The sequence below is a fragment of the Clostridioides sp. GD02367 genome (assembly GCF_045900275.1).
Classification (GTDB): Bacteria; Bacillota; Clostridia; order Peptostreptococcales; family Peptostreptococcaceae; genus Clostridioides; species Clostridioides difficile_A.
Genome location: NZ_JBJODK010000004.1, coordinates 1 through 57,671, shown reverse-complemented (window position 1 = coordinate 57,671; position 57,671 = coordinate 1). Strand labels below are relative to the sequence as shown.

Genomic DNA, 57,671 nt, shown 5'->3' with positions numbered 1-57,671 from the left:
ACTGTAAGTGCACATATACAAAATTTAGAGAGAGAGTTAGAAACTGTACTTATAAATAGAAGTAACAAAGTGATTACACTCACAAAATCTGGTGAAATTCTTTATGAACATGCTATATATATATTAAACAACTGTAAACGTGCAATTTATGATATAAAAGAATATTCAGGAAAAATAGAAGGTATTATAGATATTGCATGTAGTTCTATACCTGAAACCTATATTTTACCTGATTTTATGAAGAGTTTTTCCATGAGTTACCCAGACGTAAAATTTTCCATAAGCCATTATGATTCTCAATATGCTATATCAGAAATTTTAAATGAAAGAATAAGCTTTGGATTGGTTGGTTCTAAAGTTAACAATCCTCAAATAGAATACCTAGACTTATTAGATGATGAGCTTGTTCTTATCACTCCTTCAGATTTTAAAATTGATAATAAAGATAATAAAATTGATATAGAAGAATTGGCTTACTTAAATTTTATTATGAGAAAGGAAGGCTCTGGTACTAGAAATTTAATACTAAACACACTTAGCAAAAATAACTTTCCTGTAAATAAATTAAATATAATAGCACATGTGGAATCAAATGAAGCTATTAAAGAAATGGTTAGACTGGGTCTTGGTGTCTCTTTTATATCTTATATATCAGCTATTGATTATCTAAATGCAGGTAAAATTAAATGTTATAAAATAAAAAATGTTGATTTTACTAGAAAATTTTTCTTTATTTATTCTAAAAAGAAAACTTTTTCTCCATTGGAAGATAAATTCTTAAACAGATTATGTGAGTACTTTGAAATCATAATATAATAATTATAATATAAGATACTTAATTCTATACTATATAACTAATGAATAAAATAACCGTAATTGTCACATGAATAGTCATAAATTACTATATAAAAATTTTCTTTCTAGTTAATTTAGTAAAAAAAAGCCCTCGTTCAAATGAACTTGGGATTTTTTTAATACTTTAGAAATCATATCCTTAATTCTGCTTATACTATTCCAATAGCAGCTAGCACTATACAAATAATTATAACAGAAATTAATATTGTAGTTGTCTTGACTTTTTTTCCTAATAACCAATACATAATACCAAATATCATAGCTGGAAGCATACATGGCATTATTTGGTCTAAATAAGTTTGAATGGGCTCTGCCCACTCTCCACTACCTACATTAACACTGAGCTTTAACATTACATTAGAGGCAGTCATTCCTCCAATTACCATAAGCCCTAACATTGAAGCTGCTTCCATAACTTTTGAAACTATATTTGAACCACTTACATCTTTAAAAAATTGAGTTCCATACTTAAATCCTTTATCTAAACATATATAACGAATGATAAAATGAGGAATGTTTATTATTAAAAGAAATAGAATTGGTCCCATTATATTTCCCTGTGAAGCTAAAGCTATACCAACTCCAGCTGCTATAAGCTTCAATGTCCCCCAGAAAAATGAATCTCCTATTCCAGAAATTGGTCCCATTAAACTTGACTTAACAGCATTTATACTATTTGCATCAAACTCTTCATTTTTTGCATTTTCTTCTTCCATAGCTCCAGATATACCTACCAAAAGAGTACTTATATGAGGAGTAACTGACATGAATTCAAGGTGTCTTTTTAAAGCCTTCGATTTTTTTTCTTTATCATCTTTATATACTCTACGAATTATTGGTGCCATCATATATGCATATGCTATATTTTGCATACGTTCATAGTTCCAAGATGAATCTAATGTTAAAGACCTTCTAAAACATTTCCAAAAGTCTTTCTTCGTTATTTTACTGTCTGGTGAAATTGTCTCCAATTTCTTAGAATTCGTTGTCATCTACTACTACCTCCTTCTCTCCTACAAAGTTAACATATATTAAAGCTATTGCTAATCCAAATAATGCAACTCCTGTTACTGTTATATTTAGATAAGCAACCAATATAAATCCTAATAATAAAAATGCTACTGTTTTCTTATTAAGCATCATTCTAGCTAACATAGCAAAACCTATTGCTGGTATAACACCTGCTGCAACATCCATTCCATGAGTTACATATGATGGTATAAATGAAAGTATTTTTTCTATTACTGGAACACCTAATGAGAATCCTATACCTACTATTATTGCTAATATTAATTTATTTCCTATACCAAATAATAATTGCACACGCTCTACACCTTCAATATTACCCTCTTCTGCATAACGGTCAGCAATATGAGCTCCCCATGTAAGTACTACTGTCATTAAGAAGTTGTCTATAAGCAATACTAAAGTCGCTATAGGAACTGCAAGTACAACTGCTGCTGACACATCCTGACCAGTTAATATTACAAATGCTGTGGCAATAATAGAACCAGATACAAAGTCAGGAGGGTTACTTGCTCCAACTGGAAATGCACCCATAAATACTAGCTCTAATGTTGAACCTATTACTATACCTGTATGTAGATTACCTAGTGCTAAACCAACAAGTGGCGCAACAACTATCGGTCTATTATGCATTGTAGAACCTACAAAACAATGCATATATGCAAAGAATGCAATTAGAGTTATCAGAATAACTTGTGTAAATTCCATTTTCATCCCCCTAAAATTATATTAATTTCATTACATTTGTAGCATCATCATCAGGAACCAATTGTACAAATACATTTACGCCTTCTGAATCTAATTCTTTAATCATATTTATATCCTCTTTTGACACATGCACTGCTTTAGATATATTTTCACGATTATCATCTGATTTTGTTCCACCAAGGTTTATAGATTTAATGGCTTTTACTTCTTTGGCTAGCTTATAAACATCTTCTACAGATTCACAAAGTATCAATAAATTGTATTTATCAGTAACTCCTGAATTGAGTGCTTTTATAGAATCTTCTATATTCTTCATTACAAGTTTAACATTAGATGGTTTTGCCATTCTAAGTCCTGCCATTCTTAATTCATCCTTTAATAGCTCATCACTTGCTATCAATATGCAATCTGTACTTAAAAATTTTGTCCATGTAAATGCTACTTGCCCATGTATAAGTCTGTGGTCTACTCTTACTAATTTAATCATTATATTTCCTCCCTAATTTTTTTTATTTCATCCATGAATGTTTTCACGTGTTCTACACTAACATCTCCAAAATCCTTGTAATTATCTTTAAAGTAACTTCCTATTATTGCCATATCTCCTAATTCAAGTTGTTTTTTTGCATTTTCTAAAGTAACTCCAGCAGCTATAACTAATGGGAAATCCCCTAAGTTTTTACGGAATAACTCTATCTTTTCCATTGATGTTTCTTGTCCTGTAGCATTCTCTGTAACTGCTATGGCATCACATCTTGTCATACCTATTTTTAAATCTTCTTCAACTGTTTTTTCCGATAATACTGGTTGATATTTAAATCGAACTCCCCCAATTAAATAAGCTGGACACTTTGAACGTTGTAATTTAAAAAATTCTTCTAATGTTGCCTCGTCTCTAGGTTTAACATGGCCTACTACAGAATCAACTTGTATATAATTTGCATTGTATTTTGTTGCCAGTTCAAATCCCATAGTATCAACATTTAAACAGTTTACTCCATATGGGATTGACAAATCAGCGTTTGATACATACTCAAGTATTCTTTCTAAATCATAGTAATTGCCATAGTAGTTTTCTAACATTATTCCATCTACACCATTTTCCTCTAAGATTGTGATTTCTTTTTTAGCTCTTTCAAAGATATCTTCTGGAGTATCTCCTTTTAAATGTATCATTGCTATAATCGGCTTCTTATTTTTAAATACTGATAATATTCCTTTTTTTTCCATAAATTAAAATACCTCTTCTTCTTCTTTAATTTGTAATGTCACACTTTGTATTCCCATTCTAGATTCTTTCACTAATTCTTCTACATCTTTAGTTGTCAATTTATCAGAAAATCTTGTAAGAAGTTCTAATACCATATTCAAGTTCATTCCAGAGAATAAATTAACATTATGTAAGTTAGTTAATCTCAACATTGCAGTGCATACACTCGCACCATATAAATCAGATAAAATTATGTATTCACATTCTTTATCTTCTAATATTATTTTTTCTAATTCTAAGGCAAAATCTGAAGCACTTTGCCCAGGATACAAACTATATGAACTAACACAATTTGCTAAATCTCCTACTATCATTTTTACTGAATCTAAAAGACCCTTTGAAAATTCTCCATGAGATGCTAATATTATTTTTCTCATATCTGTCCTCCTACTAAATATAGACTATATTTCTGCTGATACTGCATATTTATACTTGTCACTTCTTATAAATTGTTCATTATAATATAAAACATCATTATTCTCTGTATACACTGATTGTCTTACTTTCAATAATGGCATATTACTTGCACACTTAAGATGGTTGGAATATTCTTTGTTTGAATGTTTTACTTCAAATATATTTTCCACACGCTTAGGTAATGTACTTATATTATTAGATATAACTTCCATTAAAGATTTATCTTCTAATTCTTCTTTTAATAAAAACATATAATCTATCCTAAAATAATCAACTTCAAAGATAACAGGTACTTCATCTATTAATCGAAGTCTTTTAATACATATTACCTTCTCTTCTAACTCAATACTTAAAGCCTCAGCAACTTGTTTATCAGCTTTTTTTATTAAAACAGATATTATTTGTGTACTTGGTTTTGCATTAATACGATGACAAGAATTAGTAAAACTATTTCCTGCACATGTAGCTTCTATTCTCTCTGGTATCGTTACATACGTTCCTTTACCACGTTTTTTACACAGTATATCTTCTTTCACAAGTTCATTCAGTGCATTTCTCACAGTTATACGACTTATATTAAATTCTTTGCATAAGTCTCCTTCAGATGGAAGTTTATCTCCTGGCTTATATATACCAGATGCTATTTGTTTTTTTATGTTGTCATACAGCTGTTGATATAAAGGAACAAATGAATTTACTTCTAAATCCATCTCTTTTCTTTGTTTCTTTTCATCCATTTTGTTCACCTCCCTATGTAACATTTTTATAACATTATATAACAAGTTCTTTATTACATATTATAACAAGATGAAATCGTTGTCAATTTATTTTATTATTTTACAAAAAAATAAGACCATTGTATAACAATTTAAAATTGTTTATACAACAGCCTTTATTCACTTATTATTCTTATATTTATTTACAAATTGATATTAAAAAATGCTTTATATCCCTTGTACATCTCATATATATCTACCTTAGAAACAATCTCATATGGTGCATGCATATTTAGAACTCCAACACCACAATCTATAACCTCTGCACCTTGATTTGCCAATATATAGGCTATAGTTCCACCGCCTCCCTGGTCAACTTTTCCAAGTTCAGCAGTTTGCCATACTACATTTCCTTCATTAAAAATTCTTCTTACTTCTGACATAAATTCTGCATTTGCATCATTGCATCCGCCTTTACCTCTTGAACCAGTATACTTATTTAAAACTATCCCATTTCCCATATATGCGGAATTTCTCTTTTCATATGCATCTCTAAAATTTGGATCATATCCAGCAGAGACATCAGCTGATAAAACCTTACTGTTTGCTAGAGCTCTTCTTACTTTAATATCACAGTAATCACCTTCCAAAGAAATTAATTCAGCCACAGTATTTTCAAAAAACTTTGAGTGCATACCTGTATTTCCTTGAGAACCAACTTCTTCTTTATCCACACATAATGTAACTGATGTAAATTCTGGTTGTTCAGTTTCTAATATGGCCTTCACAGCAGCATATGAACATACCCTATCATCATGACCATACCCTAATACCATTGACCTATCAAAACCTAAATCTCTAGCTTTCCCAGCTGGAACTACTTCAATTTCAGCACTTAATAAGTCTTCTTCAACTATACTATACTTCTCATTTAAAAGCTTTAGTATATTTGCTGTTATAGGCTCTTTTTCTTCATCATTTAAAGGCATATTACCAATTAATATATTTAAAGCTTCACCACTAATTCCTTCTGATAGTTTCTTTTGCATTTGGTCTCCAGCTAAATGAACTAATAAATCAGTTACACAAAATACTGGGTCACTTTCTTCTTCTCCAACAGATATGTCAACTTTCGTTCCATCATTTAATATAACTATACCATGTAAAGCAAGAGGAATAGCTGTCCATTGATATTTTTTTATTCCTCCATAATAATGAGTTTTAAAAAAACCTAGATTTCCTTCTTGATATAGTGGATTTGGTTTTAAATCCAATCTTGGAGCATCTATATGACTTCCTATAATTTTCATACCTTTTTCTATATAATTTTTGCCTATTACAAAAAGTGCTACTGCCTTGTCTTTATTTATAACATAAATTTTGTCACCACTACCTATACTTCCTTTTTCCATAGCTTCATCTATTGAAATGTAATTATTTTCTTTAGCTAATTTTATAATTTCTTTTACTGAAATTCTTTCAGTTTTTGATTTACTTAAAAAATCCATATAATTGCGAGAATATTGCATAACTTGTTCAATAGCATTTTCTTTTCTTTCAACATCCCATGCATTCTTAAATTCATGCTTTAAGTTCATGTTTTCCTCCTATTAAGTTTTAATTTTTATTATTTTTCATATATTGTTCATATTCCTCTGGTGAAACCACCTTGACACTGTCAAGTCTTGATTTAAAGTGTGCCCTAAAATTTTCTAAGTATTCCTTTCTTAAAAGTTCTCTTTCTTTGATTTCATCATCTGAAAGAACTCCCTCTTTATTTTTTTTTGCTAATTCATTAATCCTATCTAATTTCTTTTTGTCAAACATGTTTTCCTCCTAAAGACTTCTATTTATTTAATAAAATAATTTATTGCTTTTTATCTCTAACTTGTTTTTATATTCACAAAAAAATTCATCTATATTATCACTGATTATGGTTATTCCTTTTTCTAACTCTTCCATGCTTGGACGAGCTATGTTTATCCTAAAAAATCTATCATCTACTAAATTGTCAAAAAAATAAGTTCCTGGAAGCATAGACACTCCCTTATTCAACATAAAGCTTGTAAATGCTTGGGATGTATATCCTCTTGGTAATTCTAAAAAAAAGTTTATTCCTCCACAAGATTTTCTAACTTTTAATTTACCACTCAATTTATTATTAATCAAGCTTTTTGCCAATTTGTACTTATCAGTATATATCTTCTCTATATGGCTTAAATAAATTTTCCAATCAAAATTCTCCATATAGTAATACATTGATTTTTGAATAAGACCTGGTGTTGATATATCTGAAGAGTATTTAGCCCATAAAACTTTTTTTAGCAGTTCATTTGGCATTTCTACAATTCCTATCCTAAGACCTGGCATAAGTATTTTTGAAAAACTCTTTATATACACCACTCTATTTTTATCATCATAACTTCTAACTGTCCTATTGTCTTTTGATTCAAATGTAAAATCACTTATAAAATCATCTTCAATTATATAAAAATCATGTTCTTCTGCCAGTTCTATTAACTTCTTTTTTTTATATGTTGAATAAGATATTCCTGTTGGATTTTGGAAATTAGGCATAATATATATAAGTCTTGGTTTTATTTTTTCCAATTTTAATTTTAAAATACCTATATCAATTCCATCATCTAACATAGGTATAGATATTATTTTTGCACCTCTACTTTTGAACACTTCAATCGCTCCATTATAAGAAGGTTCTTCCATAAAGACAACATCTGAATAACTTATAAGCCCTTTACAAACTATGTCTATACCCTGTTGAGCACCTGATATTATTTGAATATTTTCTTTAGTCGTTTTTATACTTCCATCACTTAGATACTCTACCATCTTTTCTCTTAATTCTTCAGAGCCAAGACCTTCATCATAATCAAATATCGAACTGCCATCTTTAGATAATGCCATATTTATAGCATTTTTAAATGAATCAATAGGAAACATATCATTAGATGGATTTCCATTGTCAAAATGAATTAAATCCTCTCTTTGTACAATATTTTTATTTTTTCTGTTGTCTACACCACTTTTATAAGAATTTGAACTTGACACGAATGTTCCACTACCTACAATTTTATATACATACCCTTCATTCTCTAAAAGCTCATATACTTTAACTATAGTAGTATTATTTACTTGTAGAAATTCTGATAGTTTTCTTATTGGAGGCAATTTTTCATGTTCAACTAGCTCTTTATCTATTATCAATTCTTTTATATGATTAAATATCTGTATATATTTAGTTAACTTCTTTTCACTTAAATCTATTCTGTATTTTTCCACATTTATCACCGCTCATTGTATTTATATTTTATTGATGCTTTCCCATATATTTGATATTATTTAGTATGTATATATAATACCAAAATTTTTATAAAAAGGGGAAATATTTATGTTTTACGACTATCACATGCACTCAAGTTTCTCTACTGATGGAAAATCTACAATGGAAGAAATGATAAAAAAATCTATTGAACTTGGTTTAAATGAAATTTGTTTCACAGACCATGTTGATTATGATGTTTATGCTGATGATTCTTTCTCAATTGTCTATGAAGATTATTTTAAAAGTCTAGAAACTCTTCAAAATAAATATAAGGATAAAATATCAATAAAAAAGGGAATTGAGTTTGGAGTTCAGACTCAATTAATAGATACCTATAGAAAAGAAGCTAATCAATATCCATTAGACTTTATAATATGTTCTATCCATGCTATAGATACAATGGACTTATATCTTGGTAACTATTTTAAAGATAAAACTCAGCATGAAGTTTATGAAAATTACTACCTTTACTTATATAATATTGTTAAAAATTACAAGGATTACTCTATTTTAGGTCACTTAGATTTAATTAAAAGATATGCTCCTTATGATACTATTTTAGATGATAGATTGTTTTCTGATATAATTGAGGAAATTCTTAAACAAGCTATTTATGATGGTAAAGGTATTGAGATAAATACATCTTGCTACAGATATAACCTTCCAGATTTGACTCCATCTAGATATATCCTTCAAATGTATAAAGACTTAGGAGGAGAAATCATAACTACAGGTTCAGATTCACATCATGTAAGTCAAATTGCCTATGAATTCGATTACATATATACACTGCTAAAAAACATGGGCTTTAAATATGTATCTAAATTTAATAAATTGAAACCAGAATTTATAAAATTATAAATTTTTACGCCTCCTTGTGAATATATTTAAAAGATAAGGAGGTGATTTTTTTGAAAGTACCTTATTTAGTACTATCAACAGTTATTCTATTTATATCTAATTTTATTGTAAGGATATTTGGCTTTTTATATAAAATATTCTTATCAAGGGCTTTAGGCGAAACAGGTCTAGGTATTTACCATATGATTTTTAACTTTTTAATGATTTGCTTAGCTGTTACAACAACAGGCATACCTACTGCACTTAGTTGTTTAGTCGCAAAGAGAAAAGCTTTAAACGATAGACACAACACTAATGCTTTATTTATATCAACTTTATATATATCATTTTTCGTAGCGCTAGTTATATCTATAGTTGCATCCTTTAATAGTTCTTTTTTATCACTTAAGTTTTTAAAAGATGCCAAATTAAATCTATTTATACTAGCAGTTTGTCCTGCGATAGTTATAATAACTCTTTCAAATGTACTAAGAGGATATTATTATGGTATAAAGAATGTAAAAATCCCTGCTATTGGACAAATTATTGAACAAATTGGTAAAATTCTATTCGTTTTTTTACTGGTTATGTACATAAATAATAAATCTATGAATTGTTATATTGCCCTATTAGGTATATCGATTGGTGAATTGAGTAATATTATATTCATGCTTATTTGCTTATGGAGAGATTCATCATTTGACAATAGGTATATTATAAGTATTAAAGATTTTTATAATTCTTCAATGGAAACATTAAAAATGTCCATTCCCATAACTTGCAATAGAATGTCAAACATACTTTTACAGTCTATCAGCTCTATGATGATACCATCAAGATTAGCATTATCAGGAATGACTTATCAGCAGTCATTAAGTATGTATGGTGTTGTCAGTGGAATGGTAATGCCTTTTATATTTTTGCCTTTTACTGTTGGTTCAGCACTTATTGTAAACTTGATACCTACTATATCTCAAGAAATGGCTTTAAGAAAACGTAAGAGTGTATTGAAAAAAATCAAATACTCTGTACTTCTAACTTTGTTTGTAGGTATACTATCATCAATATTTTTTTATTTCTTTGGAAAAGATTTGTGTGTACTAGTATTTAAAAATAAACTTGCTGGAGAATATTTAAAAGCTATGTTTTTAGTTCCACTATTTATGTCATTAAACCAAACTCTGTCTGGCATTTTACATTCAATAAGAAAAGAGTTGGCTTCAAGTATAAATACTATAACTGGTATGTTAATTCAACTTGTGGCTCTATACGTATTTCTTCCTATACCTGGACTTAATATCTATGCATACATATACACAATGACAATAGTATCAATATTCACTTGTCTATTACATACTATAGTACTTTTTAAATCACTAAAATCTATACACTAGTTATAAAAACGTGAAGGCTACCAAAGTAAATAATTTACATTGGTAGCCTTCCTTAAGATGATTTTTATTTATAATTTAAACTGTCTATATATCTACCTATCTATCTGTGGCAACTAGGCTTTCCACTTCCATGATGAGGTCCACATTGCGAAAAATCACATACTTTAGAGAAAGTATCAACAAGTCTTGGTTGGATTGGATTTGGTGATGCTAAAACTACTATTTGTTCACTTATTAATGTGCTAACTGTTTCTTGTAAGCAAAGTACTAAATCTATATCATTTGGTATTATTAATTCATAGAAAGGTTCACAACATTCGTTACATTCTAATTTTAATATAGATTTTCCTATACAATCTACAGTTAAGTTAGTTTGATATTCTTGTCTTAGAGTAACAGCTCTTCCGTCAGCTGGTAAGCATATTGGTGCTGAAAGTGTGTTAAAAGTAAATTCTACATAATCAACTCTTCTCTTACATCCACCTCCTGCTCTGACTGCTGGGAAAGCTAATGCAACGAATTCTGTACATCCACATCTACCTCTTAGCTCTAATACTAAATTACGAACTGCTACAGTTAATCCTCTTTGTTTATAAGCTACTGATTTGCCTTTTCCTTGTCTACAACATTCAGCGTTTCTTTCACCACATACTGCAAATTCAAAAGTTGTTTCACAATTTCTTCCTACTATATCTCCTAATGGGTCTAAATCGAAATCTTCTAAAGTTGTCATTCCTGTGTCTATAACTATTCCATCATTACTTAAGCATATTTTTTCTATAGTTACACTTGCTTGACCTGCACTTGGAACTGAACCAAATACTTCTACTACTTCTGTTTCAAAAGTTAATGGCTCTCCATTTGGTCCAGTTGCATCTGTAAATGTTTGGAATTGCATAGTATCAAATATTCTACTAGCCTCTATTGCAAATGGCACTGCATTTGATACAGAGAAGTTTTTTGGTGATATAGGATTACAGCAATCTGGTCCACATTTGTTTTCAAAACATTCATCAGAATCCATTTGGCATGGTTCACAATCACATTTACAATGGTCATGGCATTCACAATGGTCATCACATGGATTAGGTTTGCATGGATTGCATGGGTTAGGTTTGCATGGATTGCATGGATTAGGTTTGCAATCATCATGACATTCACACTTATTATCATTATTACATCCATTATTGTGATGATGAGATTTTTTAAATCCTCTCATATCTTCTGAACTCATTTCCTCTGTATACACTTCTTCCTCACTAATTGTAGGCATTGGCTGATTTATCATTCTTCTTTTATTTTTTTTATAATCTTGCATTTTTCATTGCCCTCCCTGTAAGCTATTGTAATTAAGTCTTCGGCTTTTTGAAGCCTAATTAATACTATGCTCTTATAAACTTAATTGTTACTTTGCTTTTTAAATTTATCAATAATTAGATATATTTAGTAGAAAAATGCATTTTAATAAAAAAAGTACTACTATTTGAAATAGTAGCACTTTTTTTGTCCCGAAACACCGGTGGCTAAGTAAATTCACACCCTAGGCACTCCCAGGTGGGTGACTTGCCAGTAACTTTTAACGTCCAAACTAAACAGGCATGTTATAATTTACTAGACACGGTCTCCCGTATTTCATTTGTAGGTTGAATTTAAAAAAGCCTTATCGTATGTTTCAGGATTTCATACTATTATTATATAATAAATTTCGAATTTTTTAAAGTGGTTTTATATAGTAATTAAGATAAACTTATTCTAGTCTTACTTTTTCTTCCTTTTCTCTTTATGTAGTTAGTTAAATTATCTCTTTCTCTTAGTTCTATTCTTAGTATTTTTTTCATTATAATTACGCTCAGATTTTTGCTCATTTACATTATATAATTCTTCATCATGCACTATATCTTCATCATTTTCGACACCTTCAGAGTATGTTTCCTCACCTTCAATTAATTCTTCATCATATATTTCATTTTCGTCTATTAGCTCTTCATCATAGTTTGATTCATCGTCCTCACAATCTTCTTCATCTTCATAATCTGATTCCTCATCCTCATAATCTAATTCTTCATTGTTATCTTCATCTTCATTATTATCATCACCTCTTAAAAGGCTACCAAGCAATTTAAGATTACTCATGCTTCCTAGATTATTTATATTTGCCAAAGAACTTAGACTGAATCCACCTTCTCCAAAGTCATCTGGCAAAAATAATTCTGCAAATAAGTCTATTTTCTTTTTCATTCCTATAGCTTTTTCAACTGAATTTTTTCTCTTTTCTGGGAATACATCTATAATTTCTTTTATCATCATATTCTTTTTATCATCACTATCCATTTTTCTGAAAAAATCTGTCTCATCTTCTGTATCTACTAAATCTATATTATTTAATTTTTTTATGCCTCTAACTAAGTCTAAAACACTTTCTATTTTTATTAGTATTTTTCTTTCATCTCTTGACATGTATTTTTTAGTTCTAGTTATTATTTCCATTCCCATTTCTAAATCTTCTTCACTCAAATCCATAAGCCTTAAACCTCTTTTTATATCATTTGCATCAAACCTTAAATTTCCATGTGTAGATTGTGATAGTTTATCATTTGCATTTTTTTTGTTTTTTCTAACTCTATTATTTCCTTTTGATTTATTTTTATCATCAAATATAGAGATATTACCATTACTCAATGCAATCACTCCAATCAAAAATAGTAAATTATTCAAGACAATTCCCCCTTATATTATATAATTGCCCTATATTAAAGTATGTTTTTCATATTTTAATGTTCCATTTTTAAAGCTCAGTGCATATATATTATCTATAAGAATTTTTATTTATATTATATATCACTCACAATTCACCACTTCAATATTATTTCTATATATAAATAGTATGAATATAATTCAATATATATTTATAGAAAGGGGTTTTTTTATGAAAAAATTAGATACAGAGTCATTAGAAAAAATGGCTAAGCAAAAAAATATTGACAAGGATAAGATAGAAAAGATTGCTGATAATTACAAAGGAAAGTCAGAAAACGAACTTATGGAGGAACTTATAAAGATAGGTAAAAACTTGGATGGAAGAGATGAAGTAGTATCAAAATTCAAAGCATTTTTAGATGAAAATCAACGTAAAAAATTAGACAATATAATGGAAAAAATCTCAGATGCAGAAACTCAAAGAGATACTAAGGCAACTAAGACTAAGAAAACTAAACCTACTAAAGGTAAACCAAGTTCACCTGCACCAAAAAATACACCAAATGGTCAACAAAAAAAATCTAAAGGTTTATTTAAGAAAACTAAGAAATCCAATCCTCATGAATAAATAAAAAGTAAACCATTTAGATATTAAAACAATTATTTTTTTAAACTATTCTTAAATTTAATATTATTGACATAAAAAATCAGGTAGTGCTTTAAGCGCTACCTGATTTACTTTAATAGTTTTATTTTTTTCTTTCTATAACACTTTCTCTATCAACAATTCTATAAGGTAATTCTATTTTTTTATTTTCAATTATTTCTTTATTTATTAATTTTATAACCATTCTTATTGCTACTGCTCCCATATCATATAAAGGTTGATATACTGTAGTAAGTTTAGGTCTATACATTTTAGCTATCTTAACATCATTAAATCCTGCAACTGATATATCTTCTGGAACTTTATATCCAGCATCACAGATAGCATTTATAGCACCTATAGCGGCCTCATCACCTGTTACAAAAGCTGCGTGAGGTATTATTCCATCATCTAATAATTCTTTCATACTGTTGTATCCACTTTCATAATCAGTTCCACCATATTTAATTAAACTCTGGTCTAATTCTATGTTGTTATTTGAAAGTGCTTTCTCATAACCTGAGAGTCTCTCCATCTCTAAAACAGTATCATCTTTACTTGTCATTATAAAAGCTATCTTTTCATGACCTTTCTTTATAAGATGTTCTGTCATATCAAAAGTAGCCTCTTTATTACTAGTACTTACTGTATATATATCATAATCTCTAGCAGTTTTACTTATATATGTTGCTGGTATACCACAATTTTGTATATAGTTGATGTGTTCTTGTTCAACCACCCATGAAATCATAACTATACCTTCCACTTGTTTTGCTCTCAATAGATTTATACTCTTAAGTTCTTGTTCTTTATCAGAGTATGTATTAGCTAAAAGGATGTCATAATCATACATTTTAGCAACTTCCTCTATCCCATTTAATACCTCATTAACAAAAGAATCTGAAACTTCTGGAACTATTACCCCTATTAATTGACTCTTCTTAGTTACTAAACTTCTCGCAAGCGGATTTGGTATATATCCAGTTTCTTTTATAACCTCTAAAACTTTTTGTTTGACTTCATCAGTCACAGGTTTTGAATCATTTATAACTCTAGATACTGTAGATATTGACACGCCTGCTTGTTTAGCAACATCTTTTATCGTTATATTGCCTTTCATCTTCATCCTCCTTATTTTACTAAATTTATCTAAAACTGAACCAAATTTATGAAGGTTCCTATTTTAACTATATTTATATAAGTTTTTATTTTACCATAAAAGCAAGTACATTTAAATACATTATATTTTATATTATACCCTATATTCAACAAATTTAATAATATTCATTATTAATTTAAATCATATTAAAAAACAAAATAAAAAAATGCTGGTATTTTATACCAGCATTTTTCCACTTTAATGATATTAGTATTAGCAACCGCAGCCACAGCCTCCATCACCATCAAAGAATCCACCACATGAACAAGTTATTAATAATAGTATTAAGAAAGGTATCCATGACATTATGTCAATATCTCTCCAGCAATCTTCAAAAGCTAAGAATAGGAAGAATAGTACTATTATCCACCATCCTCCTCCACCAAAGCATCCTTCTTCTCCAAAAAATCTATCTAACATAACAAAGCCCTCCTTTTTTTAGTAACTACTATCTTTACTCTAAGCATCCACCACAGCAGCAAAGTATTAATAAAACTATTAGGAATGGTATCCATGCCATTATGTCAAATTCTGCCCAGCTTTCTCCAAAAGCTAAGAATAGGAAGAATAGTACTATTATCCACCATCCTCCTCCACCAAAACATCCTTCTTCTCCAAAGAATCTATCTAACATTCCACGTTACCTCCTGTTGATATTTTGTTGAGCTTTTCGCTCCTAACATATACTATGCATTTGGTTTCCATTTTGCTAATGTATTTTCATTATTTTTTTAATTTTTTCTCATCCTAAAAAAGTAAGGTTTGTACATTCATCTTATAATCTAAACTAAAAAAGGCAAAACCACAACTTGTATAAGTTACTGGCTTTGCCTATTTAATAATCAATATTTTTTAGCAACAACAACCATCATCGAAGTTAAATAACAACAATACTATTAGTATAACCCATATCCATATATTGTCATCGCATAATAAGTCTTCTAAAATGTCTGTACATAATAATAAGAATACTACAACTATTATTATCAACATTTTATTACTAAAAAAACCTTCGCATCCTCCAAAGAAACGTTCCATATTGTCTTCTAATTTTGTCATAACTAATCCTCCTTGAATCATTAAGAGACTAAGTTCTGTCTCTTTAATTAAATATATGTAGTAATAGACAGATAAGTTACTTCTAAAAAGTTTTTATTGATTAGTTTATTTATTTCTTTTTCGCCCAGTTTATTGTATCTATCAACTTCATCTAGATAGTCTTTTTTTTCTTCTGATATAGTATAAATTAAACTTTCTATTGATTTTACTTTGTACTCTTTATATCTTTCTATCAAGAAGGATGTTTTTGAACTTTCTATCCCTTTCTTCACATGCATTAATCTTGATATGTAATCTTCTTTTTCATTAGATACATAGCTTTCTTTTTCAGCTACATCTTCAAGGATTAAATTGGTTTCCATTACATAATCCTCTATACGTTGCATATCTAAAGTTATTGAATTATAATAAAAATTTACTGCTATAAGTAAAAACATTCCTACTGATGCTAGTAATAGTCCTACATATTTCATAGCATTTCCTCCTAAGTTATATTTGTTATCAATAAAGTTTATTCATCAAATAATACTTTATTACTACCTTTATAAAATTTTATTATTTTTTATGGATTCCATATTGAAAAATTCTCGATATTATATTAAACTAACATTAAAATTAATTAAAACTGCTTTAGGAGGCTTAAAATGTTTGAAAAAATAAAAGAAATAATAGCAGAACAATTAGGGGTAGACAATTTAGATGAGATAACTATGGAAGCGTCTTTAATGGATGACTTAGAAGCTGATTCACTAGATGCTGTTGAAATTATAATGGCCCTTGAAGACGAATTTGGAATAGAAATACCAGACGAAGAAGCTGAGAATTTTAAATGTATCGGTGATATATGTAAATATATCGAAGAAAACAAATAATATTGTTTTGTCTACAAATATAAATAGTCTGTGTAAACTTCTATATAATAATTTATATCGAAGTTTACACAGACTATATTACGTTTATTTACAATTATAGAAAATATTCAATTTTCATATATAAATTACTCAAATTAAAGTTACTTTTCTTCATAAAATGTTACATTCTTTATTACTATATCTATGGTTCCATCTTGATTTTGTTTTACAGTATATTTCATTGGGTCTTCAAAATCAGTTAAATTTCCTTTTATATCAAACCCATTATCTGTTTTTATACTTCTTTTTTTAAGCTTTTTCTCAACCCATTTCTTATCTATACTAAAACCTTCATCAAGACCTTTTTCCTCCATATGTTCTTTGAAGCTATCCTTTAGCTCCTCATCTTTAATTGAATTATCAACAAAGTCATTTATATCAACCTCATGTTTTTCCTTTAATGTATAGTTTAATATACTTCTTACATCCTCTGCTTGTTTTATATCATTACTAAGGGCATTCGTTATCCAATTTTCAGCTGTGTTTTTAAACACTTTTGTCTTATACTTATCGTCATCAATTTTTTTAGCATTTAAAAATTCTGTAACAAACTTTGATTCTGACCCTTCTTTTTCTGCATCTTTATCTAAAAGTCTTAGGTGAAACTCATCATTCATTCCACTTAAACTAATTAAAGCTCCTTGTTTTTGTCTTAGAGTCTCTGGAATACCAATTTCATTTGAAACCATTTGAATATTGAATTTATCATCTACAAATTCAATTGAATGAGTATACAATTTTTTATAATCCAACTTTAATATAGCTACACTCTTTTCATCTTTAATAGTATATAAACAAATTGCCAAATCACAAGATTCTAATGCAGCATTGATTTTCATAACATCAAACAAGTAAGATGCAATTTCTTTAGAGTTTTTTAAAAAAGAACTTTCATCATATATTATTTGCTCACAACAATTCTTAATTAAATTATCATTATAATCTTTAAAAATACCTTTTCTTAAATCCTCATCTTTCGCAATTCTCTTTATAGCTTTTTGAAAAAATCCATCCACTTCTTGATTAACCTTGCCTTCAAAATCATTTAATATTGGAACATCACTATTTTTATCCAAAACATGTATTATAAATTTATGTATTATCATATATATCACCCCATTATCTTAATTTCGATATTAACTCTTTCATATCCTTTGGTATATCTGCTTTAAATTTCAATTTTTCTTTTGTTCTTGGTTGCTCAAACTCCAACTCATAAGCATGAAGTGCTTGCCTATCTATAAGATTTTCATCTACACAACCATATAACTCATCACCTATTATTCCATGCCCTATATGAGCCATATGAACCCTTATTTGATGTGTTCTACCAGTTTCTAAACTTACTTCTAGTACAGTTGCATTTTTTAATCTCTCTATCACCTTATAATGAGTAATAGATACCTGTCCTCTTTCATCTATTATTCTCTTTATGGAGTCCTCTGTTTGTCTATAAATCGGTTCATTTATAGTTCCTTCATCTTCTTCTATAATTCCATCAACTACTGTTATATAAGTTTTTTTAACCTTATTTTCACTCATTGCTATAGACAAAGTGTGATGTGCATAAGCATTTTTAGCTACTATGACAAGTCCTGATGTATTCATATCTAACCTATTTACAAATCGTATTTTTACATTTTCCTTTTGATTATCTATATAGTAACTGACACCATTTGCTATTGTTTTATCATAGTGGCTTTTGGTTGGATGAACTACCATAAATGGAGGTTTATTTACCATGATTATATCAAAGTCATCATATATTATTTGCAAATTTAAATCTTGAGGTTCAAATTTTGCTTTTTCTTCTTCTATTTTTACCTCTATCAAATCACCACAATATACTTTTATGCTTGGTTTTTTATATACTCCATTTACTAGAACACTCTTTTCTCTCTTCATTTTTGATAATGACCTAACTGAGAAATTCAGTTTGTCCAATAAAACTTCTTTTAAAGTCATTTCTTCTTCATTTGTATATGATATTATATTATATCTTTGATTTTCTTTTTTAAACAATCCTTTACCTACTTTCTTTTATATCTTCAAAATCATGATATTATATATTTTACACTATTTTTGTTTAATAGATAATAATTATTTTTAACTATAAAAACCTGTAAGAATAACGAATAGTTACTCTTACAGGTTACATTCATGTTTAAATATTTAATTTTAAAAGATTATAATTTAGAACTATCTTTTAACTATTAGTGTAGTTCCCATTCCACCACCTATACAAAGTGTAGCTAAACCAGTTTTAGCATCTCTTCTCTTCATTTCATATAGAAGTGTAGTAAGTATTCTTGCTCCTGAACAACCTATTGGATGCCCTATAGCTATTGCTCCACCATTAACATTAACTTTAGCCATGTCTATATTCAAGTCTTTTACTACAGCTATAGATTGAGCAGCAAATGCTTCATTAGCTTCAACTAAATCTATATCTTCTATAGTCATATTAGCAGCTTCTAAAGCTTTTTTAGTTGCTGGAACTGGTCCATATCCCATTATCTTAGGGTCAACACCAGCTGTTCCATAAGAAACTATAGTAGCAAGAGGCTCTATTCCTAATTCTTCAGCTTTTTCCTTAGCCATTACTACTAACATAGCAGCACCATCATTGATTCCTGATGCGTTACCAGCAGTAACTGTTCCATCTTTCTTAAATGCTGGTCTTAATTTAGCAAGTTTCTCCATTGTAGTACCAGCTTTTATATATTCATCTTTATCTACTATAGTGTCGCCTTTTCTACCTTTTATAACAACTGGAACTATTTCTTCGTCAAATTTTCCTTCAGCTTGAGCTTTTTCAGCTTTGTTTTGGCTTGCAAGAGCTAGCTCATCTTGTTCTTCTCTAGTTATATTCCATTGTTCTGCTATATTTTCAGCAGTAATACCCATGTGGTAGTTATTGAATATGTCTGATAATCCATCTTTTATCATTGAATCAACAAAAGCAGCATCACCCATTCTTGCACCGTATCTAGCACTTGGTACTAAATAAGGAGACATACTCATGTTTTCAGCTCCACCAACTAGCATTATATCAGCATCACCTAATGCTATAAGTTGAGATGCCATTGAAACAGATCTTAATCCAGAACCACAAACTATATTTATAGTCATAGCTGGTTTTTCTACTGGTATTCCTGCACCTAATGCTATTTGTCTTGCTACATTTTGTCCAAGACCAGCTGTAAGTACTCCTCCTAAAAGTGATTCATCTATCATATCTGGAGTTATATTCGCTCTTTTTATAGCTTCTTTAGCAGCTGTTATTCCTAAGTCTACTGCTGAAACTGATTTAAATGCTCCTCCAAAACTTCCTACTGCTGTTCTAGCTGCACTGGCAATTACTACTTCTCTCATATTCATTACCCCCATTAAATTAGATTTTTATCAGATTTCCGAAATTATTTCTTAAACAATACTATTTAAATTTCTAAACTCTTATTTATTGTAATCATAGAATCCTATCTTAGTTTTTCTTCCTAACTGATTAGCTCTAACCATTTTAGCTAAAAGTGGATGTGGTCTATACTTAGTATCTCCAAATTCAGTATATAGAACGTTCATTATAGCTAAAACAACGTCTAATCCTATTAAGTCACCTAATGCTAGTGGTCCCATTGGATGGTTTGCTCCTAATTTCATAGCTTCATCTATTTCTTCTTTACTTGCAACGCCATCTGCATATATACCAACAGCTTCATTTATCATAGGTATAAGTATTCTGTTTACTACAAATCCAGGAGATTCAGATACATCTACTGGCACTTTATTGATACTCTTAGATAGTTCAAATACTGTATCAAAAGTAACTTTTGATGTTAACTGACCGCTTATAACCTCAACTAATTTCATCATAGGAACTGGATTGAAGAAATGCATTCCTATAACTTTATCTGGTCTAGTAGTAGAAGAAGCTATTTCTGTTATAGATAAAGATGAAGTATTTGTTGCTAAAATAGTATCTTCTTTGCATAACTCATCTAATAATTTGAAAACATCTTTCTTTATGTTCATATCTTCCACAGATGCTTCTATTATTAAATCCATATCTTTTAAGTCTTCATAGTTAGTAGTTGAACTAACATGACTTAATATTTCTGCTTTTGTAGCTTCATCCATTTTTCCTTTAGTAACTAACTTAGTTAAATTTTTATCTAATAAGCCTAAACATTTATCTATAGCACCTTGAGTTCTACTCTTTAAACATACATCATGACCACAACTTGCAAAAGTTTGTACAATACCACTTCCCATAGTTCCACTACCTATTACAGCTAATTTCATAGTTATAACCTCCTGTTATTTTAGTATTTATATTCTGCTAACTAGATTAAAATATTTATTTAATCTAGTTAACAGCAAATATATTTTTAATTAGATTTTTTACCCTTTTATAAAGTTCGCTTCTCTTTTTTCAATAAAAGCTGACATTCCTTCTTTTTGGTCCTTAGTTGAGAAACAAAGACCAAATAAATTAGATTCTATATCTATTCCAGTATTTATATCAGTTTGAGCACCAAGTTGTATTGCTTCTTTAGAGTATCTAACTGCAAGTTGAGCATTTTTAGCTATTACCTTAGCTAATTTTTCAACTTCTTCCATTAAAACTTCTGGCTCAACTACTCTATTTACTAGCCCTATTTTTTCAGCTTCATCAGCTTTTATAACTTGACCTGTAAAGATTAGTTCCTTTGCTTTTGCCATCCCAACCAATCTTGTAAGTCTTTGAGTTCCTCCATATCCTGGAGTTATTCCAAGAGTTACTTCTGGTTGACCAAATTTAGCTTTAGCAGATGCAATTCTTATATCACATGCCATTGCAAGTTCGCATCCTCCACCTAAAGCAAATCCATTTACAGCAGCTATTACTACTTTTTTGCTATTTTCTATTTCTCCACAAGCTTTTGCTCCTAGGCCACTAAAATCTTTAGCAGCTACAGCATCTAAATCTTTCATATATGCAATATCTGCTCCAGCTACAAATGCTTTTCCTTCCCCTGTCAATATTACAACATCAATAGTTTCATCATTATTAATATCTACAAATATTTCATAAAGTTCTTCTAAAGTTTTAGAATTTATTGCATTAAGGGCTTTAGGTCTATTCATTTTCACTGTGCATATATTTCCATTTACTTCAACAGCTACATTCTCATAAACTTTAACATCACTTGTACTCATAATATCCTCCCCAAGAAATTAGTTAGCTAAAACTTCACCTTTTTCTTTTGCAACACTTAATTGACTGATAAGTTCTGGAAGTACTTTATGAACATCTCCAACTATACCAACATCAGCATATTTAAATATTGGAGCTTCTGGATTTTTGTTTATAGCAACTATAAACTCAGCATCTTCCATACCAGCTATATGCTGTATTGCTCCAGATATACCACATGCTATATAAAGGTCTGGTCTTACAGTTTTACCAGTTTGACCAACTTGTCTTGCTTTGTCTAACCATCCTGCATCTATAGTGGCACGAGAACCAGAAACTTCTCCACCTATGATTTCAGCTAATTCATAAAGTACGTCTAAGTTTTCTTTTCCACCCATTCCACGTCCTGCAGAAACTAGTATCTTAGCATCTTCTATCTTAACTTGTTTTTTAGCTTCTTTTATTACTTCTACAACTTGAACTAATTTGTCAGCTTCAGTAAATTCTACTTTAAAACGATTGATTACAGCTTCTTTAGTTTCATCGATTTCATTTTTCTTCATAACTCCTGGTCTAACTGTAGACATTTGAGGTCTGAAATCTTTACAAACTATTGTTGCCATTATATTTCCACCAAAAGCAGGTCTTGTCATTAATAATAATTTTGTATCCTCAGCTACTGCAAGACCTGTACAGTCAGCAGTAAGTCCTGTATGTATTCTAGCAGATACTCTAGGAGCTAAATCTCTACCTATTGAAGTTGCTCCAAATAGTACAACGATTGGGTCAGCTGCTTTTATTGCTTCATAAGCTGCTTTTGTATATGGTTCAGTTGTATACACTGCTAAAGCTTCATCATCAACTACAATTACTTCATCTGCTCCATAGTGTGCTAATGTATCTATTAAACCTTCTACTTTACTTCCTAAAAGTAATGCAGAAACTTTTGTATCATAATCTTTTGCTATTTCTGTAGCCTTTCCTAGCAATTCTAAAGAAACGGTTTGAATTACATTTTCTCTTTGTTCTATTACTACTAAAACGTTACCCATTCTTTATCCCCCCTTAAATTATATGATAAACTTCTCTTTTAATTTATCTATTACAATTCCAGCTGATGTTTTTGCATCTTCATTGTATATTGTGCCAGCTGGTTTAACTGATTTTGTAAATGATTTAAATACACTAGTTGGAGAACCTTTAAGACCTAAATTAGTAGGGTCAACTTCTATATCTTTTACAGTCCAAGTTTCTACTACATCATTTTCAAATGCATCGTATATTCTTCCAACCTTCATGTATCTTGGTGTGTTCATATCTTTAAGAGTTGTTATAAGGCATGGCATTTTAACTTTTAAGTCATGACAACAATCTTCAAATTGTCTTTTTACTAATACATATTCACCTTCAGTTTTTATTTCTTCAGCATATGTTATTGATGGAAGTTTTAAATGTTCAGCTATTTGAGGACCAACTTGTGCAGTATCTCCATCTATAGCCTGTCTTCCAGCTATTATAATATCAAAGTCTATATTTTTTAATGCTCCTGCTAATGCTGATGAAGTCGCCCAAGTATCAGCACCTGCAAATGCTCTATCTGTTAATAATATTCCTCTATCTGCACCCATTGCTAAAGCTTCTTTTAAAGCCATATCTGCTTGAGGAGGTCCCATTGTTATAACAGTTACATGAGCACCCATTTCTTCTTTTAATCTTATAGCTTCCTCTAGACCTGCTTTATCATCAGGGTTTATTATACTTGGTACTCCATCTCTAATTAAAGTACCTGTATTAGGATCTAGTTTAACTTCTGTTGTATCTGGAACTTGTTTTATACAAACGACTATATTCATAAATCCTTCCTCCATATCTATTTTAATATCGACCTATTGTGTATATTGTATTTATCTATTTTAATAATTTTCCTGAAATAACCATTCTTTGAACTTCACTAGTTCCTTCATATATTTCAGTTATCTTAGCATCTCTCATCATTCTTTCTACTGGATAGTCACGAGTGTATCCATATCCACCATGAAGTTGTACAGCCTTTGTAGTAACTTCCATAGCTGTTTCAGCTGCAAATAGTTTTGCCATCGCTGCTTCTACTCCATAAGGTTTTCCTTCATCTTTGTTTATAGCTGCTTGATATACAAGATGTCTAGCCGCTTGTATTTTAACTTCCATATCAGCTAATTGGAATTGTGTATTTTGGAATTTTGATAGTGGTCTACCAAATTGTACTCTTTCTTTTACATATTTAACTGTTTCATCAAGAGCTCCTTGTGCTAAACCTAAAGCTTGTGCTGCTATACCAATTCTACCACCATCAAGAGTAGACATTGCTATCTTAAATCCTTGTCCTTCTTTTCCAAGTAAATTTTCTTTAGGTATTCTACAATCTTCAAATATTAATTCGCTAGTAGCAGAACCTCTTATACCCATTTTCTTTTCTTTAACCCCAAAGCTAAATCCAGGAGTTCCTTTTTCAACTATAAATGCTGATATTCCTCTGTTCCCTTTAGACTTATCAGTCATTGCCATCACTACATATATATCACCAGCTATTGCATTTGTTATAAATATTTTTGAGCCATTAAGTATGTATTCATCTCCATCTAAAACAGCAGTTGTTTGTTGTCCAGACGCATCTGTTCCAGCATTAGGTTCAGTAAGACCAAATGCTCCTAATTTTTCCCCACTTGCTAATGGCTTTAAGAATTTTTGTTTTTGTTCTTCGTTACCATATTGATATATAGGCCAAGAACCAAGAGATGTATGAGCTGATAAGATAACTCCTGTAGTACCACAAACTCTAGACAATTCCTCAACTGCCATTATGTATCCTACAGTATCTCCACCTTCTCCACCATACTCTTTTGGATATGGTATACCCATCATTCCTGCTTTTGCCATTTTTTCCACTGTTTCGTATGGAAATCTTTCTTCTTCATCAAGTTCTGTTGCTAAAGGTTTAACTTCATTTTCAGCGAAGCTTGCATATAACTCTTTAAGCATCTGATATTTTTTAGAATTTAAATCCATAATAGCCTCCTCAGTATTTTATAAATATTTTATTTTCATTTATTAATTAAAATCTCGGCAGCATCTATAATAAAGTATTTGAACATACGTCGAGAAATTTATAACCTTAATTAAAGTCAGCTCTATATTTATATGCAATTATACTAACCAATTATGACATTAATTTAATTATAAATTGTTAATTTAAAATCAACTATACTTAAAAAAAATCTCGCTTTTTGGAATTTTGTGAAATTTCAAGCTAAAATAAAACTTCTCTCACAATGGTCATAGATAAAATAATTTGTTTATGATATTTACTTTTAGGGTATTTCAATAGTAAAGAGTATATAAATTGCTACTTTCACTACTATTTTTAACCCATATAAAATCTTTTTATCATATCAAAATTATTTTAATAGAGCTAAATAATCTTGTTTTTCTATGATTATTTTGTTTTTTAAATATCTTACATTTATAATAGTATCACTCAAAGGATAATTTTTCAATAATTTCTAATTATTTTTTTAACAATATTTACTACATTTTTTCCATTTTTTTGTCATTTTTTTTTAATTTAGAAGAAAAATCAGAATTTTTTAACTATATTTTGGATTATTAGTTTAAATTAGATTTTCCCATTAGATTTATAAATATTTCATCAAAAAAACTATCCCTGTATACGATTTATACAGGGATAGTTTTTTACAAACTTCTACTATAATTTACTATATTTTTTACCAATTCTTACAAACATCCACCCATTTTTCACAATTAGAGAACTTCTCCATTTCATCACAAGTAAGTTCTATTGCAGAATTACTACTTCCACATGCAGGAAACACTGTATCAAATCTTTTCATTGAGTCATCTAAATAAACTTTTAAAGGATTCTTTAAACCAAATGGGCAAACACCTCCAATAGCATGTCCAGTAAACTCTAACACTTCTTCTGGTGTCAACATCTTTGCTTTACAACTAAATTCAGCCTTATATTTCTTATTATCAATCTTAGCATCTCCAGCTGTTACAACTAATATTGCATCATCACCTATCTTAAATGAAAGTGTCTTAGCTATCCTTGCTGGAATAACACCTGCTGCTTCAGCTGCAAGCTCTACAGTAGCACTAGATTGTTCAAACTCCAATATACTTTCTTCTCTTCCAAATCCTTTAAAATACTCTCTTACATTACTTATTGACATCAAATACCCCTCCTAATCTGAATGTTTATAAACCTCATATTATTCTTAATTATATATATGATTGGTTGATTTTTCAATTTTTAAAAATTATTCCATAATAGTAGAGTTCCATATATCATTATTTTTGCCAACTACTAAATATAAACCTTCTGCCATTGGAATATCGACAATGTATTCTCCCTTATATTCGACACTCATGCTAGACTGATTAAAGTATCTATAATCAAAACTTAACCCTTTTGGAATTATAAAGTCAACATAACCTTGATTATTTGGCTTTATTCCATATTTTAGAGTTTTTTCAGTTACAGAATTTTTTTCATTAGATAAATCTATATTTACATATGAAGAACATTTATTTATTCCTTTTTTATTTTCTACACAGTTTTCAAACTTCATTTTAGCACTTCTTAGCCTATAACTATATCTACTATTATTACTTATTTTAAATCTTACAATAGTACCAACATCTCTACTTCTCCTGCTATCAAAATCAAAACCAATTTCCTCTAAATGATTTATTTCATAATCTTTGACACTTACCATATCTCTATATACTAATTTATTTATAGCTATGAATATTGTAAAAATCCCAAAAATAAAAAATGAAACCTTTATAAACTTATTCATTTCTAGTCTCCTTATATTTTGTGCTATTGTGCTATAATATTAATTTAAATTTTAATAATTAAACTTATTCTTTTTTGAAATCTTAATAGAAAAATACATCGATATTATAAAAATTATTATTGTTAAAAACGTAATGCTATACAGGTTTATGTATTTAGTATTAACCATATCAGTTACATAATTTGAAAGATATACTCCTCCAATTTTACTATAATTAAAATGCTTTACTTGATATACAACCATGCTAATCGTCTTTAAAAGACCCCCATATGCAAAGTAGATTAAAATACTTATTATTAGACTACAAACTTTCATTTTGCCATATCCAAATTTAAAAATTAAAGGAAGTAAAATCGCTAAAATTGCTAAGAATATATTTATAGAGAAAAATACATCATTTAAAACCATATTTCTGAAAAATACTAGTGATGTCAATTTGCTTATTAAAGACACAACTATTGTTACAGAAATTATTAAACCCACACCTAATAAATATTTTGAGTATACTATATCTTCTATACTAACTGGCATACTTCTTATAAAAATCCTTGAATCATTTTCATAATCACACTCAAATGTATTTATAAACATTAGATAACTCACAACAATACTTACTGTATAATATGAAATTGAATTAAGGAAAAAATAAAAAACAAAAAATAATACTATGTACTTTAAATTCCGTATACCATCTGAACTAATTCCTATTATTAAATCTTTCCTTATTAAATTAAACATTATTTCACCTCATTTACATAATAATACATTAGTTCTTCTATAGTAGGATTTTTGACCTTATGCTTATCAATTTCTACCAACAAACTTTTTATTTTCAAACTGTCTCCAACTTTAACAAGTGCCTCATTATAATATTTATACTCTTTTACCCCAACTATATTTTCTTTAATTTCTTCTAATTCTGCTTTATTTGCTCTAATTATTTTATATTCCTGTTCTATTAAATCTTTCTTAACTGTAAAAATCTGATTTCCTTTGTTTATGAAAACGAGATAATCAGCAACTTTAATTAAATTATCAGTGTTATGAGTAGAAATTATTACACTGCTGTTTCCATTTTTTACGAAATCTTTTAAGTACTGCATTATTTCAGACCTTACAATTGGGTCTATTCCGGCAGTTGGCTCATCCAAAATCAATAATTTAGCATTATGACTAAGTGCATTTGACAACATAAGTTTCTCAGATTGACCTTTAGATAAATTCTTAATATGCATATTTTCTTCTATGTCAAATTTTTTAAGATATTCATCAAATCTTTCTCTATCAAAATCACTATAAAACAATGATACTATTCTTCTAAATTCTTTAACCTTTAAGTGTGGATAAAATTGTAAAGAATCATATACAAAACCAATATTGTTTTTAAAACTTATTGGAGAATCGTCAATAGTCTCATCACAAAGTTTAATTTCTCCTTCATCTGCATCAATAATTCCCATTATAATTTTTATTAAAGTCGTCTTCCCTGAGCCATTTGGACCTATAATGCCGACAATATCCCCTTCATTTAGCTTCAAGTTTATATCATTCAACTTGAATTTGCCTAATTTTTTTGTGATATTCTTTACTTCAAACACATCTTCACCTCTTATGTATGTTTTTATACCCGCCTATACATATTTTAACACATTCACAACAAGCTAGGTCATTTATAAATTTATAAATTAAGAATTATAAAACTATGTTATAATACAAAGTATGAAGAGGTGAATATATGAAAAGAATTATAACTATAAATACAAACCAATTAAATAAGTCCCTTGAGACTAAAGAACTCTTAACTAGAAAACTTACCAATGCTGGTTTTGAAGTGTATTCAGATGTTTATCCAGATACAGAGCTCATTATATCAATTGGCGGTGATGGCTCTTTTTTAAGGACAGTTAGAGATTTCGATTTTCCTGAAATTCCTATAATGGGTATAAATACAGGACATCTAGGTTTTTTTCCTGATATTTTACCAGATAAAATCGATAACTTTATTGAAGCTTATCTAAAAAAAGATTATATTATTCAAGAAATGTCACTTCTTAATGCTGAAGTATACACAACTACTAGTGGCTCTAACATGCTTGCTGTAAATGAGGTTGTTATAAGGGGGGACAAGTCTAGGACTATACACCTAAATTTAAACCTTGATAATAGACACATACAAAATTTTAGTGGAGATGGTATGATTATTTCTACTTCCACAGGTTCAACAGCCTATAACTATTCTGCCGGAGGTAGTATTGTTGATATAAATCTTGAACTTATGCAGATTACACCTTTACACCCAATAAACACCAACGCATATAGGTGTTTTACATCAAGTATAATATGTTCAAATGAATCTATTATAAAAATTGCACCAGAATACAGATTTGAAGATTCAGTATTAATTGTAGTTGATGGAGTTGAACACAGATTTAGACAAATCGAAAATATAAAAGTTAGTATATCTGATGCAAAAATAAAATTACTTAGGATGTCAAATTATGAGTTTTGGCATAGAGTATCTGAAAAATTTTTATAGACTGCACTTAGGAGGATTTTAAATATGAAAATAGGAATAATAAGTGATACTCATGGTAGCTTGCTTTACTTTGAAAAAGCATTAAATGTATTATCTGATTGTGATATTCTCTTACATGGTGGAGATGTCCTATATCATGGACCTAGAAATGAGATTCCAGAAGGATACAATCCTAAAAAATTTATCGAAGTATTAAATAAGTTAGATAATATTATGATTGTAAAAGGAAACTGTGATGCAGATGTTGACCAGATGGTAATAGAACATCCTATTCAAAGTCCTTATGTCATGAGTCAATTTGGTGAAATTAGAATTATATTAAATCATGGCTATACAGAATCAGAAGAAGAAATTATTGACAAGGCAAAAAAAATGGGTGCTGACATATTGGTTTTAGGTCATACCCATATAAAGAAACTATATATGGATGATAATTTAATAGTTATAAATCCAGGAAGTACTTCTATTCCTAAAGATGGAAGCCACTCTGTAGCAATTATAGATATTATAAAAACTGATGATGAAGATGAACTTGAACTTGATATCAACTTAGTTGACATCAATACTGGAAATATAATAAATATTAACGAATAATAAACTTTCAATAAAAATAAATCAAACTTAATTCTTTTAAATGAACAAAAAAAACAAGTAAACTCTGCTATTTATATCTTAATTAGAACTTTAAAGATAATATCCTAGACCTCTAATTAAATCTAACTTAGTTTACTTGTTTTTATTATATGTTGTTATTGATTTATCTATATTACTGTAATTCTAATGCTTCTGTATATGGTTTACTATTCTTACCTCCACCAACTTGCACAAATTTATCAGCCTTTACTTTTTTTATAAAACTTTTCTGTGCACTACTTAAACTTCCACTTGCAAGGATTACAGGTGATTTTGTCTTTGATGCTAATACTCCAGCAGCAAGCCCATCAACTAAATCAGCTTCTCTTCCACTTCCATCTTTTGCAAAATACATATTATTAACTTTACTTAATTTTCCATAAAATTTTTCTAAAACTTTGGCATTTGTATCTTTTCTATCTGTACCTGCTAGCCTTTCTGAATTGGCTAATTGTCCCTCAAGGTTTTTACTTATACTATATTCTCCACCTATTATGTAAGTCTCATTTGAATTTTGTGTAATAAAACTCTTTGCTCCACTTCTTATACTATCTTTACTTGTATATATTATAGCCATATTATCACTTGCTGCTGGGCTTGATATTGAAGTTGCATCTGCTAACCCATTGTATCCATTAACTACTGCTACTTTTGAAACACCTAAATCTCCTGTATCATCCAGTTGCTTAGTAAGAAGTAATGAAGTTTCTTCTCTATCTGCTCCACCAATTCTGCTTACTAACACTCCTATGTCCTCAAGAGATTCTTTTACACTTGATGAAATAGCTCCTTCACTTCCGATTAAAATAACTTCTTCTGGATTAAGTCTTTTTATTTCATCTGTAACATTATCTGGTATACTATTTTTATTAGTAAGTAGTATTGGTGCATCCAGCTTGCTAGCTAAAGGAGTTGAAGCCAATGCATCTGGTAATGAATTTGAATTAACTAGAAATACTCTCTCTGAACCATTATTCCATCCACTTTGAGATATTTTTATGGCTGTATCAAATCTATCTTCACCAATTAATGTTTCTCCCTTTGGAGATTTTCTGTTTTTAAGATAATGATTCATATCTGTCTGTGTATTTTGATTTTTATCAGTGATGTCTGCATATACACAACTTGGTATCATAATTCCCACTACAAGTGCAAATGCTATTATTTTTTTAGATTTAATTTTCAATATAATTCCCCCTTTTTAATATTAATACTTATTGCTATCTGTACCTTTTATCGATACACACAATTAAAAATAATTATCCTTTATAAAACTAATTACAAAAATAGCTATATCATCTCAAATACAATACAAACTCATAATCAGTTTGACTTATAAAGAATGATATAGCTATTATAACTTTAAATGATTAGTTTTTAAATACTTTTAACTAAACTCTTTCAGCATATTTTTCAGCTATTCTTATAATTAATTGAGTAGCTTTCTCCATAGAACTAACTGGTATACATTCATTTTTACCATGGAAGTTTAATCCTCCAGTAAATATATTTGGACAAGGTAATCCATTAAAAGATAATCTTGCTCCATCAGTTCCTCCTCTTACAGGAACTAGACGTGGCTTTATACCTAATTCCTCCATAGCATCTTTAGCTATATCAACTATAAACATAACTGGTTCAATTTTTTCTTTCATATTATAATAAGAATCTTTTAAGTCTAATTCTACTCTATTGTCATATTTCTTATTTATTCTTGCTATATTTTCTATCATAATAGACTTTCTCTGTTCAAACTTTTCTCTACAATGGTCTCTAATAATATAAGCCATACTTACATTTTCAACATTTCCACCTATAGAATTTAGATGCCAAAAACCTTCATATCCCTCTGTTGTTTCTGGTCTTTCATCTGCTGGAAACATTCCTGATATTTCAGCAGCTATATGTATAGCATTTACCATTTTATTTTTAGCTGACCCTGGATGAACATTTCTACCATGTATAGTAATAGTTGCATTTGCTGCATTGAAGTTTTCACATTCAAGCTCTCCAACTATTCCTCCATCTAAAGTATATGCATATTTTGCTCCAAATTTTTCAACATTAAATAAATCAGCACCTCTACCAATTTCTTCATCAGGTGTAAATCCTATTTTTATATCTCCATGTTTAATTTCTGGATGATTTATTAAGTATTCTATTGCAGTTACTATTTCAGCTATACCAGCTTTATCATCAGAACCAAGTAAAGTTGTTCCATCAGTAACTATTAAATCATCTCCCTTAAATTCTTCTAACTCTGGAGAATCACTTATATACGTAACAACATTTAATTCTTCATTTAAAACTATATCTTTTCCATCATAGTTTTGAATTATTCTTGGTTTAATATCTTTTCCACTAACATCTTCAATTGTATCTAAATGTGATATGAACCCTATAGTATCCACACCATCAGTATTTCCCTTCAAAGTAGCCATTATATAACTATTTTCATCTAAACTTACATCATCAATACCCATTGATTTTAGCTCTTCAACTATATACTTAGCTAAAACTCTTTGACCTTCTGAAGATGGACAATTTTCACATTGAGAATTGGATGTTGTATCAAATGATACGTATTTTAAAAATCTTTCTACTACTTTTTGTTTCACGTATATACCCTCTTTCTTATACTATTAATGAGATTTTTTATTTATTAGTGAATAAATTTTTATTTTAAAAAAACTCTAAGTTATTATAATTAAAAAATATCCACCTTCTTAAGTATATCATGCATACACACCAAACCCAAACAAAAAATTACGCCAATTATTCCTTTTACTTGGATTCCAATAAAAATTGCAGCAAGTGTAGCCAGGGGATTTAATCCAACATTTACAGATACTAGTTTAGGCTCTAGTATTTCTCTAATTAAAGATAAGATAAAAAATATTATAGTCATACTTATAGCTATAAAATAATTTTTTATAAGAAAATAGTAAACTATTACTGGAAGGTATATTGTTATAATACCTAGAAATGGAATTAAATCCATTAAAGCTCCCACAAATCCTACTATTAAACCATATTTTAATCCAAATAAAGCAAAACTTCCCCAAATTGCAAAAAATGTTATAGCCATGAGTATTGTATAAGCTCTTATATATCCAACAAGAGAAAGACCTGCTTCTTTTTTTACATTTTTTACTTTCTTTCTGACATCAGTAGTGAACATATTATAAAAATTATTTTCAATTTTATCTAAATCTTTTGCTATAAAATATGTAGCAATAAACAAAGTAATTATAAATATTATAATATATGGGATGGAAGTGGCTAATCCAAGAATACTTGTAAGAAGATTTTTTGTAATTTGCATCACTTCACCACTAAATTTATTTACTAACTGCTCTACATCAAAATTAGCTATTTCTTGAAATGTTTTCATGAAGTCGTTTACTTTATTTAAGAAATACATAATAGTATTACTTATATCTTCAGGATTAGCTGATACATTATTTAAAAATCCCATTAGTTCTTTTACTGAGTTTATTACTATTATTGTAGTAACTGTACTAACTATAGCAACCGCAAGAAAACTTAAAACCAACGTAGATACACCTTTATTTATGTGAAATTTATTTTCTAACTTTTGTGATATAGGATTAATCATAAGTGCTATTATACCACCTAAAAAAAATGGGGCTATGTATGGAAAAGCTTTATAAAGAAAAACAAATAACAATGTATATATACAAAAAAAGATGGTATTATTTTTTAATTTATATAAGAAATTATTTTCTAGTATGCTCATCTTAAAAATCTCCTTTCTTCTAATTTATATTTTTATTTTGTCCATTTCATACTAGTTTTATTTGAATATAAAATAAAAATAAGTGCATGCAATATAAAATTTAACTTTTACATTACATGCACTCATAATAAATTTAAGAACATTATTACATTATGTATATATTCTTATTTTTTTAATTCTATTTTTTTCTATGCTCTCTATACAAAATCTTATATTATCGACTTCAATTACTTCATTCTCTTCTGGCAATCTGCTCAAGTGTCCAATTATAAAGCCACCTATAGAATCAAATTCTTCAGATTCTAAGTTTACACCAATAAGTTCATTAACATCACCAATTTTAGTACTTCCATCTACAATATACTCATCTTCTTTTATAACTTGTATTTCATCTTCTTCCTCATCATATTCATCCTCTATATCACCAACAATTACTTCTACTAAATCTTCTATAGTTAGAAGACCAGATGTTCCACCATACTCATCTACAACTATGGCCATTTGGCTTTTTTCAAGTTTCATCTCTTCAAGAAGTTGTGTTATTTTTTTGAATTCATATGTGAAGAAAGGCTCTCTCATATAGTTTTTAATGTCAAATGATTCTATTTCCTCATCTGATAAAAATATAATGTCTTTTATATTAAGTATTCCTACAATATCATCTATAGTTTCTTCATACACAGGCATTCTACTCAATTTCTCAGTTTTAAATACCTGTATTATCTCATCATAACTATCTTCCATATCTATAGCTACCATATCTATTCTTTGTATCATTGCATTTTTAGCTTGCATATCTCCAAATTCAAATACATTGTTTATAATTTCTCTTTCTTCCATTTCAAGGACGCCTTCTTCATGGCTTACATTTACCATGGTTTTTAATTCTTCTTCAGTTATGAATGATTTGGCTCCTTTATTTGTTATACCGAATAATTTAAATATAACACTTGTGATTATGTTAAATATCCATACTATTGGTCTTAATATAAATATAATTACTTTTATAGGTTTGGATACTAATAGAGAAACCTTTTCTGAATTACTTGCTGCTATTGTCTTTGGAGTAATTTCACCAAATATTAATACTAACACTGTCATCACAGCTGTAGCAAGTGCCACTCCTTTTTCTCCCATTAATCCTATAAATAAAGATGTTGATATGGATGTTGCTGCTATATTTACGACGTTATTTCCAACCAATATAGAACTTAAAAGTTTATTTGGACTTTCTATTAATGAACTTACTAACTTAGCTCCTTTAACTCCTTCATCTTGCATATATCTGATTCTGATTTTACTCAATGACATTAAAGCCGTTTCAGATGCTGAGAAAAATGCAGACCCCATAAGTAATACTATTAAAAATATAATCTGAATCAAATTATTGGGCGATTCCAACACTTACCACACTCCTAATTACATGTTTTTATATTAATATTAATTATAAATAACTTTAATATTAGTTTTAATTATATCACAATTATATATTTTTTGGAAATATTAGATAATATATTCAATTAACATATGTTTTTAACTATATTCAATTTTTACTTGTGAACCTACTCCAGCCTCACTAGATGAAACTATTAACTTAACAGGAACTCTATTTTTAAGTTCCTCGACATGACTTATTATACCCACACTTAGATTATTACTATGCAATCTTTCCAATGATTCTATAACAATTTCTAAAAGTTCACTATCTAGTGAGCCAAAACCTTCATCTAAAAAGAAGAATTCTAGAGGTGCACTTCCCTTTAATTGTATCTGAGATGAAAGAGCAAGTGCTAGTGATAGAGAAGTTAAGAATGTTTCTCCACCAGATAGAGTATCAATACTTCTTCTTTCTCCTCCATTAAAATTATCTCTCATTACAAAATTCAGTGTCGAATCAATTTCAAGTGCATATCTTCCTTTTGTTATTCTTTCCAATCTTTTTGATGCTTCCAAAGCGATATATTTTAATTGGTTTGTAGAAACATATTCTACAAACTTGTTTCCTTGCACACATTTATCTAATTCCTCTAATAAATCTACCTGGTGTTCAACTACTTTAAGTTCTTTATTAAAATCATTTATCTTATCTAAAGAGTCTTTTAATGTTATTAGCTTATTTTGATTAGCTCCAATATCTTTTGATATATTACCTATCTCAACTTTTAGATTATAAATCTCGTCTTTTAATTGCTCAAAGTATTCCTTCTTTACAGTCCTACCATTTAATTTTTCTTTTGATGATTTTATTTTAAATGTCAATAATTTTTGTTCTTCTTCATATTCTAATATCTCTTCAATTAATTTTTTTATTTCATCGCCATCTAACAAAGCTCTTTTTACTGCATATATACTTTCAAATTTATTTTCTGCTAATAATCCATTTAATATTACTTTTTGTTCTTTATATTGTTCTCTAGCTGTTTTAAGTCTACCATCTATATTGTGTTTTTCAGCAATATTTTTTTCATACTCTAATCTTTGCTCTTCTAATTTTTTTCTACTTGATTCTTCTTGTTCTAATATCTTACATATATTTTCTTCAACATTATGTAAAAGATTTTTAGCCAAATCACCCTTAGTTATGTTAATAACTTCTTTATACTTATTTTCTCTATGCACTTTTTTTTCTACATATAATTCTCTAGCTCTTATTAACTCTATCTCTATCTCATGTAGTTTACTTTGATTTTCTCTTATTTTAAGGTCTAATGAATCTCTATTTTTTAATAATTTGGAGTATCCAGTGCTTAGTAATTCTAATTTTTTTTCATTTTCTCTTATTTCTTCTACCTTTGATGATAAATTAGAAACTTTAGTAATCGTCTTTAACCCTATATACTCCTGTTTTAGTTTTTTACATTTATTTTCTAGACTTTCTATCTCTGTATTTAAGTCTCTCGTTAATTTCTTATAGTTATTCAAGCTTTCTTTTATTTTTAGTTCTTCTTTTTCAACTTTATTCTTCTCTTCTTTAACTAATGTTATCTTATTTTCGGTATCTTCTTTCTCTTTCTCCCATTCTTGAATGTTAGATTTAAGCAAAGCAAGTTTTCTTTGTTCGTCATCAAGCTTTTTTAACAATTGACTAGATGGAATATCACCTAGTTTTCCTTTTACATCTTCCAATTCTTTAGTTTTCATTTTTTCTACAGATAAATATCCACTTACTTTAGCATTTAATTCCTCTATATTGCGTCTTATACTTAATTTTTCTTTTTCCTGTTTTTCTAGTTTTTCTTTGACAAAAGCTATATTCTCATCATATTTTGTTATATTATGGTTTTCATGATGTTTTGACCCACAAACTGGGCATGGCGTATTTTCTTTTAACTCACGTCTAAGCTCTGATGCTAAATTTAAATATTTTAACTCTTCTAGTTCTTTTTCTAAGTCTTCCCTATTTTTTCTATTATTTTCAAGCTTCTCATTTAGTAAATTTATTTCTCTTTCAGTATTAAACTTACTTTCTAGTACTATCTTTAATTCATCTTGTATATTATTCTTCTTAATTTCATTTTCTTTAGTATTGTTTGCTTTATTTCTTAATTCAGTTACATATTCAGATTTTAAAAGTAAATCTTCACTCTTACCAGGACATTTTCTAAGAAGAACATCTAAGTGAAGAGATAAATTTTCTAAATTACGTTTTGTATCATTTTTATCTTTATCGATATATCTGATTTTTAAATTTATGTCTTCTGTCTCTTTAAGTATTTCTTCTAGTTTATTTACTTTTTGATTCTTCTCTTCTAAGACTTTATTATAATCTTTCTCATATTCATATGCTAAAAATATCTTTTGTTTTAATTCAGCACCTATATTTACTTTATCGATTTTTCCTTCAACTTCTTTTATGGACTTAATTACTGCATCTTTTCTAGATTCAGCCTCTTGTTTTACTTTTTCTAATTCTACTTTATTCTTATTTAAATTAACACCATGTTCTTTTAACTCTTTTAACTCTTTATCTAATAAAACTAACTCCTCTTCTAATCTTATTGCCTGTTGCAACCTTATCTTTTCTTCACTTAATTTAGGAACCTCTTCATTTTTAATTCTACTTATTTTTTCATATCTATTTTTTATGACCTCAAGTTCCTGATTTAGTATCACTAATTTCTTTTCTAAATTACTTACAGTAAAGTTATCTTCATTTATTTTTTTTTCTAGATTTTGAACAGAGCCTATGTATGGGTCTACTTTTCTTGCATTATTATCATTTTCTACAACACTTGTCTTTTCTTTTATCTCATTGCTTTTTAAATTAAGTTCATCTTTTCTAATCTCATTTTTCTCTAGTTTTAATTGTTCTTCATATACTGCTTTACTCTCTTCATAAGATTTCTGAGCCAAATCCAAAGCTTTATTTTTCTCTTTTTCAGTTTGTTTTAATTCTATTAATTCTTGATTTATATTGTTGTATACTTCTTCTGTAACTCCATCATATTGGCTTAATTTTGATTTTAAATCTTTTAAATTTTGTAAATGTAGGTTTTTTCTCTTTTTTACTTTTTCTCCAAGACTTCTTCCATATTTCTCAAGATTGAAAATTCTCTCTAACATGTCTCTTCTATCTGCTCGTGACAATCTCAGAAACTCATTGAATTTATCTTGTGGCAAAACTACTGACCTAGTAAAATCATTAGCTGTTAGCCCTACAACTTGAGCTACCTTTTCATTTACTTCCACAACCTTATCAGCTAAAACATTTTTAGTATTGTCATTCAATATCTCTATTAATCTAGCATTAGAAGTCTTTGTTCCTGTTTTGCTTCTAGCAATAGTTCTATCTACAATATATCTTCTTCTAGTATTTTTACTTCCTATCTCAAATTCATATGATATAATTGCCTTATCACATACACTATTTATATATTCTTTTGTATTTCTGGAGATATTTCCATACATAGCAATGGTTATTGCATCTAAAATTGTAGATTTTCCACTTCCAGTAGTTCCAAATATCCCAAACAAACCTCTTTCAATTAGCTTTTCAAAGTCTATAACTTGTTTATCAATGTAACTATTAAGTCCTGTAACTTCTAACCTAATTGGTCTCATCTGCTGATTCACCCTCTTCACTTATTATATCTAGAAACAAATCCATAAGCTCCCCTTTTGGCTCCACACCTCTACTAAAAGAATAAAATTCTTTAAATAACTCTGCCATAGACTTTTCTTTTATATCTACACTTTCTTGTTCATAGCAAGATGTTATTATTGGTTTTATTTCTATTATGTCTTTTAATAATTCCTTCATTTTTTTTATTTCATTCTGTGATATTATCTCATCAGTATTTATTTCAAAGTATGACCAAATATCTCTATTTTGATTTTGCTCACATATCTCTAAAGCTTCTTCTATACCATTACATTTAAATACTTCTATAGGTTTATAATTATTAAAGTATACTTCCCCAATTACTGGTTTTTCACCAGCCTTTATATCCACTATATATGCACCTTTAGTATATGCTCTTTCATCTTTACTATATTGAAGTGGAGAACCTGAATAATATGCATTTAAACGTTCAGAAGCTTTTTGTTGTTTATGCAAATGTCCTAATGCAGTGTATTGAGCTTTTTCTGGTAAGTCTTTTCTTTCAACTAAAAAACTTCCTCCTAGTTGTATTGGTCTTTCTGATTCAGTACTCTCTCCACCTATTACAAATATATGTGATACTGCTATATTTATAGTATCACTTCTAAAGTTTTTTTCTAGATTTTTAAATATATTGCCTACCTTTTCAGAATAAGTTTTTTGTTTTTCCAAATCATCTTCACTCGAAAAAACTTCATTCAATCTTTTTTCACTTGGATAAGGTAAGGTAGCAATTACAACACTTTCACCATTTATATTTAGTGTTGTGCATCCTTGTACTGCATCTGTTATTTCAAAGTTTCTATACTTAGCTTTTGTTGTAGCACTTGATGGATAACCAAATATAAGTATTCCCTGTTCATGTGCTAAAGGTGTTATTGCAGAAAGTCTCTCTGGATTATCATGATTTCCTGAAATTATTAATACACACCTTTGCCCATTATTAGCAAGTTTTGAAACAGTTTGATAAAACAGTTTTTCTGCTTGTGCAGGAGGATTAGAAGTATCATATATATCTCCAGCAATTACAACCATATCTATTTCATTTGATTCTACTATTTCTATAAATTCCTCACAAAACTTTGCTTGCTCTTCAATTCTAGAATGGCCCTCTAGGGATTTCCCTAGATGCCAATCTGATGTATGAATAAATCTCATTTTTTCCCCTTCCTCTATCTTTATGTTTAATTTATATAAAAAAACTAATAACAAACAGCTTCATCAACACCAAATAAATATATACATTTTTCTTTTACTGACTTCCCTGTTAAAGTTTCAATAACATCTGCATATAAATCTAATTGTTTTTTATATTTCTCTATTATTTGATTTATATTTTCTTCATTTACAAAGTCTGTTTTATAGTCAACTAAAACTATTTGATTATCTTCTTCAAAATAAGCATCAACTATACCTCTTAACATGACACTTTCTTTATCATAGAGTTTTTTATCATCATTTTTTATTAATTCTTCATAAATATAAATATCTTTCATATTCACTTGTGCATAAATGAATTTTTCTCTATTTATAAGTTCAGCATTCAGCATCCTTTTGCCTATATTTGAAGCAAAGAATTTATATATTTTATATGGATTTACTATACTAGCCTGTTTTTCTGTTATTACACCTTTTGAAATAAAGCCTTGTATTTGTGACTTTATATCATTTACACTATTTACTTTTTTTAAGTCTAAAACTTCCATAACCAAATGGACTATAGTACCTCTTTCTGCTCCATTAATCTTTTCTCTTTCTTCATCATTTTGAATGAATAGAGGTTTTTTTAGTGTTACTTTTTGTTCAAATATAGTATTTATTAACTCTTCCTCATAGTTGTTTTGTATTTTTTTTATTTCTGTGACAGATATACTAGCAGGTTTTCTTGTGCTAAACTCATATGGATATACATAATTTAATTTTCCTTCTATTTCAGTATAATAATTGCTATCAGGATTATCTACATCTATTTTTTCAAGGATTTCTTCAATACTTTCATTTTCTTCATTAGTCTTTCTTTCTATTAAGACATCATTCTTATTCCATAGTCTTCCATACCATTTTGAATTATGGTCAACATTAAAGACTGCATCTAAACCTACATCTTCCAATAAATTAGATAAGTCTTTATGTTTTAATACACAAGGCATTATCCAATCCAGAAAATTTTTACCTTTTAGTATCTCATATTGTGATATTGTATCCAGACCTTCAATTCCATTTGCCCATCGTTTTATACTATCTTGTACATTTCTAGTAGAACCTGTTATAATCAATTTTTCTTTTGCTCTTGTAAATGCAACATATAAAACTCTCATCTCTTCTGATAGATTTTCTATATTTATTTTACTTTTTAATGCTTCCTTGGCTATACTTGGAAAAGATATTCTTCTTTCATAATCCACAAACTGAGGTCCATACCCTAAATTATGATGATATAAGATACTCTTTTTAAAATCTTGAGTATTGAAGTTTTTACCCATTGCAGAACATATAACTACTGGAAATTCTAATCCTTTACTTTTATGAATACTCATTATTCTAACAACATTTGCATTTTCTCCAAGTGTCTTTGCACTTCCCATATCAGAACTAGATTTTTTTAATTTCTCTATAAAATTTACAAAGTTGAATATTCCCTTAAAACTAGTCTCTTCAAATTGTTTTGCTCTCTCAAACAATACTTTTAAATTAGCTTGTCTTTGACTTCCACCTGGTAATGCCCCAACATAAGCATAATATCCAGTCTTTGTATACAAATACCAAATAAATTCGTCAGTACTCATGTACATTGATTTTTCTTTAAAATCCCTTAATTTAACGAAAAAATCCTTGCTTTTACTTATACATTCTTTACTTGGAATAAACTCAGACTTATTTTCATTTTGAGAATCTATAAAATCATCATACTCTGATGTACTTTCTAAAACTTCATAAAAAGTCTTATCTTTATTCTGAATTCTAATATCAATCAAATCCTCTGGTGTAAATCCAAATATAGGAGATTTTAATACAGATATAAGTGGTATATCTTGTATTGGATTATCTATTATCTGAAGTAATGATAATATAGTTTTTATTTCAATGGTATCAAAATATCCCACTCCAACATCGGCATATGTTGGTATATCCATATTCATCAATTCATCTGCAAACACTGGAGCCCATGCTGATGTTGCTCTTAAAAGAATCACTATATCTCTAAACTCCACAGGTCTATATCCGTCAATTCCCTTATCGTAGATTTTTTGGATTTTTCCTTCTTCATTAGCTCTCATTAAATCTTTAATAATCTTTCCAACCATTCTGGCCTCAAGTTGTATATTATCTAATTTTTCTTCTTCTAATTCATTGTCTTCATTATTATCACTATCATTTTTATTGTTTATAGTATCATCATCAAGTTTATTATCTTTTTGTATAAGATGTACTTCTGTTGCTCCGCCAATAATAGATGCTTCATCTGTATCCAATTTAAAATCAGCCCCCAAATTGAGCCTTTCTTTTTCTGTATATTCAATTTCTCCTATATTTTCATTCATTATATTTTCAAATATATAATTTACAGCATCTACAACTTCTTCCCTACTTCTAAAGTTTTTATAAAGCATTATTTTTCTATGAGAAGTTCCCTTTTTATCATTATAGTTATTGTATTTTTGTAAAAATAATTCTGGCTTTGCCTGTCTAAATCTATATATACTCTGCTTTACATCTCCAACCATAAACCTATTTGGTGTTTCTGTGTTAGCCACAGCTTTAAGCAACACTTCCTGTACTAGATTACTATCTTGATATTCATCTATAAATATCTCATAGAACTTCTTTCTATATCCCATTGCTATATCAGAAGGTACAATATTGCCTTCTTCATCCATATTGGTTAGTATATTTAAGGCAAAATGCTCTATATCATTAAAGTCTATTATTCCTTTTTCACTTTTCTTATTACTATATTCCTCTTCAAATCTCAGTACAATATTAGATATAGGCTTGACTATATTATAAAGATATTTTATTTCTTCTTTAATAGAGTCATTATCTTTATTAAATGTAGCATTTACTATACTTTCTAAAGATTTCTTAGCCTTATCTCTCATAGCCTTTGCTTTTTCTTTTGATTCTTTTATATATGAAGGAGCATCTTTTGGTATCCTTTTTACTCCTTTTACATAGTTTTCAAAAGACATAGCTGCCATCTTTTTATATGCTTCATTCCAGGACTTATTACACGCTTCTGAAATACCTACTATTTTTTTATACTCAATAGCTAACTTTTCTGAAAAGGTTTCTAATTCTGCTATTGATTCAACTTCTTTTAATGCCTTTTCCATATTTAAACAAAGACCATTAATTTCTATTTTTACAGTATCTAATATAGCTCTAGCCCAAATAGATTGTGAAAAATCAAAGTCCTCATCAATATTAAATCTCTCTGCTGAATCAAGCAACCATTTTTTAGGTTTAGGAGAAGCCATTGCAAATGAATATATTCCTAAAATAATATCCTGTACTTCCTTGTCTCCTCCTCTTTCTGCATAACTTTCAACTAAATTTAAAAATCCCTCATTTCTTTCTTCATACAAGGTTTCAAATACATCTTCTATTGCCTCTTGTTTCAAAATAGCACATTCAGTTTGGTCTCCTATTCTGAAATTTGGGTCTAAATTTATTCTATGAAAGTTTGATTTTATAACATCCAAACAAAATGAGTGTATTGTTGTAATGCTAGATTTATTTAATAGAACCAGTTGATTTTGTAAATGTTTATTTTCTGGATTTTCATCTAGTGATTTTCCTATAGCATCACCTATTCTCTCTCTCATCTCTGATGCAGCAGCATTAGTAAATGTAACCACTAATAACTTATCTATATCGATTGGATTTTCCCTACTTGTTATCATTTGAATTATACGCTCAACTAGCACTGCTGTTTTTCCTGACCCAGCAGCTGCTGCAACCAATAAATTGCAATCTCTACTTTCTATGACTTCTAATTGCTCTTTTGTCCATTTAGGAGAACTCACTAATTAACATCTCCTTTCATCAGTTTTATTATTTCTTCATTGCTCTTATTATTTAAATTTTTATATTTATTATCTTTCATAGTTGAATCAAATTGGCATATAGCTGAATAATCACAAAAATCACATGATGTTCCATCTTTGTGTTTATATGGAGCTATACAGATTTCTCCACTTAACATATCTTCACATAAATCCTTTATAGCATGTTTTACATAATTTCTAAGTAATTTAAACTCCTCATAAGTTACTGTTGATGTGCTTTTGCCTACATTTCCATCCTTTGTAAGACCTACTGGTATTACTAAAGAGTTTTTTCTTTCTCCATCTATTAATGATTTATCCATTTCTTTTATTATATGAGAATCTTTTATTACAAGCCCCTTCATTCTAAGTTCTTTTAGTATTGCTTCTTGTATTTCTTCATCATCTTTATCTTCATTAAATTTCGCTATTGGGTTATTTATTCTACAATATAATATTGCAGCTGGATTTATATTTACATCTTCTCCTTTTACACTGTCAAGAATTGCATCTAAATACACAAGTAATTGCAACTGTAGACCATAATATATTTCTGTCAAACTTATATCTTTATTGCCCGATTTATAATCTACTATTCTTATATATTTATTTTCTCCTTCTTTAAATTCATCAACTCTGTCTATTTGCCCAATTAGATTTACTTCTTCTCCATTATCTAATACTATTTTTATAGGAGGATATTTTCCATCTCTTCCAAAATTAACTTCATAATCTATTGGCTCAAATGAACCTTGTTTTATTTGTTGACTGATTATATCTACAGCAGTTGTCAACATATTTTTTAATCTATATGCAAGATATTTATACCTTTCAGAACTATTTAATATATATCCTGGTATCTTTGAAATTATTTCATCAACTATTATACCTATCTTTAATTCTATATACTTTTCATCAATGTCTCTCCAAGATAAACTATCTTGTGAAAGCTCCTTTGAAAATCTATCTAAAATATTGTGAATGAAAGTTCCCAAATCTGGTGGTGTAAATGAATATTCTTTACGTTTTCTAGCTTTTAAACCATACTGTATAAAATAAGCAAATGGGCACTCTGCATATTTTTCAAGCCTAGATACACTAAGAGAATTACTTTTATATAACGACCTTATCTTTTTTTCTTCAATCTTATGGACTTGATTGGTATAACTAAGGCCTTTTATAACTTTCTTTGTTATCGAACTATACATTTCATCCTTTAGATAGTATCTATATATATCTAGCCAAATACTATTAATATCTTCTTTATTGTAACTATCATTATCATAATTTTTTATTACATTTATAAGTTCATTAAATGTAGGTGATTTAACAGTTATTTTTTTAAGTATATCTTCATCATTTTGCTTATCTTCTTCTACTAAATAACTTTTGTTGTCTATATTTGGAAATATCTTTTTAAGTCTTGATATAATTATTGATGGTCTAAGAGTTTTACCTTCATGGTCAGATATAGGATATGTTATGATTAAATTCTCAGATGTAGAAGTAAGAGCCTTATATACTAGAAACTGTTCCTCAAAACTTCTAGTTTTACTATCAATGTCAACTTCAATTCCTTTACTTCCAAGATTTTCTCTATCATTATCACTTAATATCCCACTATCTTTTGTAATTAGAGGAAATATACCATCAGTAGTTCCAATTAGATATAAATACTTAGTATTTGGATTTTTCATTCTATCCACACTACTTACAAGTACTTGGTCTATACTAGGAGGAACTAATCCTAATTCGTATTCATCAAAACCTAAAGTTATTAGCTTTATAAATTTTTCTAAAGAAATTATTTCGTCACCCATAAGCTCAACCATTTGGTCTAGTACATCCACTACTATATCCCAAACTTGTGAGTATTGATTGGCAACATCAAGTTCTCCTTTATCTTTAAAATTTACTATTAAACTTTCTATAGTTTCTGGCATATTTATATCCAGTAAAAATTCATATATATACTTACATATTTCTTTTACCCTATTTTTCCCTTTTAGTTTTTCTTGTAAAGTAACTATTGGCTCTAGTACTCTATTTTTTATTTCATTTATTTTATCTTTTAATTCTAGTTCAAAGTCACTTTCTTCACTAGAAAGACTCTGTGTTATTCTATAATCCCATTTTTCATCAAACCATTTCTTACCTTTTATTCCATTAGCTAGTACATAGTTTTCTAGTAAATTTATATCATTATTATCAATTCCTATAAGTCCGCTTTTTAAATATCTAAACATGGTCTCATATCCATATCGTCTATGCTTCATTTCTAAGGCTGAAATAATTAAAATAACTATCGGGTTACTTTTTGCTTCTCTCTTCTTATCTATAAAATTTGGTATATTATATTCATTAAATATAGAGTGTACTAAAAAATCATATCTATTTAAATCTCTTGTGGCTATAGTTATATCTCTATATCTAACATTCTTATCTCTAACTAAATGTACAATTTCTTTAGCTATTTCTTCTACCTCTGAATATAAATTATTAAACTCTTTTATCTTTATATTTTCAGTTGGATTTAAATATGTTTTATATGGATAAGCATTATAAAATCTTTCTAAGTGTTGTAATTCTTTGATTTCTTCAAATCTTTTTATAACACCTGTATTCAAATTTACTTGTGGAAGTATTTTTATCCCCTCTTCATTACACAATTGAGTTAACTTTGAATAAGTAAATTTAGTTCTAGAAAATACATCTGCTTTACTATATCCAATATAATTAATGTCATCTACAGTTAAAGAAATACTGACATTTTTAGCTTTATTTAATATGCTCTTTATCACATTGTACTGATTTGGTGTAAAACCTGTAAATTCATCTATATAAACACAAGCTCCATCTAAATAACTGCTTAATTCTATCCTATTTGCCAATGAAGTTAACATATCTTGAGCATCTACATAATTTTCATGTAATTTTCCTTCAAAAGAATTATATATTTTACTTATATCTTTTAATTTTAGGCTTAAAGTCTCATTATCTAATTCTCCTGATATATTTTCTAACATTTCAGGACTTATATTGTACTGTTTCATTTCCGATATCATATCTGTAATTGAACTTACAAAACCAGATTGTGACTTTGACTTTGAAAATACATTTAATTCTTCACTTACATCTTCAATCGCTCTATATACCATCATTGCTTTTCCACTAGAATTTATATTTACATCTGTTAATCCTCCTGCTTGAGAAAAAACTATATTACTTAGTGTTTTGAAACTAAGCACTCTAACTCTTAGATACTTATCTTTTTCTTTTCCTAAAAATAGTTTACTTACTCTATTTTCAGCCTCAAATGTGTATTGTTCTGGAACTAAAAGTATAATTGATGTTATTTCATTTCTTTGAGCTTCTCTTTTAATTTCATCTAGCATATAAGTAGATTTTCCACTTCCACCTCTACCTAATATAAACCTAAGTCCCATAAATTTCCGCCTCCAAAATACTATAATCTATTTCTTTATCATTGCATAATTTATTGAATTCGCAATACTTGCAATGGTTCTTATTTCTATAGCACATACGTTCTTCTTTATTATATACCTTTTCTATATCATTGTATAGATTGTCTTCGTATGTATGTTCTTCATAATTAGTATTCTTTATCATATTTATATAAGTTTGAATTTTATTTTTATTTGTTTCATGCTTTTCTTCATCATATGAAATGATGATTGGTAAATCATCAAATTCAGGTTGATAGTATTTCATATTTATATCTTTAACATTTATGTCCATTTTTAAAACTTTTGGGATTACTTCTTTTGCTAAAAACATATAAACAATTGTTTGTATTCTATTTTCTACATTTTTATAGTCAATCTTTCTAGACTCAGTTTTCCAATCCCATATCTCTATCTCATCTTTTCCAACTACAACTAAATCATACTTTGCCTGTAGTGTATCTCCTCTTAAAGTCATCCTTACTTCATACTCTGGTAGATATATTTTATCTTCTTTAATAGGGACAACTTTTTTTATATTTTCAATCCATTTTAAAAATTTTTTGCCATTTTTATCCTCATCATTAAAATAGATTCCAAGGGGTATATTACTAAAATACCTTTCGCAAATTAAATGAAAATCTCTTCCTGTTTTTAAGCTTTCATAATACTCTCTACTGCCAATATCATCATTTTTCCAATTTATTCTATCAATATATTTATATTTAAACTTCAATGGACATGATTTATATGTGTTAATTGAATTTTGACTATAAGAAAAATATTTTAATTTATCATTCACTCATATCACTTCTCTCTTAACTTTATTTTTAATAGCTATTTGCTACTATCTATTGTTTTAACTTTTTCAATCAATATTTTAAACAATATATCAATCAAACTTATTATATATTAACAGTTATTCAACCTCTTTTCACTAATATGTCGGTTCAATCTGTTTAAGTATATACTTGGTTTTTGCTCTTTTCTTTTATTCCCTATATCATTTTCATCTCTATAAGCACTTCCCGAAAGTATTAACATTTCCTTTGCTCTAGTGATTCCTACATATAAAAGCCTAATTTTTTCATTTATAGAATCAATCTTAGTTTTATGAGCATAGTCAGTTGAGATACTTCCTTTTAATATAGCCTCGATTTCTGATTTAATAATTGCCATAGGATTTTTGTATTTTTCTTTTAAATACCATTTATCACTCTGAAATTTTTGATTGATATTGTCAGGGAAATTATATTCAATAAGACCTAATAAAAACACACAATCCCACTCCATCCCCTTTGACTTATGATAGTTACATAATGTTATACTTCCAGGTTCTGGTTCATATCCATTTATTTCATATACTACATCTATTATGTGATTGAATACCTTATTTTTTACATCAAACAATAAATTATATACATCTTCTAAATCCATATGTATATTTTCTGATACTAGATACTTTATATAAAAAGATATATAATCAAGTATAGCCTTATCTTCTTTTTCTAAATTAAGTTTTTTCCCAATAAATAAAACTAATAGGTCTAACCTTATTACTGGATATTCTAATATATGTTTTATAATATCTATTCCTCTTTTGAAACTTATATATATATCACTTTCTTCATTAATTTCGATTAAATCAGTCTCTATCTTACTAAATTCAAAATTGTAGATAATTTCTTCTGTTGAATAATTTTTTATTACTTCTAAGAAAGTTTTTTTCTCTGCTCCATTATCAGTATTTATAAAAACCTTATCAAGTACATCTATTAACTTTTCTATATCATCACAATGTAGCATAAAATCAATAATAGATGCTATGTTGTTTATAATTTTCCTCTTACTCATGGAATTTGGACCTAATTCTTCAAAAGATAGATTGTATTCTCTAAGCTCTTTAGCAACTTGTGTAACTTGCTCATTAAATGGAACTAATATACCTATACTCTTATCTGGGTATTTATTTTTTATCCCTTTAACATATTTGGCAGTTTGCTCTATTTCATTTTTCCAGCTTTTATACCACTTTACATTTATATTGTAATGTTCTGGGCTAGGATTTTCTTTATAACCCATTCCATTTGGAACAGTCTTTATTTGCATATCTTCAAGAGCATGTCTACATTCTTCCTGTTTAAATTCCTTTGTAACATAATCTACAAGAGTATTTGCTAAATTAAGTATATCTTCTGAACTTCTATTTGACATATTCATCCTATAACAGAAATCTGAGTTATTTATAAATTCTTTAAAAAATTTAGGGTCTGATGATGAAAATGTACCTGTTATACTCTGATTTATATCCCCCACTCTAACTAAATTTTTGTTTTCACTAGATATAATTTTTATTATATTACCTTGAATTTCATTTGAATCTTGACATTCATCTTCAAAAATATATTTGTACCTAACTTGAAATTTCTTTCTAAGTGCTTCATCTAATGTCAAAGTTTTTTCTGCTAAAATTAATATGTCATCATAATCTAGTAATCCATTTTGCTTCAACTTCCTATCATATAATTTATATATTGGTAAAATAATTTTAAGCATTCCTTTGTGTCCTCTTGACAATATTTCCTCAAGTTTATCTGGAGAAATCCCCTTATACTTAAGCTCACTTATTGCGTTTACTGCAAATTCAAAAAAACCTCTTTCCCAAGCCTCAAGAGTTATTTCCTTCCAATGCTCATCTTTTTGCTCCTTTAGAAACCATCTAAAACCTCTTTCTCCTCCTTCAAATCTAAATCTATTTATACATTCATTTAATATAATATTTTTTTGTAAATCATCAGCTATATTAAAATCCTCACTTAACATTACAATTTCTGGTTTTTCCTTTATTATCTTTACAGCCAAACTATGTATGGTCATTACTTCATATGAGCTAATATCATCTATTTTGTTCTCTTCAAGAATCTTTTTTATTCTACCTTTAAAATTATTTACAGCACTGTTCATATATGTAAGAACTAATATCTTGCCTCCTTTATGCCTTTGCTCAAGTAATAGCTTCGCTACTAAGTTTGTTATTATGAATGTTTTTCCTGCACCTGGTACTGCTGGTACTGCCATAGTACCAGCTTCATAATTTATTATCGGTATCTGATCTTCTCTATAATTTATATTAATCATAACTCTTATCTCCTTTATGTGAGATTTTTAAGAGTATACTATATAACATACTTTCTTGAATATATCCGTTAATAGTATACTCACTCTTATATGCATAAATTTTATTTGCATTTAGTAATAAATTATATACAGTATTGTATAGATAATATTTCTTATAATATTCTTCCATTTCATTTGTATAAACCTTTTTTTCCTCAAAAGATTTTCTAAGTACAATTAAATTACTTATATCTTTTTCTATTTTCATATTCCAAGCATTGCTTCCTATATCTACCCATATTTGTATACTTCTATCTATATTTGATGATATATATGAATAAGGAGTAGTTATTACTATTTTATCTTTGGATTTCAACTCCTCTATATCAACAACAGAGTAATAATCGTTTATTGTAGTCTTTAAAGCTTCTATAAATATTTTTTCTTCTCTCATACCAAGTAAATTTATACTTTCACTAAAAGACTCACTTTCAGTTATTATCTTTTTACATAACCCAACGTTCTTTTTACCTTCTTTTAAACCTAGCATTTTATCTATATAGAACTGAATTAAAAATTCATGTATTTTTATATCACTTTTCTTCTTATCTTCAATATACTGTAAAATATCACAGTACTGACTATATCCATCTATATCATCAATACTTAAATTTCTTGTTTCATTGAAAAGTTTAAATGCTTTTATCCGATTTATTTCTAAAAGAGTTTCTAAAAAGCTTAAATATTCATCCTCTTTTATAAAATCTAAATACCCATAAAATATGCAAGTAGCCACTACAAGGGCATTTCCATAAGGATAATCTATTGCTTTTTTGTCTTTTTTAGTATTAAAAACATCTATGTTTTTTTCTATCAAAGAATCCCTAATTTGATACTCTAATATAGTATTATTTATAGGAGATATAATTGCTATATCTCTTGGAGATACCCCACTTTCTATAAGAGATATAATTTTATTACTTATTAAATCTAACATTTCATTGTACAGTTGGCTTGATTGATTCAATTCTACTTTTGCATTTAATAAATATAAATCCTCTATTTTAATACTCTTCTTCTTAATCTTATCTTTTTCTTGTGAGTTAATTTTTGATATTATCTTTTCATTTATATAGTCTATATCTATATTGTTAAATACAGAATAATCCTTGCTATAGTCAATATATATATAACTTTCTAATACATTGTCTAATGCTTTTGCAATAAAATCAACTTCTACATTACTTGAACTTTCAAGGCTATCCACTATTATATATCTTACTTCTTTAAATAAGTTTTTTATATAAAAATCATCAGTAAGCAGATATTGATTATATAGATATACACTTAAAGCATTATCTAAAATTGAATTTGATAGTAATGAATTTATATAATACGATATAATTTCATCCATCTGAGTGTATGAAAATCTGTATATACTGTCTCTATTTTTCTTTGATGAATATATTTTTTCTCCTATAGAATCAAAGTCAGTTAAATTGAATGCTGCTTTGTTTATATTAGTCATTATACTATTTGCTATTGATTTATTTGTTCCTGTAATATCTTCAAAGTAACCTTCTTGTATCCTTTTTTCCTTAACTTTCTGTACTATTAAATATTCACTTAAGCTGTTTGATATAAATGTTGGAGATACAGTTTTTTTATTTATTTCATTACATTTTTCTATTATAAGTGGCCAATACTTCAATAATTCTTTTTTTACAAAACCTATATATGTTGTTATTTTCAACTCTTCACTGTAATCTAAATTTAAAAACCTTTCATATCTTATTTTTGTATTATTATTTGGAACTAATAGTATAATGCTTCTTGAATTATTATAGTTTTTTTCTAATATTTCTCTGTATTTATTTAAAGGTTCATATCTATATTCTTTTAAACCACTCTTTTCAAGTAAATATTCCACATAATCACCTTCCTCAATTAAATTAAGTGTATATTATCTAATTATATCATATTGTGTATTTTACAAAATACAATCAAATTATTGCATTTAACTACAAAAAAGACTATATATACAGAGTCTTGCATTCATATATGCAACAATGTATATACAGTCTTTGATATTGATACACTTATATTTCATTTTATGGCTTTAATGTAAATTTACAATTATAAATTTATATTAAACTTTCAAATATTTTTACTTATAATTACTTTAATGACTCTTCTATTCCCTTAGCTATTTGTGTTCCCATTTCTTTTACTTTTGCTGGAGAGTTTATTAAACTCATGTCACTAGCATTATCCAAAAATGCACATTCTACAAGTACAGCTGGCACATTATTAGTTCTTAAAACATATAAATAATCTTTTGCAGGGTTATCGTCTAGAGTTCTTATTTTTATACCTCTATTAGTAAGTTTAAATTTCTCTAAAATCCTATTTAATATATTTGTAGCCACAGTCTTAGTAGTTCCTCCATTTTTATCTTTAAGTTTATAAAATACTTCTACTCCATGACCTTTTCTATTATTATCACCATTGTAATGTATACTTGTAAATAAGTCTGGTTTAAGTGAGTTAGATAAAGCAGTTCTACTTCCAAGTGATACAGTTTTATCTGCATCTCTAGTCATAATTACATTTATACCTTTTGAACGTAAGTATTCAGTAGTTGCAAGTGAAGTATTTAAATTGTAATCTTTTTCAATCATTCCTCCAAATGAATTTCCAGGTGCTGAACCACCATGCCCTGGGTCAATCATAACTGTCTTAGCACCAGTATTATTTCCTGGGTCTGTTGGAGTTGTATTATGTTTAGATAGTGATGCTGCTATAGAATTCATTACCTTCGAAGTCAATCCTCCGCCTATTTTATATACCTTATTAGCCGATTTAGCTTCTAAATTAGCTTTATGGTATGCAGACACATACGTCTTTGGCGTTATAAGAATTGGTGATTTTAAGCTAGCAGCTAATGAACCTGCTGCTAAAGCATCAACAAGTTCATCTGATTTAGCTACTAACACAGCTTCTAATTCATCCTCTGTATAGAATTTCTTTATTACATTTGCATTTGTTTCATGTCTATCTGCACCAGATACTCTATTATTAGTAACATTATCCTTCGTTATATCATTTACTTTATTAATTACATTTGTTGATATCATTTGAGGACCACCTATAAAATAAGCACTTTGTAAATCCTCACTCTCTAGCCATTGATATGTATTATTTGTAATACTATCTTTGTCAGCCACTATAATTGGTTGCTTATCTTGACCTGCTTTTGCTGCTATAGTAAGTGCATCTATTTCTCCACCATCCTTACCATTTGTTATATATACTTTATCTACATCATGATTTTTATCTATTTCTTTTGCTATCAATAGAGATGTCTCGTATCTATTAGAGCCATTTAGACGTGTTTGATTAGCATTTGCAGCCGATTTAATTTGATTAGCACTAGTTTTAGAAACGGAGTTTTCATCTCCAATTATAATTACATCTTTAGGATTTAGACGTTTTAACTCTGATTTTACACTATCTGGCACATTATTTTTTTCAACCAAAAGTATAGGTGCATTATATGTAGTTGCTAATGGAGTTGATATAATACCATCAATACTTACATCTCCATTTATTATAATTACCTTATCTGAACCATTTTTCCAGCCTTCTTTACTTATTTTAACTGCTGTTTCATATCTATCACTTCCTGTAAGCTCTGTAATAGGTGCAGAAATTTTTCTCAAGTATTTACTTACATCTTTTCTTGAAGTTATGTCTTCAATTATACATTCTTGTGTTACATTATAGTCTTTTAAATTTAGTCCCATCTTTTCCAGGTCTTGTTTGTTTAAAGTCTTCGGATTATTTTCACTGTTTATTGTTATACCTTGTAACTCCCAAACATTTTGATATTCTGGGTCTTTATTATAATTGATAGTCCCTTCATATACCCCAGTTGATTTATTGTAATTTATAGTCGTATCTAATGGCATATCATAACACTTATATTTTAATGTAATACTATCTGCATCTGGCTTTTCTTTAAATTTAACACTAACTTTTGATGTACTACCTAAAACTATACTTTTTTTCTCTAAATTTATACTTAAATCTGCATTATTTTCCATAGCACTAGATTCAGTGGCAAATGCCATTGTCGGTGCAACAATTGCCATTGAAAGAATTCCTGTTGTTAATAATTTTGTATTTCTTTTCATATCAATCTCCTTATTTAAAATAAATTTCTAATTTAATCTTCTTAATTTTTTAATATGTCAAAGTGTATCTTCCCAAATTATAAATAATTTATAAATAAATTATAAAAATAAATTAATAAAAAAATAAACGTATTAGATACATTTATTTATCTTCACTATATCACTTATTACAATAAAAATCCATAAAAAACAAATAATAACACAGAATACCTTAATTTTAATCGTATTTTATAGGCAAATATCACCATTTTTAATAGCTAATAATATTCTTGGTCTATATGAATGTTTTTATATTATACTTAACTACAAAAGGCTATATATACACTATTTTGCACTTATATGCAACAGTATATATATAGCCTTTCTTACTAATACAATTATATTTTATTTTGTAGACTTAGTCTAAGTTTAATACAATAATTTATTTTATATTAAGACCTTTAATTATTCTCATTTAGACTATTTTAGTGACTCTTCTATACCTTTACCAATTTGTGTACCCATTTCCTTTACCTTGCTTGATGTATTCAATAAACTCATATCTTTTTCATTATCTAAAAACGCACATTCTACAAGTACTGCTGGCATGTCATTTGTTCTTAAAACATATAAATAATCTTTTGTTGCATCAGTTGATAGTGCTCTCGTCTTAGCACCTCTGTTTTTTAGATTGAACTTTTCTAAAATTCTATTTAATATATTTGTAGCTAAAGTTTTGGTAGTTCCACCATTTTTATCTTCAAGTTTATAAAATACTTCCACACCATTTCCAGTTGTATCAGACGCATTATAGTGTATACTTGTAAATAAATCTGGTCTTAAAGAATTAGATAAAGCAGTTCTATTTCCAAGTGATAGAGTTTTATCTGTGTCTCTAGTCATAATTACATTTATACCTTTTGAACGTAAATATTCAGTAGTTGCAAGTGAAGTATTTAAAGTATAATCTTTTTCTTTAATACCTCCTAATGGTTTTCCTGTTGTTCCACTATCCGAACCGCCATGTCCTGGGTCAATCATAACTGTCTTAGCACCAGTATTATTATCTGGGTCTGTTGGAGTTGTATTATGTTTAGATAGTGATGCTGCTATAGAGTTCATTACATTGGAAGTCAATCCACCACCTATTTTATATACCTTATTAGCTGATTTAGCCTCTAAATTCTCTTTATGATATGCAGACACATACGTTTTTGGTGTTATAAGTATTGGTGATTTTAAGTTAGCTGCCAATGGACCTGCTGCTAAAGCATCAACAAGTACATCCGATTTAGCTACTAACACAGCTTCTAATTCATCCTCTGTATAGAATTTCTTTATTACATTTGCATTTGTTTCATGTCTATCTGCTCCATATACTCTATTATTAGTAACACTATCCTTCGTTATATCATTTATTTTATTGATGACATTTGTTGATATCATTTGAGGACCACCTATAAAATAAGCACTTTGTAAGTTCTCACTCTCCAACCATTTGTATGTATTATTTGTAATACTATCTTTATCAGTTAATATAATCGGTTGCTCATCTTGACCTGCTTTTGCTGCTATAGTGAGTGCATCCACTTCTCCACCAGTAGCATTCGTTATGTACACTTTATCTACATCGTGATTTTTATCTATTTCTTTTGCTATCAATAGAGATGTCTCATATCTATTAGAGCCACTTAGACGTGTTTGACTAGCATTTACAGCTGTTTTTATCTGATTAGCACTAGTTTTAGAAATGGAGTTTTCATCTCCAATTATAATTACATCTTTAGGATTTAGACGTTTTAATTCTGATTTTACACTATCTGGCACATTATTTTTTTCAACCAAAAGTATAGGTGCATTATACGTAGTCGCTAATGGAGTTGATATAATCCCATCAATACTTACATCTCCACTTATTATAATTACCTTATCTGAACCATTTTTCCAGCCTTCTTTACTTATTTTAACTGCTGTTTCATATCTATCACTTCCTGTAAGTTCTGTGATAGGTGCAGAAGTTTTTCTCAAGTATTTACTTACATCTTTTCTCGAAGTTATGTCTTCAATTATACATTCTTGTGTTACATTATAGTCTTTTAAATTTAGTCCCATCTTTTCCAAGTCTTGTTTGTTTAAAGTCTTCGGATTATTTTCACTGTTTATTATTATACCTTGTAATTCCCAAACATTTTGATATTCTGGGTCTTTATTATAATTGATAGTCCCTTCATATGCTCCAGTTGATTTATTGTAATTTATAGTCGTATCTAATGGCATGTCATAACATTTATATTTTAATGTAATACTGTCTGCATCTGGCTTTTCTTTAAATTTAACACTAACTTTTGATGTACTACCTAAAACTATACTTTTTTTCTCTAAGCTTATATTTAAATCTGCATTATTTTCCATAGCACTAGATTCAGTGGCAAATGCCATTGTCGGTGCAACAATTGCCATTGAAAGAATTCCTGTTGTTAATAACTTCGCATTTCTTCTCATATTAATTTATTAATCTCCTTACTTAATATAAATTTCTATTTTGTTTTATAGATTTAAATTCTAAAAATATATCAAAGTGTATCTACCCAAAATTATAAATAATTATATAAAAAATAAACTTATAAAACACAAAAAATAAAAAAATTAAATATATCTAATATATTTAATTATATCCACTATATCATTTATTGCCAAAAAAATCTATAAAAGACAAATAAAAACATATAATAATTGTAGTTTTATTAAATTTTATACAACA

General features: G+C 28.3%; 48 protein-coding genes and 1 other RNA gene (1 of these 49 running past the window's edge). 7 read left to right on the top strand and 42 right to left on the bottom strand.

Going from position 1 to position 57,671, the window contains the following annotated elements; all coding sequences use genetic code 11:
* Positions 1 to 816 carry the 3' portion of a selenium metabolism-associated LysR family transcriptional regulator gene (locus tag Q3223_RS06540; RefSeq protein WP_054269628.1) on the top strand. The gene continues 90 nt to the left of window position 1, outside the view, so 816 of the gene's 906 nt are visible here — the last part of the coding sequence; its start codon lies off the left edge, out of view; the stop codon is at positions 814 to 816.
* A 188-nt stretch (positions 817 to 1,004) separates the two neighbouring features.
* On the opposite strand, the gene Q3223_RS06535 is transcribed toward Q3223_RS06540, so the two are convergent.
* From Q3223_RS06535 to Q3223_RS06495, 9 genes are all read right to left on the bottom strand, one after another.
* Positions 1,005 to 1,847: a PTS system mannose/fructose/sorbose family transporter subunit IID gene (locus Q3223_RS06535; protein WP_231300523.1), complete on the bottom strand. Its 843-nt coding sequence runs from the start codon at positions 1,845 to 1,847 to the stop codon at positions 1,005 to 1,007.
* Complete coding sequence (locus tag Q3223_RS06530; RefSeq protein WP_054269626.1) at positions 1,831 to 2,589, bottom strand: PTS sugar transporter subunit IIC; 759 nt, start codon at positions 2,587 to 2,589, stop codon at positions 1,831 to 1,833. The genes Q3223_RS06535 and Q3223_RS06530 overlap by 17 nt, the downstream gene beginning before the upstream one ends.
* Before the next feature lie 16 nt (positions 2,590 to 2,605).
* On the bottom strand, positions 2,606 to 3,076 hold the full coding sequence (locus Q3223_RS06525) for a PTS sugar transporter subunit IIB (protein ID WP_054269625.1): 471 nt from the start codon (positions 3,074 to 3,076) through the stop codon (positions 2,606 to 2,608).
* Positions 3,076 to 3,819, bottom strand: a complete 744-nt coding sequence (locus Q3223_RS06520; protein ID WP_054269624.1) for a BtpA/SgcQ family protein — start codon at positions 3,817 to 3,819, stop codon at positions 3,076 to 3,078. Before Q3223_RS06520 ends, Q3223_RS06525 begins: the two co-directional genes overlap by 1 nt.
* A 3-nt stretch (positions 3,820 to 3,822) precedes the next feature.
* Positions 3,823 to 4,236, bottom strand: a complete 414-nt coding sequence (locus Q3223_RS06515; protein WP_167640108.1) for a PTS mannose transporter subunit IIC — start codon at positions 4,234 to 4,236, stop codon at positions 3,823 to 3,825.
* A 24-nt stretch (positions 4,237 to 4,260) separates the two neighbouring features.
* Positions 4,261 to 5,013, bottom strand: coding sequence for a GntR family transcriptional regulator (locus Q3223_RS06510; protein WP_054269622.1), 753 nt, complete (start codon positions 5,011 to 5,013; stop codon positions 4,261 to 4,263).
* A 182-nt stretch (positions 5,014 to 5,195) separates the two neighbouring features.
* Positions 5,196 to 6,590 carry an aminopeptidase gene (locus Q3223_RS06505; RefSeq protein ID WP_219673558.1) on the bottom strand — a complete coding sequence of 465 codons (1,395 nt, stop codon included), beginning with the start codon at positions 6,588 to 6,590 and terminating at the stop codon, positions 5,196 to 5,198.
* 19 nt (positions 6,591 to 6,609) lie between these two features.
* Positions 6,610 to 6,819, bottom strand: a complete 210-nt coding sequence (locus Q3223_RS06500) for a DUF896 domain-containing protein (protein ID WP_054269620.1) — start codon at positions 6,817 to 6,819, stop codon at positions 6,610 to 6,612.
* Between the two features lie 27 nt (positions 6,820 to 6,846).
* Positions 6,847 to 8,292 (bottom strand): PLP-dependent aminotransferase family protein, encoded by a 1,446-nt coding sequence (locus tag Q3223_RS06495; protein WP_407811792.1) that lies wholly within the window; start codon positions 8,290 to 8,292, stop codon positions 6,847 to 6,849.
* Between the two features lie 109 nt (positions 8,293 to 8,401).
* Between Q3223_RS06495 and Q3223_RS06490 the strand changes: the two genes are divergently transcribed.
* Both Q3223_RS06490 and Q3223_RS06485 read left to right on the top strand, forming a co-directional pair.
* Positions 8,402 to 9,196, top strand: a complete 795-nt coding sequence (locus Q3223_RS06490; RefSeq protein WP_284181762.1) for a histidinol-phosphatase HisJ family protein — start codon at positions 8,402 to 8,404, stop codon at positions 9,194 to 9,196.
* 50 nt (positions 9,197 to 9,246) lie between these two features.
* Positions 9,247 to 10,569: a polysaccharide biosynthesis protein gene (locus tag Q3223_RS06485; protein WP_054276203.1), complete on the top strand. Its 1,323-nt coding sequence runs from the start codon at positions 9,247 to 9,249 to the stop codon at positions 10,567 to 10,569.
* A gap of 100 nt (positions 10,570 to 10,669) precedes the next feature.
* On the opposite strand, the gene cdeC is transcribed toward Q3223_RS06485, so the two are convergent.
* From cdeC to Q3223_RS06470, 3 genes are all read right to left on the bottom strand, one after another.
* The gene (gene cdeC, locus Q3223_RS06480; protein ID WP_054269617.1) at positions 10,670 to 11,887 is read right to left on the bottom strand and encodes an exosporium morphogenetic protein CdeC; all 1,218 of its coding nucleotides are present in this window, start codon (positions 11,885 to 11,887) and stop codon (positions 10,670 to 10,672) included.
* Positions 11,888 to 12,070: 183 nt separating this feature from the next.
* A non-coding RNA gene (gene ssrS / locus Q3223_RS06475) (6S RNA) lies at positions 12,071 to 12,251 on the bottom strand.
* 115 nt (positions 12,252 to 12,366) lie between these two features.
* Positions 12,367 to 13,284, bottom strand: coding sequence for a hypothetical protein (locus tag Q3223_RS06470; RefSeq protein WP_284181761.1), 918 nt, complete (start codon positions 13,282 to 13,284; stop codon positions 12,367 to 12,369).
* Between the two features lie 211 nt (positions 13,285 to 13,495).
* Here Q3223_RS06470 and Q3223_RS06465 point away from each other — a divergent pair, with 211 nt between their 5' ends.
* A complete protein-coding gene (locus tag Q3223_RS06465) occupies positions 13,496 to 13,894 on the top strand; it encodes a hypothetical protein (RefSeq protein ID WP_054269615.1) in 399 nt (132 codons plus the stop codon).
* A 121-nt stretch (positions 13,895 to 14,015) separates the two neighbouring features.
* On the opposite strand, the gene ccpA is transcribed toward Q3223_RS06465, so the two are convergent.
* From ccpA to Q3223_RS06440, 5 genes are all read right to left on the bottom strand, one after another.
* The gene (gene ccpA / locus Q3223_RS06460) at positions 14,016 to 15,038 is read right to left on the bottom strand and encodes a LacI family transcriptional regulator CcpA (RefSeq protein ID WP_054269614.1); all 1,023 of its coding nucleotides are present in this window, start codon (positions 15,036 to 15,038) and stop codon (positions 14,016 to 14,018) included.
* A 246-nt stretch (positions 15,039 to 15,284) separates the two neighbouring features.
* Positions 15,285 to 15,491: a hypothetical protein gene (locus Q3223_RS06455; protein WP_054269613.1), complete on the bottom strand. Its 207-nt coding sequence runs from the start codon at positions 15,489 to 15,491 to the stop codon at positions 15,285 to 15,287.
* 34 nt (positions 15,492 to 15,525) lie between these two features.
* Positions 15,526 to 15,705, bottom strand: a complete 180-nt coding sequence (locus Q3223_RS06450; RefSeq protein ID WP_054269612.1) for a hypothetical protein — start codon at positions 15,703 to 15,705, stop codon at positions 15,526 to 15,528.
* 218 nt (positions 15,706 to 15,923) lie between these two features.
* Positions 15,924 to 16,130: a hypothetical protein gene (locus tag Q3223_RS06445; RefSeq protein WP_054269611.1), complete on the bottom strand. Its 207-nt coding sequence runs from the start codon at positions 16,128 to 16,130 to the stop codon at positions 15,924 to 15,926.
* Between the two features lie 47 nt (positions 16,131 to 16,177).
* Positions 16,178 to 16,603, bottom strand: coding sequence for a hypothetical protein (locus Q3223_RS06440; RefSeq protein WP_054269610.1), 426 nt, complete (start codon positions 16,601 to 16,603; stop codon positions 16,178 to 16,180).
* Between the two features lie 171 nt (positions 16,604 to 16,774).
* Here Q3223_RS06440 and acpP point away from each other — a divergent pair, with 171 nt between their 5' ends.
* Positions 16,775 to 17,002, top strand: a complete 228-nt coding sequence (gene acpP, locus Q3223_RS06435; RefSeq protein ID WP_003418905.1) for an acyl carrier protein — start codon at positions 16,775 to 16,777, stop codon at positions 17,000 to 17,002.
* Between the two features lie 140 nt (positions 17,003 to 17,142).
* Here the strand turns inward: acpP and Q3223_RS06430 are convergent, their stop codons facing one another.
* The 12 genes from Q3223_RS06430 to Q3223_RS06375 form a co-directional block, all read right to left on the bottom strand.
* Positions 17,143 to 18,147 carry a nucleoid-associated protein gene (locus Q3223_RS06430; protein ID WP_054276200.1) on the bottom strand — a complete coding sequence of 335 codons (1,005 nt, stop codon included), beginning with the start codon at positions 18,145 to 18,147 and terminating at the stop codon, positions 17,143 to 17,145.
* Positions 18,148 to 18,160: 13 nt separating this feature from the next.
* Positions 18,161 to 19,063, bottom strand: a complete 903-nt coding sequence (locus Q3223_RS06425) for an RluA family pseudouridine synthase (RefSeq protein ID WP_054269608.1) — start codon at positions 19,061 to 19,063, stop codon at positions 18,161 to 18,163.
* 177 nt (positions 19,064 to 19,240) lie between these two features.
* Complete coding sequence (locus Q3223_RS06420) at positions 19,241 to 20,416, bottom strand: acetyl-CoA C-acetyltransferase (protein ID WP_054276199.1); 1,176 nt, start codon at positions 20,414 to 20,416, stop codon at positions 19,241 to 19,243.
* A gap of 81 nt (positions 20,417 to 20,497) precedes the next feature.
* Positions 20,498 to 21,343, bottom strand: a complete 846-nt coding sequence (locus Q3223_RS06415) for a 3-hydroxybutyryl-CoA dehydrogenase (RefSeq protein ID WP_021383883.1) — start codon at positions 21,341 to 21,343, stop codon at positions 20,498 to 20,500.
* A 99-nt stretch (positions 21,344 to 21,442) separates the two neighbouring features.
* On the bottom strand, positions 21,443 to 22,240 hold the full coding sequence (locus Q3223_RS06410; protein WP_054269606.1) for an enoyl-CoA hydratase-related protein: 798 nt from the start codon (positions 22,238 to 22,240) through the stop codon (positions 21,443 to 21,445).
* Between the two features lie 18 nt (positions 22,241 to 22,258).
* Entirely contained in the window at positions 22,259 to 23,269 is a 1,011-nt protein-coding gene (locus Q3223_RS06405; RefSeq protein ID WP_054269605.1) for an electron transfer flavoprotein subunit alpha/FixB family protein, read from the bottom strand.
* A gap of 18 nt (positions 23,270 to 23,287) precedes the next feature.
* Positions 23,288 to 24,070 carry an electron transfer flavoprotein subunit beta/FixA family protein gene (locus Q3223_RS06400; protein WP_054269604.1) on the bottom strand — a complete coding sequence of 261 codons (783 nt, stop codon included), beginning with the start codon at positions 24,068 to 24,070 and terminating at the stop codon, positions 23,288 to 23,290.
* Between the two features lie 55 nt (positions 24,071 to 24,125).
* Positions 24,126 to 25,262, bottom strand: a complete 1,137-nt coding sequence (locus Q3223_RS06395) for an acyl-CoA dehydrogenase (protein WP_054269603.1) — start codon at positions 25,260 to 25,262, stop codon at positions 24,126 to 24,128.
* Between the two features lie 716 nt (positions 25,263 to 25,978).
* Positions 25,979 to 26,446 carry a YbaK/EbsC family protein gene (locus Q3223_RS06390; protein WP_407811790.1) on the bottom strand — a complete coding sequence of 156 codons (468 nt, stop codon included), beginning with the start codon at positions 26,444 to 26,446 and terminating at the stop codon, positions 25,979 to 25,981.
* Between the two features lie 87 nt (positions 26,447 to 26,533).
* Positions 26,534 to 27,076, bottom strand: a complete 543-nt coding sequence (locus Q3223_RS06385; protein ID WP_219673554.1) for a hypothetical protein — start codon at positions 27,074 to 27,076, stop codon at positions 26,534 to 26,536.
* Between the two features lie 51 nt (positions 27,077 to 27,127).
* On the bottom strand, positions 27,128 to 27,814 hold the full coding sequence (locus tag Q3223_RS06380; RefSeq protein ID WP_054269600.1) for an ABC-2 transporter permease: 687 nt from the start codon (positions 27,812 to 27,814) through the stop codon (positions 27,128 to 27,130).
* Positions 27,814 to 28,674, bottom strand: coding sequence for an ABC transporter ATP-binding protein (locus Q3223_RS06375; protein ID WP_054269599.1), 861 nt, complete (start codon positions 28,672 to 28,674; stop codon positions 27,814 to 27,816). Before Q3223_RS06375 ends, Q3223_RS06380 begins: the two co-directional genes overlap by 1 nt.
* A gap of 137 nt (positions 28,675 to 28,811) precedes the next feature.
* Here Q3223_RS06375 and Q3223_RS06370 point away from each other — a divergent pair, with 137 nt between their 5' ends.
* A complete protein-coding gene (locus tag Q3223_RS06370) occupies positions 28,812 to 29,612 on the top strand; it encodes an NAD(+)/NADH kinase (protein ID WP_054269598.1) in 801 nt (266 codons plus the stop codon).
* 24 nt (positions 29,613 to 29,636) lie between these two features.
* Positions 29,637 to 30,206 carry a phosphodiesterase gene (yfcE, locus tag Q3223_RS06365; protein ID WP_407811789.1) on the top strand — a complete coding sequence of 190 codons (570 nt, stop codon included), beginning with the start codon at positions 29,637 to 29,639 and terminating at the stop codon, positions 30,204 to 30,206.
* Positions 30,207 to 30,378: 172 nt separating this feature from the next.
* Here the strand turns inward: yfcE and Q3223_RS06360 are convergent, their stop codons facing one another.
* The 13 genes from Q3223_RS06360 to Q3223_RS06300 form a co-directional block, all read right to left on the bottom strand.
* Positions 30,379 to 31,431 carry a cell wall-binding repeat-containing protein gene (locus Q3223_RS06360; protein ID WP_284181759.1) on the bottom strand — a complete coding sequence of 351 codons (1,053 nt, stop codon included), beginning with the start codon at positions 31,429 to 31,431 and terminating at the stop codon, positions 30,379 to 30,381.
* Between the two features lie 205 nt (positions 31,432 to 31,636).
* Positions 31,637 to 32,863, bottom strand: coding sequence for a peptidase T (gene pepT, locus Q3223_RS06355; protein ID WP_074179581.1), 1,227 nt, complete (start codon positions 32,861 to 32,863; stop codon positions 31,637 to 31,639).
* Positions 32,864 to 32,952: 89 nt separating this feature from the next.
* Positions 32,953 to 34,005: a sporulation integral membrane protein YtvI gene (gene ytvI / locus Q3223_RS06350; RefSeq protein ID WP_054269594.1), complete on the bottom strand. Its 1,053-nt coding sequence runs from the start codon at positions 34,003 to 34,005 to the stop codon at positions 32,953 to 32,955.
* A gap of 150 nt (positions 34,006 to 34,155) precedes the next feature.
* Complete coding sequence (locus Q3223_RS06345) at positions 34,156 to 35,409, bottom strand: HlyC/CorC family transporter (RefSeq protein WP_054269593.1); 1,254 nt, start codon at positions 35,407 to 35,409, stop codon at positions 34,156 to 34,158.
* A 129-nt stretch (positions 35,410 to 35,538) separates the two neighbouring features.
* Positions 35,539 to 39,066 carry an AAA family ATPase gene (locus Q3223_RS06340; RefSeq protein WP_074179580.1) on the bottom strand — a complete coding sequence of 1,176 codons (3,528 nt, stop codon included), beginning with the start codon at positions 39,064 to 39,066 and terminating at the stop codon, positions 35,539 to 35,541.
* Positions 39,053 to 40,264: an exonuclease SbcCD subunit D gene (locus Q3223_RS06335; RefSeq protein WP_407811788.1), complete on the bottom strand. Its 1,212-nt coding sequence runs from the start codon at positions 40,262 to 40,264 to the stop codon at positions 39,053 to 39,055. The genes Q3223_RS06340 and Q3223_RS06335 overlap by 14 nt, the downstream gene beginning before the upstream one ends.
* A 44-nt stretch (positions 40,265 to 40,308) precedes the next feature.
* Positions 40,309 to 44,133, bottom strand: a complete 3,825-nt coding sequence (gene addA, locus Q3223_RS06330) for a helicase-exonuclease AddAB subunit AddA (protein ID WP_407811787.1) — start codon at positions 44,131 to 44,133, stop codon at positions 40,309 to 40,311.
* On the bottom strand, positions 44,133 to 47,600 hold the full coding sequence (gene addB, locus Q3223_RS06325) for a helicase-exonuclease AddAB subunit AddB (RefSeq protein ID WP_243192753.1): 3,468 nt from the start codon (positions 47,598 to 47,600) through the stop codon (positions 44,133 to 44,135). Before addB ends, addA begins: the two co-directional genes overlap by 1 nt.
* Entirely contained in the window at positions 47,590 to 48,420 is an 831-nt protein-coding gene (locus Q3223_RS06320) for a PD-(D/E)XK nuclease family protein (RefSeq protein WP_074179577.1), read from the bottom strand. The genes addB and Q3223_RS06320 overlap by 11 nt, the downstream gene beginning before the upstream one ends.
* Positions 48,421 to 48,530: 110 nt before the next feature.
* Positions 48,531 to 50,756 carry an ATP-dependent helicase gene (locus Q3223_RS06315; protein WP_407811786.1) on the bottom strand — a complete coding sequence of 742 codons (2,226 nt, stop codon included), beginning with the start codon at positions 50,754 to 50,756 and terminating at the stop codon, positions 48,531 to 48,533.
* On the bottom strand, positions 50,749 to 52,665 hold the full coding sequence (locus Q3223_RS06310; protein WP_407811785.1) for a hypothetical protein: 1,917 nt from the start codon (positions 52,663 to 52,665) through the stop codon (positions 50,749 to 50,751). The genes Q3223_RS06315 and Q3223_RS06310 overlap by 8 nt, the downstream gene beginning before the upstream one ends.
* 247 nt (positions 52,666 to 52,912) lie before the next feature.
* A complete protein-coding gene (locus Q3223_RS06305; RefSeq protein WP_407811784.1) occupies positions 52,913 to 54,931 on the bottom strand; it encodes an N-acetylmuramoyl-L-alanine amidase in 2,019 nt (672 codons plus the stop codon).
* Positions 54,932 to 55,390: 459 nt separating this feature from the next.
* On the bottom strand, positions 55,391 to 57,412 hold the full coding sequence (locus Q3223_RS06300; protein ID WP_284181751.1) for an N-acetylmuramoyl-L-alanine amidase: 2,022 nt from the start codon (positions 57,410 to 57,412) through the stop codon (positions 55,391 to 55,393).
* Positions 57,413 to 57,671 lie beyond the last annotated feature (259 nt).

Bases quoted from the DNA above. Each gene is read 5' to 3' on its own strand.
- Q3223_RS06535 (WP_231300523.1), bottom strand. From the start codon at position 1,847: ATGACAACGAATTCTAAGAAATTGGAGACAATTTCACCAGACAGTAAA.
- Q3223_RS06530 (WP_054269626.1), bottom strand. From the start codon at position 2,589: ATGGAATTTACACAAGTTATTCTGATAACTCTAATTGCATTCTTTGCA.
- Q3223_RS06525 (WP_054269625.1), bottom strand. From the start codon at position 3,076: ATGATTAAATTAGTAAGAGTAGACCACAGACTTATACATGGGCAAGTA.
- Q3223_RS06520 (WP_054269624.1), bottom strand. From the start codon at position 3,819: ATGGAAAAAAAAGGAATATTATCAGTATTTAAAAATAAGAAGCCGATT.
- Q3223_RS06515 (WP_167640108.1), bottom strand. From the start codon at position 4,236: ATGAGAAAAATAATATTAGCATCTCATGGAGAATTTTCAAAGGGTCTT.
- Q3223_RS06510 (WP_054269622.1), bottom strand. From the start codon at position 5,013: ATGGATGAAAAGAAACAAAGAAAAGAGATGGATTTAGAAGTAAATTCA.
- Q3223_RS06505 (WP_219673558.1), bottom strand. From the start codon at position 6,590: ATGAACTTAAAGCATGAATTTAAGAATGCATGGGATGTTGAAAGAAAA.
- Q3223_RS06500 (WP_054269620.1), bottom strand. From the start codon at position 6,819: ATGTTTGACAAAAAGAAATTAGATAGGATTAATGAATTAGCAAAAAAA.
- Q3223_RS06490 (WP_284181762.1), top strand. From the start codon at position 8,402: ATGTTTTACGACTATCACATGCACTCAAGTTTCTCTACTGATGGAAAA.
- cdeC (WP_054269617.1), bottom strand. From the start codon at position 11,887: ATGCAAGATTATAAAAAAAATAAAAGAAGAATGATAAATCAGCCAATG.
- Q3223_RS06465 (WP_054269615.1), top strand. From the start codon at position 13,496: ATGAAAAAATTAGATACAGAGTCATTAGAAAAAATGGCTAAGCAAAAA.
- ccpA (WP_054269614.1), bottom strand. From the start codon at position 15,038: ATGAAGATGAAAGGCAATATAACGATAAAAGATGTTGCTAAACAAGCA.
- Q3223_RS06455 (WP_054269613.1), bottom strand. From the start codon at position 15,491: ATGTTAGATAGATTTTTTGGAGAAGAAGGATGCTTTGGTGGAGGAGGA.
- Q3223_RS06450 (WP_054269612.1), bottom strand. From the start codon at position 15,705: ATGTTAGATAGATTCTTTGGAGAAGAAGGATGTTTTGGTGGAGGAGGA.
- Q3223_RS06445 (WP_054269611.1), bottom strand. From the start codon at position 16,130: ATGACAAAATTAGAAGACAATATGGAACGTTTCTTTGGAGGATGCGAA.
- Q3223_RS06440 (WP_054269610.1), bottom strand. From the start codon at position 16,603: ATGAAATATGTAGGACTATTACTAGCATCAGTAGGAATGTTTTTACTT.
- acpP (WP_003418905.1), top strand. From the start codon at position 16,775: ATGTTTGAAAAAATAAAAGAAATAATAGCAGAACAATTAGGGGTAGAC.
- Q3223_RS06430 (WP_054276200.1), bottom strand. From the start codon at position 18,147: ATGATAATACATAAATTTATAATACATGTTTTGGATAAAAATAGTGAT.
- Q3223_RS06420 (WP_054276199.1), bottom strand. From the start codon at position 20,416: ATGAGAGAAGTAGTAATTGCCAGTGCAGCTAGAACAGCAGTAGGAAGT.
- Q3223_RS06415 (WP_021383883.1), bottom strand. From the start codon at position 21,343: ATGAAATTAGCTGTAATAGGTAGTGGAACTATGGGAAGTGGTATTGTA.
- Q3223_RS06410 (WP_054269606.1), bottom strand. From the start codon at position 22,240: ATGAGTACAAGTGATGTTAAAGTTTATGAGAATGTAGCTGTTGAAGTA.
- Q3223_RS06405 (WP_054269605.1), bottom strand. From the start codon at position 23,269: ATGGGTAACGTTTTAGTAGTAATAGAACAAAGAGAAAATGTAATTCAA.
- Q3223_RS06400 (WP_054269604.1), bottom strand. From the start codon at position 24,070: ATGAATATAGTCGTTTGTATAAAACAAGTTCCAGATACAACAGAAGTT.
- Q3223_RS06395 (WP_054269603.1), bottom strand. From the start codon at position 25,262: ATGGATTTAAATTCTAAAAAATATCAGATGCTTAAAGAGTTATATGCA.
- Q3223_RS06390 (WP_407811790.1), bottom strand. From the start codon at position 26,446: ATGTCAATAAGTAATGTAAGAGAGTATTTTAAAGGATTTGGAAGAGAA.
- Q3223_RS06385 (WP_219673554.1), bottom strand. From the start codon at position 27,076: ATGAATAAGTTTATAAAGGTTTCATTTTTTATTTTTGGGATTTTTACA.
- Q3223_RS06380 (WP_054269600.1), bottom strand. From the start codon at position 27,814: ATGTTTAATTTAATAAGGAAAGATTTAATAATAGGAATTAGTTCAGAT.
- Q3223_RS06370 (WP_054269598.1), top strand. From the start codon at position 28,812: ATGAAAAGAATTATAACTATAAATACAAACCAATTAAATAAGTCCCTT.
- yfcE (WP_407811789.1), top strand. From the start codon at position 29,637: ATGAAAATAGGAATAATAAGTGATACTCATGGTAGCTTGCTTTACTTT.
- ytvI (WP_054269594.1), bottom strand. From the start codon at position 34,005: ATGAGCATACTAGAAAATAATTTCTTATATAAATTAAAAAATAATACC.
- Q3223_RS06340 (WP_074179580.1), bottom strand. From the start codon at position 39,066: ATGAGACCAATTAGGTTAGAAGTTACAGGACTTAATAGTTACATTGAT.
- Q3223_RS06335 (WP_407811788.1), bottom strand. From the start codon at position 40,264: ATGAGATTTATTCATACATCAGATTGGCATCTAGGGAAATCCCTAGAG.
- addB (WP_243192753.1), bottom strand. From the start codon at position 47,600: ATGGGACTTAGGTTTATATTAGGTAGAGGTGGAAGTGGAAAATCTACT.
- Q3223_RS06315 (WP_407811786.1), bottom strand. From the start codon at position 50,756: ATGATTAATATAAATTATAGAGAAGATCAGATACCGATAATAAATTAT.
- Q3223_RS06305 (WP_407811784.1), bottom strand. From the start codon at position 54,931: ATGAAAAGAAATACAAAATTATTAACAACAGGAATTCTTTCAATGGCA.
- Q3223_RS06300 (WP_284181751.1), bottom strand. From the start codon at position 57,412: ATGAGAAGAAATGCGAAGTTATTAACAACAGGAATTCTTTCAATGGCA.